The organism is Desulfobulbus sp., from assembly GCF_030824455.1.
Taxonomy (GTDB): domain Bacteria; phylum Desulfobacterota; class Desulfobulbia; order Desulfobulbales; family Desulfobulbaceae; genus Desulfobulbus.
Window position 1 is genome coordinate 1 of sequence record NZ_JAVBXR010000092.1, and the last position, 42,159, is coordinate 42,159.

The 42,159-nt window shown below is 59.9% G+C and carries 34 protein-coding genes, 1 tRNA gene and 1 pseudogene; 17 read left to right on the top strand and 19 right to left on the bottom strand.

The annotated features are described in order from the left end of the window. Both RCH93_RS11040 and RCH93_RS11045 read left to right on the top strand, forming a co-directional pair. Positions 1 to 305, top strand: a 305-nt coding sequence (locus tag RCH93_RS11040; protein ID WP_306548461.1) for a 6-phosphofructokinase, incomplete at its 5' end; no start/stop codon positions are given. 118 nt (positions 306 to 423) lie between these two features. After that, positions 424 to 1,068: an endonuclease III domain-containing protein gene (locus RCH93_RS11045; protein WP_306548462.1), complete on the top strand. Its 645-nt coding sequence runs from the start codon at positions 424 to 426 to the stop codon at positions 1,066 to 1,068. 13 nt (positions 1,069 to 1,081) lie between these two features. On the opposite strand, the gene RCH93_RS11050 is transcribed toward RCH93_RS11045, so the two are convergent. From RCH93_RS11050 to rnr, 3 genes are all read right to left on the bottom strand, one after another. After that, complete coding sequence (locus RCH93_RS11050) at positions 1,082 to 1,900, bottom strand: RNA methyltransferase (RefSeq protein ID WP_306548463.1); 819 nt, start codon at positions 1,898 to 1,900, stop codon at positions 1,082 to 1,084. Between the two features lie 19 nt (positions 1,901 to 1,919). Then, positions 1,920 to 2,423, bottom strand: coding sequence for a hypothetical protein (locus RCH93_RS11055; protein WP_306548464.1), 504 nt, complete (start codon positions 2,421 to 2,423; stop codon positions 1,920 to 1,922). 150 nt (positions 2,424 to 2,573) lie between these two features. Beyond that, positions 2,574 to 4,799: a ribonuclease R gene (rnr, locus tag RCH93_RS11060; protein WP_306548465.1), complete on the bottom strand. Its 2,226-nt coding sequence runs from the start codon at positions 4,797 to 4,799 to the stop codon at positions 2,574 to 2,576. 175 nt (positions 4,800 to 4,974) lie between these two features. On the opposite strand from rnr, the gene RCH93_RS11065 reads away from it, so the two are divergent. After that, positions 4,975 to 7,080, top strand: a complete 2,106-nt coding sequence (locus RCH93_RS11065) for a bifunctional (p)ppGpp synthetase/guanosine-3',5'-bis(diphosphate) 3'-pyrophosphohydrolase (RefSeq protein WP_306548466.1) — start codon at positions 4,975 to 4,977, stop codon at positions 7,078 to 7,080. 208 nt (positions 7,081 to 7,288) lie between these two features. On the opposite strand, the gene aat is transcribed toward RCH93_RS11065, so the two are convergent. Beyond that, positions 7,289 to 7,972 (bottom strand): leucyl/phenylalanyl-tRNA--protein transferase, encoded by a 684-nt coding sequence (gene aat, locus RCH93_RS11070; protein ID WP_306548467.1) that lies wholly within the window; start codon positions 7,970 to 7,972, stop codon positions 7,289 to 7,291. Between the two features lie 110 nt (positions 7,973 to 8,082). Next, the gene (locus tag RCH93_RS11075; protein ID WP_306548468.1) at positions 8,083 to 8,796 is read right to left on the bottom strand and encodes a PEP-CTERM sorting domain-containing protein; all 714 of its coding nucleotides are present in this window, start codon (positions 8,794 to 8,796) and stop codon (positions 8,083 to 8,085) included. A 618-nt stretch (positions 8,797 to 9,414) separates the two neighbouring features. Between RCH93_RS11075 and RCH93_RS11080 the strand changes: the two genes are divergently transcribed. Then, complete coding sequence (locus RCH93_RS11080; RefSeq protein WP_306548469.1) at positions 9,415 to 10,827, top strand: ExeA family protein; 1,413 nt, start codon at positions 9,415 to 9,417, stop codon at positions 10,825 to 10,827. Between the two features lie 58 nt (positions 10,828 to 10,885). Then, positions 10,886 to 11,806 carry a 4-hydroxy-3-methylbut-2-enyl diphosphate reductase gene (gene ispH, locus RCH93_RS11085; RefSeq protein ID WP_306548470.1) on the top strand — a complete coding sequence of 307 codons (921 nt, stop codon included), beginning with the start codon at positions 10,886 to 10,888 and terminating at the stop codon, positions 11,804 to 11,806. A 43-nt stretch (positions 11,807 to 11,849) separates the two neighbouring features. Here ispH and RCH93_RS11090 read toward each other — a convergent pair whose 3' ends face one another. The 4 genes from RCH93_RS11090 to RCH93_RS11105 are packed head-to-tail and all read right to left on the bottom strand — an operon-like array spanning position 11,850 to position 16,223. Then, a complete protein-coding gene (locus RCH93_RS11090; RefSeq protein WP_306548471.1) occupies positions 11,850 to 12,815 on the bottom strand; it encodes a divergent polysaccharide deacetylase family protein in 966 nt (321 codons plus the stop codon). 13 nt (positions 12,816 to 12,828) lie between these two features. Continuing rightward, positions 12,829 to 13,845, bottom strand: a complete 1,017-nt coding sequence (locus RCH93_RS11095; protein ID WP_306548472.1) for a polyprenyl synthetase family protein — start codon at positions 13,843 to 13,845, stop codon at positions 12,829 to 12,831. After that, positions 13,832 to 15,802 (bottom strand): ATP-dependent DNA helicase, encoded by a 1,971-nt coding sequence (locus RCH93_RS11100; RefSeq protein WP_306548473.1) that lies wholly within the window; start codon positions 15,800 to 15,802, stop codon positions 13,832 to 13,834. Before RCH93_RS11100 ends, RCH93_RS11095 begins: the two co-directional genes overlap by 14 nt. Continuing rightward, positions 15,795 to 16,223 (bottom strand): HEAT repeat domain-containing protein, encoded by a 429-nt coding sequence (locus RCH93_RS11105; protein ID WP_306548474.1) that lies wholly within the window; start codon positions 16,221 to 16,223, stop codon positions 15,795 to 15,797. The genes RCH93_RS11100 and RCH93_RS11105 overlap by 8 nt, the downstream gene beginning before the upstream one ends. Before the next feature lie 163 nt (positions 16,224 to 16,386). Between RCH93_RS11105 and RCH93_RS11110 the strand changes: the two genes are divergently transcribed. Beyond that, positions 16,387 to 18,222 (top strand): response regulator, encoded by a 1,836-nt coding sequence (locus RCH93_RS11110; protein ID WP_306548475.1) that lies wholly within the window; start codon positions 16,387 to 16,389, stop codon positions 18,220 to 18,222. A 106-nt stretch (positions 18,223 to 18,328) separates the two neighbouring features. Here RCH93_RS11110 and RCH93_RS11115 read toward each other — a convergent pair whose 3' ends face one another. From RCH93_RS11115 to RCH93_RS11155, 9 genes are all read right to left on the bottom strand, one after another. Next, positions 18,329 to 19,717 (bottom strand): hypothetical protein, encoded by a 1,389-nt coding sequence (locus RCH93_RS11115; RefSeq protein ID WP_306548476.1) that lies wholly within the window; start codon positions 19,715 to 19,717, stop codon positions 18,329 to 18,331. A 262-nt stretch (positions 19,718 to 19,979) separates the two neighbouring features. Beyond that, positions 19,980 to 21,701: a VCBS repeat-containing protein gene (locus tag RCH93_RS11120; RefSeq protein WP_306548477.1), complete on the bottom strand. Its 1,722-nt coding sequence runs from the start codon at positions 21,699 to 21,701 to the stop codon at positions 19,980 to 19,982. Between the two features lie 179 nt (positions 21,702 to 21,880). Further along, complete coding sequence (locus RCH93_RS11125) at positions 21,881 to 22,582, bottom strand: hypothetical protein (protein ID WP_306548478.1); 702 nt, start codon at positions 22,580 to 22,582, stop codon at positions 21,881 to 21,883. A 182-nt stretch (positions 22,583 to 22,764) separates the two neighbouring features. After that, complete coding sequence (locus tag RCH93_RS11130; protein WP_306548479.1) at positions 22,765 to 23,199, bottom strand: cereblon family protein; 435 nt, start codon at positions 23,197 to 23,199, stop codon at positions 22,765 to 22,767. Continuing rightward, a complete protein-coding gene (gene cobA, locus RCH93_RS11135) occupies positions 23,156 to 24,736 on the bottom strand; it encodes a uroporphyrinogen-III C-methyltransferase (RefSeq protein ID WP_306548480.1) in 1,581 nt (526 codons plus the stop codon). The genes RCH93_RS11130 and cobA overlap by 44 nt, the downstream gene beginning before the upstream one ends. A 29-nt stretch (positions 24,737 to 24,765) precedes the next feature. Continuing rightward, positions 24,766 to 25,710: a hydroxymethylbilane synthase gene (gene hemC / locus RCH93_RS11140; protein ID WP_306548481.1), complete on the bottom strand. Its 945-nt coding sequence runs from the start codon at positions 25,708 to 25,710 to the stop codon at positions 24,766 to 24,768. Positions 25,711 to 25,781: 71 nt separating this feature from the next. Further along, positions 25,782 to 26,747 (bottom strand): hypothetical protein, encoded by a 966-nt coding sequence (locus RCH93_RS11145; RefSeq protein WP_306548482.1) that lies wholly within the window; start codon positions 26,745 to 26,747, stop codon positions 25,782 to 25,784. A gap of 36 nt (positions 26,748 to 26,783) precedes the next feature. Then, entirely contained in the window at positions 26,784 to 27,368 is a 585-nt protein-coding gene (locus RCH93_RS11150; protein WP_306548483.1) for an SIS domain-containing protein, read from the bottom strand. A 99-nt stretch (positions 27,369 to 27,467) separates the two neighbouring features. Next, positions 27,468 to 28,142, bottom strand: coding sequence for an adenylate kinase (locus tag RCH93_RS11155; RefSeq protein WP_306548484.1), 675 nt, complete (start codon positions 28,140 to 28,142; stop codon positions 27,468 to 27,470). A gap of 354 nt (positions 28,143 to 28,496) precedes the next feature. Here RCH93_RS11155 and RCH93_RS11160 point away from each other — a divergent pair, with 354 nt between their 5' ends. The 6 genes from RCH93_RS11160 (at position 28,497) to RCH93_RS11185 (ending at position 33,264) form a co-directional block, all read left to right on the top strand. Next, complete coding sequence (locus tag RCH93_RS11160) at positions 28,497 to 29,801, top strand: homoserine dehydrogenase (protein WP_306548485.1); 1,305 nt, start codon at positions 28,497 to 28,499, stop codon at positions 29,799 to 29,801. Between the two features lie 32 nt (positions 29,802 to 29,833). Next, the gene (locus RCH93_RS11165) at positions 29,834 to 31,063 is read left to right on the top strand and encodes a cofactor-independent phosphoglycerate mutase (RefSeq protein WP_306548486.1); all 1,230 of its coding nucleotides are present in this window, start codon (positions 29,834 to 29,836) and stop codon (positions 31,061 to 31,063) included. Next, positions 31,060 to 31,530, top strand: coding sequence for a thioesterase family protein (locus tag RCH93_RS11170; RefSeq protein ID WP_306548487.1), 471 nt, complete (start codon positions 31,060 to 31,062; stop codon positions 31,528 to 31,530). Before RCH93_RS11165 ends, RCH93_RS11170 begins: the two co-directional genes overlap by 4 nt. Before the next feature lie 37 nt (positions 31,531 to 31,567). Continuing rightward, positions 31,568 to 31,644, top strand: a tRNA-Met gene (locus tag RCH93_RS11175). A gap of 744 nt (positions 31,645 to 32,388) precedes the next feature. Further along, complete coding sequence (locus RCH93_RS11180; RefSeq protein ID WP_306548488.1) at positions 32,389 to 32,775, top strand: hypothetical protein; 387 nt, start codon at positions 32,389 to 32,391, stop codon at positions 32,773 to 32,775. Positions 32,776 to 32,823: 48 nt separating this feature from the next. After that, positions 32,824 to 33,264: a glycine zipper domain-containing protein gene (locus RCH93_RS11185; RefSeq protein ID WP_306548489.1), complete on the top strand. Its 441-nt coding sequence runs from the start codon at positions 32,824 to 32,826 to the stop codon at positions 33,262 to 33,264. 277 nt (positions 33,265 to 33,541) lie between these two features. On the opposite strand, the gene RCH93_RS11190 is transcribed toward RCH93_RS11185, so the two are convergent. Next, positions 33,542 to 33,964, bottom strand: coding sequence for a hotdog fold thioesterase (locus tag RCH93_RS11190; RefSeq protein ID WP_306548490.1), 423 nt, complete (start codon positions 33,962 to 33,964; stop codon positions 33,542 to 33,544). Positions 33,965 to 34,371: 407 nt separating this feature from the next. Here RCH93_RS11190 and RCH93_RS11195 point away from each other — a divergent pair, with 407 nt between their 5' ends. The 5 genes and pseudogenes from RCH93_RS11195 to RCH93_RS11215 all read left to right on the top strand — a co-directional run. Beyond that, positions 34,372 to 35,538, top strand: coding sequence for a sensor histidine kinase (locus RCH93_RS11195; protein WP_306548491.1), 1,167 nt, complete (start codon positions 34,372 to 34,374; stop codon positions 35,536 to 35,538). Then, positions 35,517 to 36,119: a response regulator gene (locus RCH93_RS11200; RefSeq protein WP_306548492.1), complete on the top strand. Its 603-nt coding sequence runs from the start codon at positions 35,517 to 35,519 to the stop codon at positions 36,117 to 36,119. Before RCH93_RS11195 ends, RCH93_RS11200 begins: the two co-directional genes overlap by 22 nt. Before the next feature lie 223 nt (positions 36,120 to 36,342). Next, a complete protein-coding gene (locus RCH93_RS11205) occupies positions 36,343 to 39,786 on the top strand; it encodes a hypothetical protein (RefSeq protein ID WP_306548493.1) in 3,444 nt (1,147 codons plus the stop codon). Between the two features lie 108 nt (positions 39,787 to 39,894). Further along, complete coding sequence (locus RCH93_RS11210) at positions 39,895 to 41,622, top strand: FAD-dependent oxidoreductase (protein WP_306548494.1); 1,728 nt, start codon at positions 39,895 to 39,897, stop codon at positions 41,620 to 41,622. Positions 41,623 to 41,656: 34 nt separating this feature from the next. Continuing rightward, positions 41,657 to 42,159, top strand: a pseudogene (locus RCH93_RS11215) (response regulator); the annotation flags it as partial.

Genomic DNA, 42,159 nt, shown 5'->3' on the forward strand with positions numbered 1-42,159 from the left:
GGGTGGGCGAATGGGTCGCCAACCAGATTCGCCAGCGGTTGGGCAAGGACACCCGCTCCCTGGTGCTGGGGCATTTGCAGCGCGGCGGTTCTCCCACCACCTTTGATCGGCTGCTGGCGCTGCGCTTTGGCGCGGCGGCGGTCCGTCTGGCTGAGGCCGGCATCTTTGACCACATGGTGGCCTGGGTGCCGCCGACCATGACTTCGGTGCCCATTGCCGAGGCCATCCGCCGGCGGAAAAAGGTCGATCTGGAAAGCGACAAGGTGCAGACCGCCCGCGACATCGGCATCTGTCTGGGCGACTGAAAAGGCAGGTGAAGAGTCTGTAGATCCTTAGGCGTTGAGCCTTTTGCTTTCCCAGATTAATTCGCACAGCATTTAGCCACACAACCTAAAAGACTACAGACTAAACAACCTACCCGCAATGTCCACCGCCGAAACCCTGCAGTTGATGTATCAGCGCATGCTCGCGCACCTCGGTCCCCAGCATTGGTGGCCGGCGGAGACGCCCTTTGAGGTGATGGTGGGGGCGATTCTCACCCAAAACACCAGTTGGAAAAACGTCGAGCAGGCAATCGCCAATCTCAAAGGGGTGGGGCTGATGACGCTTCCTGCGCTGTCAGCCCTGCCCACCGGGCTTCTGGCCGAATACATCCGGCCGGCCGGGTACTACAACATCAAGGCCGGCCGGCTGCATAATCTCCTGACGCACATCAACCAGCAGCACGGCGGCGATCTCGAGGCCTTTCTTGCCCAGCCGTTGCCGGAGTTTCGCGAGCAATTGCTCTCCATCAAGGGCATTGGCCGGGAAACCGCCGATTCGATTCTGCTCTACGCCGCCAACCTGCCGATCTTCGTGGTCGACGCTTACACCCACCGCATCCTGACGCGGCACGGGGTGATCGACGAAGACTTCGGGTATGATGCCATTCAGGAATTGTTCATGGACGCGCTGGATTGCGACGTCCAGCTCTTCAACGAGTATCACGCCCTGCTGGTGCGGGTGGGCAACGGATATTGCAAAAAGAAAAATCCCGACTGCGCTGCGTGTCCGCTGCAGGGGATGTGAGCGGTTGGCGGGATTACTGGGCGGTTTTTTCGAGCGCTTGATGCTGTTCCGACGCAACTGGCGCAATCGGCGGCAAACCCGCTTCTTGCCCCTGGCGGTTGCGCCACAGCAGTTTGCGGCAGACGCCGCGGATCATGCTGGCCTCTTTTCTCTTCAGCCGCATCCGACCCAGGAACTGGCGGATGTTGCGCATCCAGTAGACGCGGTTGGTGTCGTGGAGAAAGGTGGCTTCGGACAGCACCTCTTCAACATGTTCGTACATGCCTTCGAGGTCAAACGAGTTGGCAAATTCCGATTTTGGGACGCCGGCAAAGGGCTGTGGCCGGGCGGCGGTGTAGAGTTCGTAGCAGTGGATGGCCACCGCTTGGGCCAGATTGAGCGAGGAAAAACCGGCGGTGGGAATGGTGGAGGCAAATTGGCAGAGGTTGAGGTCTTCGTTGCTTAAACCGGCATCCTCCGGACCAAACATCAGGCCGATCTGGTTGCCGGGCACGAGCGGCGCGATTTCCGCCATCACCTCGCGCGGCGTCTGATCCTGGGGACGATGCCGCCCTTGGCGGGCGGTGGTGCCGACGATGAAATGAAACGGGGCCGCCGCCTCGGCGGTGGTGCGGCAGACGCGCATCTCCCGGATGAGGTGCGCGGCCTTGTGGGTCGCCATCTTCAACATCCGTTCCTGGTCAAACTGCTCGTCGCTGACGACAATCAGCTGAGAGATGCCGAAGTTGGAGGCAATGCGCGCCGAGGCCCCAATATTCTCAGGAAACTTCGGCCCGACCAGGATGATTCCGATCTGGCCAAGGCCGCTGGCCGGCAGGTGTTCGTCCTTCATAATGCGTGCGCCGGCCGGATCAATGACCGGTGGATTGCTCCAGTTCGAGTGCTTTCTTCGACGACTTTTCCGACCCGGGGCTGCTGGTGGTCATGCGCTTGAAAAAGGGGATGATGCCGCGCTCCGCCCGTTTGATCTCCTCTTCCGCCTCTTTGACCGTGATCTGCCAAGCCGGGGCAAACCCTGGCGATTTCTCAAACATTATCTCAATGGCCTTTTGATAGACCTGTACCTGGCGCAGTTCCTGGCGGCCAGGCTTCTGATTGAGCACCTGGACCATGTTGCGCAGGTTGTCGCGCTCCTGTTTAAGCTTGTCGGCGTCGCCCTTGCGTCGTTCGTTTTCCGCTGAATCGATTTCCAGCTTGGTGTGCAGGTGCTCGCGCAGTTTTTTTAAATTGCCGTTGAGTTCCCGGGCCTTCATCCAGCCCCGCACCCACAGAATGACGGCAACCAACAAGCCGATGCACAGGCCGCGCAGGAAGGGATTGGCAAGAACGTCTGATATCCAGCTGCTGTTTTCCATGGCTCTACCTCAGAGAAAAGAAATTATGCGGAAAGGGCTGGGCCGATTCCGGCATTTCGGGATGTCGTCTCAATTCAAAGCAACCATTTTTATTTGAATTGCCGATATTCGTCAAGCAAAACCAAGGCGGAGCCGCCGCCCCGGCAGCGTTCATTTTTCTTCTTTTTCCTGCGGCTTGGCGGCAGCGGCCGGAACCAGGGAAAAGCTCAGCCGTTTGTTGAGCAGATCGACATGGTCAAGCCGCACCTGCGCATGGTCGCCCAATTGATACATCCGATTGCTCCGTTCGCCGATCAGGCGATAACGGCGGGCGTCGTGCAGGTAGTAATCGTCGGTCATGCTGGTCAGCGGAACCATGCCGCTGATGTAGCTTTCGTCCAGGGTGAGGTAGAGGCCAAAGGCGGTCACTCCGGAAATGATCGCGCCAAAGGTTTCGCCGATCCGGTCCATGAGGAACAGGGCGGAGCAGCGGGCGTGGACGTTGCGCTCGACGTCGATGGCCTTGCGTTCGCACTGCGAGAGATGCAGGCCGGCCTCGGCCAGGGTTTTGCCCTCGCCGGGGATTGGCGGTGTGGCCTGTTCCGTCTGGCCGGCGAGCAAGGCCTGCAGCACCCGATGGGCCACCAGGTCGGGGTAGCGGCGAATAGGCGAGGTGAAGTGGAGATAATATTCGGCAGCCAGGCCAAAATGGCCTGTGTTTTCCGGGGAATATCTGGCCTGCTGCATGGTGCGCAGCAACAGGTTGTTGACGATGTATTCCGCCGGCGAGTTGTGCGCCTGTTTAATGACCTGGGCAAACCAAGCCGGATCGACCTCGGATTGGGGCAGGAACAGCCCCAGCGCCTTGGCGGCGTCGGTGAAGGCGTCCAGCTTGGCCGGGTCGGGCCGTTCGTGGATGCGGTACAACACCGGTTTTTTCGCCTTGGCCAGGGTTTCGGCCACTGCCTCGTTGGCGGCCAGCATGCAGTCTTCGATCAGGAGATGGGCCTGATTGCGTTCCGCCAGGGTGATCGAGGCCACTTGGTCGCCGTTAAGGGTCACCTGGGGTTCGGGAATGTTAAAATCCAGGCTGCCGCGTTCGCTCCGGCGATGTTTGAGCAGGGCTGTGAGTTTTTTGGCGTGCTCGAGCATGGGCGTCAGGTCGGCGTGGGCGGCGCGAACCTCGGGGTCCTGCAGGTAGAGCAGCTGGTTGATCGTGGTGTAGGTGAAGCGCCTGCAGCTTTTAATCAGGCTGCGCGCGTATTTCTCGCCGGTGCGTTTCCCCTTGGCGTCAAAGCTGAGCATCGCGGTAAAAGCCGGCCGGTCCTGATTCGGAACCAGGCTGCAGAGGTCGTTGGAGAGGCGCTCGGGCAGCATCGGCAGAACCTGGTTCGGCAGGTAGACGCTGGTTCCGCGCAGGTAGGCCTCGCGGTCAATCTCCGATCCGGTCTGCACATAGTGGCCGACGTCGGCAATCGAAACATAGAGCAGATACCCGGCCCCGGTGCGTTCGACGCAGATTGCGTCGTCGAAGTCGCGGGCGGTTTCGCCGTCGATGGTCACATGAGGCAGGTGGCGCAGGTCGATGCGGCCGTTGGCGCACTCGGTCACCGGCGTCAAGCGAGCCGCTTCCGCCTCCACCTCGGCCGGGAAGGTTTCCCGGAGCGACGACTGGATGACGGCCATGCGGATCTGAACGGTCGCTTGCCGGGCGTCGCCGAGGATTTCGATGATCCGGCCGGTCGGCCCTTGGCGTTCCGAACCGTAATCGAGGATTTCCGCCGCCACCGCCATGCCGTCGCGGGCGGCGAGATCGTCGCCCCGGCGGATCAGCAGCGTGTAGGGCAGGCGGTCGTCGTCGGGGGTGACGTAACCGCCGGCCCCGCTTTCAGTGTAGATGCCGCAGAGGCGAGTGACGGCGCGGCTGAGCACCTGGGTCACCCGACCTTCCTTTCGGCCCCTGGCCGTGGCGGAAACCTCGACCAGGATCGAATCGCCCTGGCTGGCGCCGCCAAGATTGTGCGGGGCAATAAACACGTCCTTGCCGCCCTTGGCGCGTTCTCCTTCCAGGATGGCAAAACCAAAACCCTTGGAGGTGAGGTCAAGGGTTGCCCGCAGCTGCTCGGGTTGGGCGGCAGGGAAAAAGCGTTTGCCTTTTCGGTCGATTTTGCGCCCGTCAAGCAGTTGCGCCAAGGCCGTGTGTAGGATGGGCAATTGGCCGGAACCCAAATGCAGTTCATGGGCGATCTCGACGGCGGTCAAGGGAACACCCCGGGCCGCAAGCAGCCGCTGGACAGACAATTGCAGCGGGTCCGTTGCGGGGCCGCGTCCCGTTGAACGCCGTTTTTGGGGCGGCAATCCTGCCGATTTTCTTTTACGGAGTGGTCTTCTGGGCATGGTGTTGGTGTCCCCTGTTCCATACAGGCTGTGAAATCCGGCGGCGCGAGAATTTCTCTTTGTCCGCAGTCCGCTCTCTGTTAGAGTGCAGGTTCGCGCTTTTGTCTGCAAAAAGACAATTGTACACCATTTGAGCGGTAAGGAAAGGAAAAGCCAAGGACGGACAGGACGGCAGATGCAGTACGTTAAATTCGATCTCGACACATACCGCCAGGTCATGCACTCCTTCATCGGCGACGGTCCGGAGGCCCAGGTTTTTTGGAGGGCGCTGGATTTTGCCTTTGAGGCCCACGGCAACCAGTGGCGTCGTTCCGGCGATCCCTACATCATGCATCCCTGTTCGGTGGCGCGGATTTTGGCCGAAGAGCTGGACATCCGCAATCCGGAGATCCTTGCGTCGGCCCTGCTCCACGACACGGTCGAGGATGTGGATGAGGTCACCGACGAGGTGATCCGTGAAAAATTCGGGCCTAACGTGGAGGCCATCGTCGAGGGCTGCACCAAGGTCACCCATTACACCGGCGACCGTCAGACCTTCAAGAAACTGGTGCACCGCAAGATTTTCAGCGGCGCGGCGGCCAAACTGGAGGTGATGATCGTCAAGCTGGCGGATCGGCTGCACAATCTTCGCACCCTGTCCAGCATGCCCAAGCACAAGCGGCAGAAAATTGCCGACGAGACCATCGACATCTACGCTCCGCTGGCCACCATCCTTGGGTTGTTTGCCATCAAACGGGAGTTGTACAATCTGGCGCTGGCGTACAAGTTTCCCCGTCAGGGCAACCGGTTGCAGGCGCACATCAACAGTCTACGCAACGATCCGGCGGTGTTGGAGATTATCGACAAGGTCCAGCTGGCCATCGAAAAGGACGGGTTGAAGGGCAAGGTCACGCTGCGCACCAAGGGGTTGTGGGGCTACTACGACGTGCGCAATCGCATCCTGATCAAAGAGATCGAAAGCCCCCAGGAAATGCTGATTCTGATGAACACCAGGGGCGACTGCTACCAGGCCCTGGGGGTGCTCAATCAGATCTATCCGCCCATTCCCCGGACCATCCGCGATTTCATCGCCAGCCCCAAGCCGTCGGGATACCAGGGCCTGCACGCCCGGCCCAACATCAACGGCCGGAAATATCTTTTCAAAATCCGCACCGAGGACATGGCCCGCCGCGCCCAACGCGGCATGGTCCGCGACTGGGCCGGCGACAGCAAAACGACAAGCAAGTTTTTTAAAGAAATCCAGGAGATGTTCGATATCCTCGGCAGCGACGATTCCGTCTCCTACCGGGATATGATCGCCGCCAGCGGCCGCAAGGAAATCTACACCTACACCCCCCAGGGCGACCTGATCTGTCTGCCGATCAATTCGATTTTGCTCGACTTTGCCTTTCGGGTGCACACCGCCATCGGCCACACCAGCGTCGGCGGGATGATCGGCAAACAAAAGGTCGGGCTTGATCATCAGTTGCGCGACGGCAACGTGATCAAGGTCATTCGCCAGGAAGCGCAGGTCAATTTCGACCCTGCCCTGCAGACCCTCTGTCAGACGCCTAAGGCCCGCTCCGAACTGTCCAAGGCCTTCCGGTTGCGGCGGGAGGCGGTGTCGCGGCAAATCGGGGCCTCGATTCTTTCCCAGGAACTGCGGCGCTACGGCGTGCCTCTTGAGGTGATCGAGAAGGAAGGCATGGCTGACATTTTGGCCTATTTTGACATTGATTGCCTGGAGGATTTGTACCTCCAATTGGGCGAGGGCCGGGTTCGGCTGCGGGAACTGATCTACGAGATCCGCAACGGCCTGTATGTGGGGCGTCCGACCCTGTTTCAGCCAACCGGCGTCTTTAATCGCGTCGACCTGACCACGCTTGATCCGGTGGTGATGAAATCCTCTGCCTGCTGCAAGCCTAGCCCGCTTGACAAGGGGGTCATCGGGCTGCTCAGCGAGCGCGGCCTTTCACTGCACCGCAAGGATTGCGCCCAGTTGCGGAAAATCAATTTCCAGCGGGAGGATGCGGTTGAGGTGCGCTGGAAGCTTAAAAACACCAGGATCGAGAAAAATCAGCGGATTATCGTCATGCAGGCCACCCGCAACCGCTTGCTGCTGCTCCTTTCCGTGGCGCCCGAGGAGATGAAGATCATCGATGTGGTCTATCTGGGCAAGGGGGCTGCGCTGATCGGCGACTGGGAGGTTAATTTTCAGGTGGCCAATCTGTACGGGTTAAAAAAGGTGGACCGCCATTTTTCCCGCTCCGGTCTCCGATACGAGTTTGAGTTGGATCAGTGAGCTGTGGTTGATGGGGGCGGTCCCGGCGGCTTTTAGGTACGGGTTGACTCCGACGTTGTGGTGCTTACTTTGTTGGGCAAGACGGAGTGGCAAAGGTATGTCGCCGTTTGCAGTGGGAGGCGTGGCCTGCCAGTTGTCTGTTAGCTTTATTGTTTTGTCCGCTTTCTTTCCTGATGGCGTTTGTCGTGCCGTTTTTTCTCCTTGTCGGCTATGGCAGGCGCCATTTTTTTTGCGGTAGACAATCGTCAATGTGGGCATCTAGCTGCGCTTGAAACTCCTCCCGCGAAATTTCTCGTGTGCCGAAACGGAGCAGATGATCGGTGGTCATCTGGCAGTCAATCATGGCGATTCCTTGTTGCAAGGCCAGTTGAGCCAGAGCGGTCAGGGCCGTTTTGGAGGCGTCGGTGACGCGCGTGAACATCGATTCGCCAAAAAATATCTGGTCCAGACCAACGCCGTAGAGTCCTCCGGCCAGTTGCCCGTCGCGCCAGCATTCGATGGAGTGGGCATAGCCAAGTTCGTGCAGGCGACAATAGGCCTGCTCCATTTCCGGGGTAATCCAGGTGCCGTTTTTTACCCGGCCCGAGGCGGTGGCGCAACCGGCGATCACTTCGGCAAAGGCGGTGTCGGCAGTGACGGTGAAAGCCCCGGAGTTGATGGTGCGCTTGAGCCGTTTGGGCAGGTGGAATTCTGCAGGAAACAGCGCTAAGCGCGGCGCCGGCGACCACCACAAAATTGGATCGCCTTCTGAAAACCAGGGGAATATGCCTTGGCTGTAGGCGAGAATCAGCCGCGCCGGACTTAAATCGCCGCCAACGGCCAACAGACCGTCGTCGTCGGCAAATTCAGGCGAAGGGAAAATCAGGGCGTCGGAGAGGCGAAAAACGGGCATGGCGTTCCGGGCTGGAGGGGAGGATGGATGGGTGGAGCGGAATCCTACCTCAGCAACAAAAAAAGGCAAGCCCGAAGGCTTGCCTTAAAAAACGGGCAGCAGGGAAAGGATCAGTTGCTCATCCGGCGACGACGGATGATGCCGGCAATTCCAGCAATGCCTGTGCCGAAAAGGAACATGGTGGCTGGTTCGGGAACAGGGGCGTGTTCTGCAATGAGCTGACTTTGGGCTTTGTGCGTGGTTATTTTGCCGTAGCGATCAGTTTTGGTGTAGGTAAGGTTCATAACTTTAACATACGCGTCATAATCATCATATACATCGGATGACTTGCCATTTACATAAGAGTTGTAAAAAGCTAAAGCGTTACTGTCGAGTTTCCGGATCTCATCTTCAAGATACCAGATAACATATTGGACATAATCAGCTAGGTGCTGTTTGTCCGTTACGGCATCAAACGTATCGGTATAGAGGTAATTGTACAATACCCATTTTGTCTTGCTGGACACGACATCGTATCCAGGAGTGCTGTGATCTTCGTTAGTTCCGCCCCCATAGGCAGCGTCACTGATAGAGGAAATTGTGTATTCTTTGTCAAAATAAATCGTTTCGTTTTTTTCAAGGCAAAAGCTAGCAAAATCATCTGTAACTGTGTCGCCCTGAATATCTACAATGAATTCGCCGCCCCCCGTTATATTGGTGTGCCCATAGAGTCCGTCATGTAACTTAACTATTTGCCCATTGGTTGGAAATGCCATTGCCGAAACGGAAGACAGCATTAGTAACGATGCAGTTATCAGATTGATTCTTACACATGTCGATTTCATATTCCCTCACTTAAACATTCTGGCTGGTCTTTTTCGGAAGGCGGAAACTTATTTTGCCGAACGAGGATGTTTGAATTCATCGTTGCCAGCCGTTGTCTCCTGTTACATGAGATGAAGCAATAAGCTTGCCATTTTATTTTGTTGAATAAATCCGGCGTGTTGTGTTTTTTGTGGTGCGGCCTTGGGGAAAATGTCGAAATATCCGGAAATTTGCTCAGGTATTTTCCGAAAAATCGAAATTGTTGAAGTTGGGAGTCGTTTAAGCTTTCACTTAACTGTTTGATGTTTATTCGTATTTAATGGTTGTGACGTGGAGAGTTGGTGAAACTGTTGATGCTGTAATCCGATAATGCGGAAATTACAGGGGTTTCTGTTGGTTTTTCCGGAATAAATCAAGGTTGTGAGGGAAAAAATCAGCTCTAGGCAAAAAGTGGTTTACAGGATGCGCTTGCTCATTGATAATCAACCGACTGAAAGGCATGAGAAACTTCCACCCCGGGGGCTGGTCAGGGATAAGGTCGCCGTTAAAAGGAGCCTGAGGTGTCCGGCGTTGCGCGCGGATCGTCTGGGGTGGCTCAAGCCGGCTTGAGGAAATCATTCTGCAGCACGGAAATCACGATGTATCTCGAACACTTCCATCTCACCCAAGCCCCTTTTGCTGAAGAGCCGGACCCGGAAGTTTTTTTTCCAGGGGCGCGGCGGGAGGAGATTTGTCAATCGCTGATTCTCGACATTCTGGCCGGCAAGCAGTTGCTCAAGCTGGTTGGCCGGGAGGGCTCGGGCAAGACCCTGATTTGCCGTTTGATTGCCGAACGGTTGCACGCTGAATACCATGTGGTTTCCCTGGCCAATCCGATTGGTTCCTTTGACGACCTGTTGCGGATCGTCTGCATTGAGCTCGGCATGGATCCGAGAGGCGCGCACGAGCAGGTCAATTTCTTTGTGGTCTTGCAACAGTTGTTGGCCCAGCAGCGAGCCGACGGCGTCACCACCGTGTTGGTCGTCGATGAGGCGGAAAAACTCTTTTTGGCCACCTTGGAGCGTCTGGTGCGGCACGTCGGCGACAGGCAGGATGAGCTTGATCTGACCATTGTCCTTGCCGGACGGAAAGGGCTGGACGCCAATCTTGAGCAAATGGCCGTGTTCAGCAACAATGTTGACATCCACTCTGGATATTTTCTCGAAGACCTGAACGAGAGCGAGACCAGGCAATACCTTCGCTATCGCCTGAACGCCGCCGGCATGGGGCGTGAGCAGTTCGCCGAAGTCTTCACCGAGGGCGCGGTCGCCAAAATTTTCGCGGCGGCCCAGGGCAATTTGCGGATGATCAACATTCTCGCCGAGGAGGCTTTGAAAGCCTTCTGCGCTGAAAAATCGTTTATGGTGCTGCTGGACCACGTCGACCCGGACGCCGCTGAAAGTCCCCCGTTGGACAACAGAATGATGGAGATGTATGAGCTGCTCTGCGACAACAAACTTTTGGTGGGCGTGCTCGCCGGGGCCGTGGCGCTGGCGCTGGCGCTTGGCCTGTTGCTGGGCGGCGTCGGCAAGCAGTCGCCTTCTGTAACCGTGCAAAAAATTCCCGACATCACCTCAGCCGCGGCAACGGCAACAGGCGTCGGGCAAACGTCGCCTCAGATTGGTGATCAGGGCGCGGGCGGCGCACAACCGACCGTGGCCCGGGAAATCAGGGACGGCGACAAACTCTATCGCGACCGACTGGGCGCCAGCGCCAGTTGGTTGGCAGGCATTTACAAAGGCGGCTTTACCATTCAGCTGATGATGCTGGGGTCCAATCAGGCCCCGGCAAGCATCGCCGACATCTTGACCCAGGATGAATACTATCCGGTGCGCGATCAATTCTTTATTCTGCGCAAAAAAACCACCCCGCCCACCCTGTTTGTTTTTTACGGCATGTACGACAGTCTGGATGCGGCCCGCGAGGCGCGCAACAGCATGCCGGTGTTTCTCCGCAAGCATCATCCCTACCCGCTTTCGATCGCTGAGGCGGTCAAAAAAATCGAAAATTGAACCGGATACGGTTCGGCCTTTGTTCGCATTCATCTGAAACAGCACCCGGATTTGTCTCATGAAAGTTGTACTTGCCAAGCCCCGCGGTTTTTGCGCCGGCGTTAATCGGGCCATCGCCATCGTGCATCAGGCCCTGGAGCATTACCAGCCGCCGGTCTACGTTCTGCATGAAATTGTCCACAACACCCATGTGCTTGAGGAATTGCGGCGGCGCGGCGCAGTTTTTGTCGAGGAGTTGGAAGACATTCCCCAGGGGTCGGTCACCATTTTCAGCGCCCACGGCGTGTCTAGGATCGTGGAGGAAAAAGCCAGGGACTTGGGTTTGCGGACTATTGACGCCACCTGCCCGCTGGTGTCCAAGGTGCATCGGCGAATGATCCGGCTCAACACCCAGGGGTTTGACGTGCTGGTGATCGGACACAAAGGGCATCCCGAGGTTGAGGGCACCTGCGGCCAGGCTGTCGGGCCGGTGCATGTGGTGTCGAAGGCCTCGGAGGTCGTCGATCTTCAGGTAACCGATCCGAACAAGGTGGGTTATGTCACCCAGACCACTTTGAGCGTTGACGACACCGAGGAGATGCTCAAAGCCATTCGCAGGCGGTTTCCCCACATCGAAGAGCCGGAGAGGACCGATATCTGCTATGCGACCACCAACCGGCAGGCGGCGGTCCGCGAGTTGGCCGACCGGGTGGATCTGGTGCTGATTGTGGGCTCGAAAAACAGCTCCAATTCAAATCGGTTGCGCGAGGTGGCCGAGTTGCGGCACACCCCTGCCCATCTTATTGACGACGCCAGCGAGATGGATCCGCAATGGTTTGACGGCGTCGAACGGGTAGGGGTCAGCGCCGGGGCTTCGGCGCCGGAACATTTGGTGGTGGAGGTCGTGGCCTGGTTGCAGCGGCAGGGCGCCGAGACGGTCGAGGAGATGGAAGGCGAGGAGGAACGCATCAGTTTTCTGGTGCCGGAGTTGGAAGCCTGAACTGGTGTTTTTGTGGGATTGATGCGTGCAGGCGGCTGAGCGGTTAGCGCGCCAACCGTTGCACGCCAACCAGTTCAACCTCGGAGAAATACGCCGGCCCGCAACTTCCAAGGGCCATGAACATGGCCTGATTTGGATGGCCAATGCCAATGGCCTGTCCCCGTTGTTTGGCCTGGGCCACGAGGTGGCCGAGTTGGCGGCAGATTGATTCGGGGTCCTGAGTGTTGTCGAGAAAGACATGACGCCGGGCGGTCGGCAACCTCAGCTGTCGCGCCGTTGTTTCCCCCAGTGATGCGGGGGTGGTGAACGAGTCGATAAAGAAAAAAGAATGCGCCTTCAGAGTGGTCAGCATCCGTCGCATTCCCTGGCTGCTTTCGGTGAAGCGCGACCCCATGTGATTGTTGGCCCCGACGGCATAGGGCACATTCGCCAGCATCCCTTCGGTTTTTCGAGAGATTTCCTCCGCTGTATCCCCGATTCTCAGGGCCTCCGGGCCTAATTTCCAAGAGCAGTCCTTGGGCTCCATGGGCAGATGCACCAAAATGGTGCGTCCGGTTCGATGCGCCTGTTCCGCTAACTCGCTGGTATACGGCGCTTCGGGGAGAAAGGAAAAGGTGAGGTCGGCGTCTATTTGGAGAAATTGGCGGCCCATGGGGCGATTGTAGCCCATGTCGTCAATGATGACGGCAATGCGGGGGCGTGGCGACGTTTTTCCGAGGGGAGAGGTTGCCGCCTGGGGCGGGGCGGGGAGTTTTTCTGGTGCAGACGGCGGTCCTGGCAGGAGAACGTCTGTTGGCGGATTGGCCTCGTTGCTAGGCGTAGGGGCGTCCGCCGTAGGCAAGGTGGTTGGCGGCAACGGAGTCTCTGACAGCTGCGCTTGAGCGGTTTGCTGCACAGGGGCTGGTTGTTCCGTGACCTGCTCCGGCGAGCGGCCTCGGGGCAGGCACAAGACGACAATCAGGATCAGGGCCGCGCTGACGGCAAGGAGGCGAACTGTGGAAAAAGGCACGGGCCTGAGCGGGTTATTTTTTTCGGGCCAGGACGTATTCGGCCAGTTCCTTGAGCAAGGCGATGTTTTCTTCCTCCGGGCTTGAGGCGGAGAAAGGGGCAAGCGCTGCAAGGGCCGCTTCAACCAGTTGCCGGGCCGTCAGAGCGGCGGAATGGAAGCCGCCGTGGTGTTCGATCAACGCATACAATTGCCGGTAGGCCTGGGGCTGGGTGCGATCACCTTCCATCAGGGCTTGGACGGCTTGTCGTTCTTGCTCGGTTGCCTGGTTCAAGGCGTTCAGCAGGGGCAGGGTGATCTTGCCTTCGATAAAATCGTTGCCGGTTTTTTTGCCGGTGCTGTCAGTGTCGCCAAGAAAATCCAGCAGATCGTCCACCACCTGAAAGGCGGCCCCGAGATGGTCGCCGTAAGCTGCCAGGGCTTTTTGCCGGGTTTCGTCGGCGCCGGCGAACAGGGCGCCAATGGCGCAGGTTGAGGCGATGAGATTGCCGGTCTTCTGGCGGATGACGTCAAAATACTGCTGTTCCTTGGTGGCGACGTCGCCAACGTAGCGCAACTGCTCGAATTCGCCGTTGACCATGGAGGCCGTGGCTTGGCAAAAAATTTCCAGACCGTCCGCGCCCGCCAGTCTGCCGATCAAATGCATGCTGCGGGCGTGCAGCCAATCGCCGGCGAGGATGGCGGCGGAAAGGCCGTATCGCGCCGCCACGGTGTCTTTGCCGCGCCGCTGCTCGGCCCGGTCGATGACGTCGTCGTGAACCAGGGTGGCCACATGCAGATATTCAAAGGCGGCGGCCAGCAGGTACAGGGATTCGTCGTCCCGGCCGCAGCAACGCGAGCAAAGCACCGTCAGCAAAGGGCGGATCCGTTTGCCGCCGTTGAACAGGGCATAGTGCAGCACCGCAACCAAGAGCGGATCGCTGCCGGCCAAGGCGGCGTCCAGATCGCTCCGCATGCTTGTTTCAACGCGGGCGGCGACGCTTGCGGCCATGCCGCGCAGGTCCGTGGGGTGATTCATCTCAGGTGGTTTCATTGCTGCTCTTGAAAAAAGCCGCCACCTCGTCCAGATTCCTGGTCAGAGGGCTGGGGGGCAGACTTTTGAGAAATTGACGGCCATACCCTTTGGTAAACAGCCGGGTGTCGAGGATGGCGATAACGCCGCGGTCGTCTGCGGTCCGCATCAGCCGGCCCACTCCCTGGCGGAGGGTAAGAATGGCTCGCGGCGTCTGGAAATCGACAAAAGGATTGCCGCCCAAGGCCTTGATCCGGTTGATGCGCGCCATAATAACAGGGTCGCTGGGGACTTCAAACGGTAATTTGTCGATAATAACCAGGCTCAATGATTCGCCGGGGATGTCGACACCCTCCCAGAAACTGGCCACGGCAAAGAGCACCGAATCTGTTTGCCGGCTGAACTGACGCAGCAGGGTGCGCCGCGGGGCTTCGCCCTGGATGAAGAGCGGATAGGGCAGGCGATCGCGCAGGCTCGCGTAGGCCTGTTCCATGGCGGCAAACGAGGTGAACAGGGCCAGCGTCCGGCCGCCGGCGTGGTTGATCAGTTGTTCCATGCGCTCCCGCAGGGCCTGCGGATAGCCTGGCCCCGCCGGTTCGGGGAATTGGGCGTCGGCAACATAGAGCAGGGTGCGGCCGGGATAATCAAAGGGCGAGGTCAGGGAGAGGGTGGGGGTGTCGGCGGCCAAGCCCAGCCGTTTGAGAAAATATTTGAAATGCCCGCCGGTGGTCAGGGTTGCCGAGGTGAACACGCAGTGCCGGGCCGAGCTGAGCAAAGCCTCCTGCAGCTCGGTCGACACGTCCACCGGGGTGGCAAAGAGGGTCAGGTTGCGGTCGGTCCGTTCATACCAGTAGGTGAACCGCGCTTCCTCCTCTGTTGGCTCAAGGCCCGGTTCAGCCAGAATCAAGTCAAGGCGCGCGGCCAAATCCTGGGCGCGGTCGCCGTACTGCCGCCACGGTCCTTCCGCTGCAACCAGCTTGTCGAGCGAATCGCTCAGATGCTCCAGCGCTGCGCGGAGATCGTCGCGCATTGTCTGCAGGTGCGGCTGATCCTGAAGCACAGGCTGCAAAAGAAACCGCCCCTTGTGCAACGGAAATCCGCTTGCCAACCGTTCGACCGCGCCGATCAGCCGCGCGGCGGCGCTGACCGCCGCCTGTTGCGCCTTGCCGGAAAGTTCGGTTTCGGCGCTACGCTCCACGTCGCCGCACAAATCAATGATCTGGTAGCGTGAAAAGGTAAAGCCGAAAAAAGTGGTGGCCACGTTCTCGACGTGGTGGGCTTCGTCGAAAATCACGGTTTCGTAGCGCGGCAGCACCTCGCCGTAGCCGGTGCGGCGAACGGCCAGATCGGAGAACAGGAGGTGGTGGTTGACAATCAGCAGGCGGCTGGCGGCGGCGTCGCGCCGCAACCGGTTAAGAAAACAGCCGGCGGCTTCGGGACAGTTGGCGCCGAGGCAAAAATGGGACTGGCAACAGATTTTTTGCCACAGCGGCGAGGAAGCGGTCAGCCAACTGAGTTCGGAACGGTCGCCGTGAACGGTTTCGCCGAGCCAGGCGTCGATGGTTTTGCCCTCCGCGCCGGTGAACAGATCCGCCTGCCGGGCCGCCTGCAGCTGCCGCCAGCGGTAGAGGCAGAGGTAGTTTTGCCGGCCCTTGACGCACAGGGCCTTGAGGTCCGGATCAATATGTTCCAGGATCAGGGGGATCTCTCGTTGCAGGATCTGATCCTGCAGGTTGCGGGTGTTGGTGGACACCACCACCCGGCGGCCGCTGAGCACGGCAGGAATCAGATAGGCAAGCGTCTTGCCCAAGCCGGTTTCCGCCTCCACCACCAGGCAGGAGGCCTGGTCCAGGATGTCTTCCTCGCGGTGTTCAAGCAACTGGGCCACGGCCTTGGCCATGGTCAACTGGTCGGGACGCGCCTCGTAGCCCGCAATCCGGGTGGCGAGCACGCCCTCTGGTCCGAAAATCTTATCCATGCGTCGGCAAGCCCAGAATGTCGCGCACGATTTCCCGCACCTGGGGCGAGGGATCGTCAAGCAGCGGCGGCAACGCGGCCAAGGCGGCCTCGGTTCCGACAATGGCCAGCACGCTGGCGGCCTCGCCGCGCACCCACTCGACAGGATGGCCCAGGTGTTCCACCAATCCGGGAACGGCGAGGGAGAGCTGCTCAGGGCAAAGGCCGGCCAGATGTTCGAAAAGCACGGAAACACCGAGGCGGACGGCAAAGCGTTCGTCGGTCAGCAGACGGCCGGTCCAGGCAAAATAGCGCGGCTCCTGGCGGAACATGGCAACGATGTTGTCGACATGACCCATGGCGAGAAAATCGGCGATGACCTGCAGCAAGGCATCGTCGCTGACTTCTGGGTGCGCGGTCGATGGAGAGGGTAGGGTGGTCATGCGGGCGGCTCGAAGGAAGTTTTTGTGGTCCTTACCACGGTTGCCGCGCCGGGGCAATCCGAGAATAGGAGCCGCCGCCGCTTGACACGGTTTTTTTTCAGGGGTAGAACAAGCGGCAGGTCCAGACGTTGGAACAATGAGATAATTACCTGCGAGCGTCGTCATGATGGAACAGCAATTTCCGCCTCCCCCCCTCTCCATTGCCGAGGATGAATTTTTGGAAGAGGGCGAGGTGATTGTCATTGTCGACGATTTTGACGACATTGTCAGCCTCTTGCAGGAATTCCTCCAGCAGCAGGGCTACGCCTCGGTTGCCGCCGGTTCCGCAGACGGACTGCGTCGCCAGTTGGCGGCGCACAAGGTGGCGCTGGTGCTTCTCGACATCGGGCTGCCCGATGCGGACGGCACGAAACTCCTGCCTGAATTAAAGCAGCACGATCCGGATATGGCGGTGATTATGCTGACCGCGGTCACCGATCTGCAGACGGCGCTGGCCTGCCTCCGCTACGGGGCCGACGACTACCTCGCCAAACCAGTGCACTTCACCGATCTCCTGGCCACCCTGCGCCGGGTGCTGGAAAAGCGCCGGCTGACCATCCGCAACCGACAGTACCAGCGGCAGATCGAGCAGGCCAACTTTCGCATTCAACTGGCCCATGAACTGGCCCTGAAAATGAACACCGCCTATATGAGCATGGTGGAACTCGATGAGATCCTCCACGCCATTTTGGTGGGCATCACCGCCGAGGAAGGGCTGCGGTTCAACCGGGCGTTTCTTGCCCTGTTTGACGAGGCCGGCGCGACGCTTGAGGGCCGCTTGGCCATCGGACCGAGCAATCGGGAGGACGGCGGCCGCATTTGGCACGATATTGAGCAGCAGGACCTGGGCCTGAACGATCTCTTTGCCCGCATTCAGCGCAATGAAACCGGGATAGACGCCGAGGTCAACCGGATTGTGCGCGCTCTGCGGGTTGACGCCGCCGATGCGGAACACTTGCTGATTCGGGCAGTGCGCACCCGGCAATCGATCAACGTCGAGGGCGGTCGGTGCGACTATCCGGTGCCGCTGGACCTGGTTGGTCTGCTCCAGGAAGACACCTTTGTGGTTGTGCCCCTGTATTCGCCCAGCCGGGCCCTGGGCGTTTTAATTGCCGATCATTTTGTCAACCGCAGCCCCATTGACGCCGAGCGCATTCACGCTCTGGAAAGCTTTGCCAGTCAAGCCAGCCTAGCCATCGAGCATTGTCGATTGTATGTCGACATGCAACGAAAAATTAAGGAGCTGGAAGACGTCACCAGCGAGTTGAAAAAGAACAAGGATCTGCTCGTGGAAGCAGAGCGTTATTCGGCGCTTGGCCACATGGCGGCGCAACTCGCGCACAGCATCCGCAACCCGATCACCGCCATTGGCGGCACTGCGCGTCTGCTGGCCCGGAAAATCGACAACAAGGAGTGGCTGCAGTTTCTGGGCATGATGGCCAGCGAAGCCGAGAGAATCGAAAAAACCCTGGAAGACCTGTTCAGCTTTGTCGAGCAGGTCAAGCCGGTGTGCGAAAAGACCCGCCTGCTGTCTCTGGTGCATAAATCGCTGCTGCTGCATTTCAGCGCCTTAAAAGAGCAGGGCATCAAGCAGACGTTGTTGTTGCCGGAGGTTGACCCGCTGGTCGACGTGGATCCCCGGCTTATTCAACAGGCCCTGGTGCATCTGATCCGCAACAGCGTCGAGGCCATGCCTCATGGCGGCGAGTTGTTTGTTGAGGTGGCGTTGGATGAAGGCTGGGTGCGGATTGAAATCCGCGATTCTGGGCTCGGTATGGACCAGGGGAATGTCGGCCACGCCGCTGACCCATTTTTCACCACCAAGATGATCGGCACGGGCATGGGCCTCACCCTGGTGAAACGGATTGTTGAAGATCACGGCGGCAGCCTGACCCTGCACAACAGAAGCGAAGGCGGTCTACGGGCGACGGTGGTGTTGCCGAGGGTTGCAGAAGGGTAAGACAGAAGGATTGTGTTTTTCAGGCGCAGCCACCCCGCTCGGACATGAAAAAAGGCGTTGGGCCAAAAGCCCAACGCCTTAATTGATTGCTGAGGACTGAAATAAATTAGAATTTCAGTTCGAAGCGGGTCAACGCGCCAAAGGCTGCGTCGTCTTCCAGATCGGAATCTGCGAATTCCGGGCTCAGGTAACCGGCGGAGAAATACACGTCAGCGCCTTTGCTGATGGTGTACTGAAGGACTGCAGAAAGCTCCCAGGCACTGTCCAGAGCCAAATCATTGTCCTCTAATTTTGTTGGATTACTTGCGGCCCATGCACCTCTTGGACCCTCGCCTTCCTCGGTCCAAGCATCAATCTCAGCATAGACAATGTTGCCGGTCAGTTTCAAGGACTCGCTGATCTGATAGGAGGTAACCAAGCCGCCCCACATCCAGTCGCCGCCTTTGCCGATCATATAATCGGTGATCTTGCTGTTGTCGCTGCTGCCGACCATGACAAATCCGAAGGCCCGGTCAGGAACGAACCCGCCATCGGTGAAACCAAGGTTCAAACCGATGTTGAGTTTGTCAATTTGGTAGTTCGGGAAAACATAGCCGCCAAACCCGGTGTCGTCGGAACCGATTTCATCTATATCGGTATTGAGTTTTGCCGCGCCCGTTTTGCTGTCCAGTGTATAGAACTCTTTTCCAGAGCCGTCATTCAGCCAGGAGTTCATGCCGTTGAGATCGCCGTCGGTGACCGCGAACTCGCCAACGAGGCCAAACTGACCGCTCTTGCCGTTGGCATAGAGGGTTCCGAAAAATCCCTCATTTGCCTCAAAGCTGTCGACTACGCCATCGCGTGCATCCGTCTGGTAGCCCAGCATGCCGCCGAGGGTCCAGTCTTTGTTCAATTTGGCTTTGACATGCGCCCCAAAACGCATTTCGTCGTTGTCGGCATACTTATCGTCGTCGGTGGTGGTGTCGGATTGAGCTTCCTCCATCCATTCAACGAAAGGATTAATCTCAACGTCACCCATTTTCACAATGCCGCGAAAACCAGTTAAGTTTACATCGTCGTAAGCGAAGTTGTAGGTGGTCCCAAGCGGGCCGTAAGTAGAGCGATATTTACCTATTTCAAGGGTGAACTGATCTGTGAAGGGAATGCCGACATACGCTTGGTCAGCCCAGAGATTGCTGTTGGAATCCGAGAAAGGGACCGTGTCTTTGTCAGAATCACCCATCAGGCCTTCCATGACGCGCAGTCTCACTTTGGCATACGCGCCGCCGGCTGCGGTGCCCGCGATATTTACGCGTACACGGGAATCCATGTCGGTCTTTGAGTCATAACGATCATCATTACCGAACGTGCCGCCATACTCTTCACTCATGTACCACGCGCGTACACGGGCATCACCAGTGATTTTAACGCCGGGCTCAACAGCGGCGGCTGAAGCGGTGGAGGCAATGCCACTAACCAGCATCAGGGCGGCGCCTGCAAGAAGTACTTTTTTCATTTTCCTCTCCTTAGTTATCAGATGTTGATTGCAGGTTTCCCTACAGCAGAAAACCTCATATACCTTATCTTCGATGATTTCAGAGTATAGTAGGTTTGCCTAGTCGTCAAGTTTTTTTTACCTTGGTAAAAATTTTTTTACCAAGGATTTTATGGATTTTCGAGAAGAGGAAATGCGTTAAATCGGTGGGTTGGGCGAATGGAGGGGAAGGGCCGGGTCTGTCGGACGTGCTGTCGACAGACCCGGAGAGCGGAAAGGAAAATTAATTGGCCGCTGGGTTGACCCGCAGTGTGTAGCTGTTGAGGAACGTGGCCGCCGAGTTCCAGAAAACAAAGGGGTAGCTGGTTTGCGCCTCGGCAAAGAGGATCTGATACTGGTCGCCCTGCTTGCCTGGGTGAACAAGCTGATAGTTGGCGATGTAGCCAGGGATTTTTTTGGTTTCCCATAGACGCGTCAAAGACCCGCTTTGCCATTTGTAGGCGGACAGGGAGCTGCCGTCAAAATATCGAAGGTTCGGCATGAAGGTCACGGTTTCAAGACGGTTGCTGCCCACCAGCACATCGTTGATCCCGTCCATGTCAAGGTCCTCGATTACGACTCGAGTCGGCACCCAGGTGGTTTCTTTCTCGGAATTTACCGCATTGTTGGTGCTGGTCAACGTGCCAAAAAAGTTGTTGCTGGCCCCGTGCGTCTCGGAACTGGTCCAGCGAAGAGCGCCTGCGGCATCGTAGACCTGCAACCGGCTGCCGTTGCTGACGGCAATGGTTTCCTTCGCGCCGTCGCCGTCAATATCCGCCTGGGTGAAGTCAAACACGTTGATTCCCTGGGGAAGGGCCAGTTGTTTGCCTTCGCTCAGCCCACCCCGCGCGTCCAGGGCCATCTGATGAATATCGCCGCCGCCGAATTCGCTGGCGAGCGTTTTTTGGCCAACGAGCATATCGGGTTGGTTTGGCGCCGTGATGGTGCGCAGATACCAGCCGACATGTTCAAAGAGGGGGGTCATTTTTTGGCCGTTCCATTCCATCGCCGTGGTGTCGGGATTGTCGCCGTTGCTGCCGCTGATGTAGATTTCTTTGTGCTTGTTATTGTTCAGATCACCCAAGGTGACCGAGTGATAGCGGAGATGATTGGGCAAATCGACGGTGGCCAGCATGCGAAACGCCCCGTCCTCATGACGGTAGAGCATCAGCGCCGAACGGGTCAAAAGAACGACCTCGTCCACGCCGTCGCCGTCGAGATCGCCGGCGTTGACGTCCATGGCCTCGGCGGCGATGCTCTTGCTGCGGAAGGTGCTGACCAGCTCAAACTGTCCGCCGGCTTCGAGGCCAGTCGTTGTTCCTGCAAACAATCCTTCGCGATAGGCCCGTTCCGGGTGCGCGGTTTGGAACGCCGCCATCCCTTGCCCGCCCTTGGAACCGCCGCCCGCCGCATCTGGCCGGGGGGCGCCGAACACTGCGCCGCTGATGGCCCAGGCCAGGTCGTCGACTGCAGTCATGGCGTCGTCAACTGTCTGGAAAGATTGCTGGAATTTTTTTGGCGCCTGATTGGATGACTGAGAGAAGACGTAGCTGGTCAATTCAAATTGGCCGGCCTTGGGGGCCAGGGCGCCCATGATGAGATAATCCGCGCCGGATTGGCGCAGTTGTTGGCTGAACACGGTGTGATCGCCTGATTTTAACGCCTTGGCCATCTGTTCGGAGGCGCCGCCTTGGGCAACGGCGGCGATGTCGGCCCGGGAGGCCAGACGGCTGGCCAGGGTGCTGGCCAAGCCGTTGCGGAGGTAGGCGTAGGAACCGGGAATCTCGACGTCAAAGGGCAAAAAGATGACCTGTCGCTTTGCCGGACCTGCTGTTTTGGCGGCGGCTGGGGTCCAGGCGGCGAGCAGTGAACAGCAGCAAGCAGCCGCAATCAATGCCGCCAGCTTTCCGGCAGGGGGAAATGGTTTGCGGGTGAAAAGGGCTTTGAGCAGAGGGGTTACATTCACGGGGGTGCTCCTGTCTCTGGTTTGAAGATTGGAATGGAAAAGGTGAAAAGTCGGCAAGGCGGCCAACGAAACGTCGATCGCCTTGCTCAGCTTCATGCGTTTTGCTGTAAAAGGAAAGAAAAAACGTGCGGCATTGGGGGAAAACACAGGGAGAAACCGCAGAGAGCCGGCGGTTGCGATCAGTAGGAAAAACTGACGGATACGCCGCCATAAAAAACGTCTTGGGCCGATTTTTCGCTGGCGGCGCCGGAAGCTGCGGAATCGGTTTCGGCCCCGAATCCGGAGAGGGAACGCGACCATTGGAACGCCGGAGTGATAGTGAGATAATTTTTGTAGGAGATGGGCATGTTGAACAGCATGGAGAAAATGTGGCCCCCTTCCGTGTCAAAGGGGTTTTTAAGCAGCATGGCTTTGTTGCCCAAGGTGAACGAGATGTTGTCGTCGACCTGATACGAACGGGACAGGTCAAAGGCCAAATACCAGGATCGGCTGGGATCAAACACCTTGTTCATCCCGGGATCAACGCCGAGAAAGACGGCGCCTGGCTCTTGTTCGCTCCCCTGAGTCGAGAGGATGTAGCCTGCCGAGAATTCGAGCAACCCGGAGGAGCCTTCGTAGGAAAAGGTGATGGCCTGGCCGCTGAGCTGCGATTTCTCAGGGCTGAGACCTTGCCAGAGGGTGTCTGAATGCTGCAACTGCACGCTCAGGCCAGGAGCGGGGGCAAACCCGTACATCCCTGCCGCCAGCACGCTGTTGATCGCATTGTCATACCCTGCGCCGACCACCGGAGACGCCTGCTCGCCGGCCTGGAGACTTGCGGTCGGCAGGGCGATCAGCACCATGAAGGCGGATTGCACGATGTGGCGGAGAAGAGTGGGCATGACAGGCGGCTCGGTATGCAAGTTAGGTTGCAGTTAATGTACAGCCTAACACCCTGAAAAACAATGCGAAAGAAAACGATTCCGGTGCGCTTGGCCGTAGCTTTTGAGATTTATTGTGAAAAAATGCGCCAGAGACTCTGGCCTGGGCAAGGGGCGCGCGATGGGGAAGCGGAGGCTCCGGTTCAGGCCAAGCGGTCGGCGATGAGACCGTGGAAGGCAGGATTGCCGTCAGTGTGCGTGAACAGCCAGCCCAGATGGGCGCGGCAGGTCCTGCAAAGGACGATTTGCCACTGGTATGCGGGGAACCAGGTGAATTCGCTGCTCGGTTCCCCCTGGGGGGCGACGCCGGGCGCCAGCCTGAAGCAGCGAATGGCAAAGGCAATGCCGGCCGGATTGAAAAAAGCGTGATCGTGGCGGTGATTGATCTGGATCGCCTGGTCGCGGTGGGTGATCGCCGCGCCGCAGACGCCGCAGACGATGACGTCCTGCTCCTCGGACCACTGGTCGAGCCGGGATTGCGGCCCCCGCCCTTTTGCCGAGGCGGGACGACGCCCAGTCTCTCGGAAGCGGCGATCAGCGCGCCAACTGCGCGGCCTTGTCCCGATAGGCGGCAACAATTGCCTGCACCATGTCGCCGATGGTGTAACGCTCGGGCTGGATGTCCACCCGCAGCCCATGCTCCCGGACCGTGTCGGCGGTGATTGGTCCGATGGCGGCAATGGTCGTCTGGTCGAGCAGCCGGTGCAGTTCCTCGTCGCTGCCCGCATCGAGCATGGTCAGGAAATTGCTGACCGTGGAAGAACTGGTGAAGGTTATCAGGTCGATGGTCCCGCTCTCCAACTGGTCGCGCAATTCCTCTCGCCGGCCCATGGGTGGCACGTTGCGGTAGGCCGGGGCAATGGTGACGACGGCGCCGGCGTCGGTCAACACCTCGGGGAGAATCTCGCTGGCCCGCAGGGCGCGGGGCAGAAGAATGCGGTTGCCCTTGACCTCGGTGCGCACCAGGGCCTCGGCCAGCCCTTCGCCGGTGAATTTTTCCGGGATCAGATCAGCGGTTACGCCATATTTGCGCAACTCGTCGGCGGTTGCCTTGCCGACCACCGCGATTTTGGTCGCGGCCAGATGGCGGCTGTCGCGCCCGAGCAGAAAGAGGCGCTGGAAAAAATACGTGACCGCGTTGATGCTGGTGAAAAGCAGCCACGCGTAGTCGCCGATCTCGGCAATGGCCTGATCAAGCACCTGGTAATCGTCCACCGGTTCGATGTGGATGGTCGAATATTCCAGACATTCGGCCCCGTATTCCTCGAGCTTGGCCACCAGATCGCTGGCCTGCTCGCGGGTGCGGGTGACGACGATGCGTCTGCCGAACAGCGGCCGTTTCTCAAACCAGTCAATGGTGCTGCGCAGCTTGACCACCTCGCCGACAATCACTAGAGCCGGGGGTTTGATGTCGGCTTTTTGCACTACGTCGCAGATCGTCGCCAGGGTGCCAACCACCGAATGCTGTTGCGGGGTGGACGCCCAGCGGACCACGGCCACCGGGGTGTCGGGCGAGCGGCCGAAGTTGATCAGTTTCTGGGTGATGCTCGGCAAGGTTTTGATGCCCATGTAGATGACGATGGTGCCGACGCCGGTGGCCAGTTTGTCCCAGGCGATGTTGGAAAATTTCTTGGTCGGATCTTCGTGACCGGTGACAAAGGCAACAGACGCCGTGTATTCCCGATGGGTGATGGGAATGCCGGCGTAGGTCGCGGCGGCGGTTGCTGAAGTGACGCCGGGCACCACCTCGAAATCAATGCCCTCGCCCACCAGCTCCTCGATTTCCTCGGCGCCTCGGCCGAAGATGAAGGGGTCGCCGCCCTTGAGGCGCACCACCATCTTGCCGCGTTTGGCGTGTTCCACCAGCAGTTGGTTGATGCCTTCCTGGGTGTAGGCGTGCAGGCCGCCGCCTTTTTTGCCGGCATAGATCAGTTGCGCGTCTTTGGGCACATAGCTGAGCAGCTTGGGGTTGGCCAGGTAATCGTAGACCACGACCTCGGCGCGCTCAAGCAGGTACTTGCCGCGCAGGGTGATCAGGCCGGGATCGCCGGGGCCAGCGCCGACGAGGTAGACTTTGCCATTGGCAGGGGACGAGGTGGTGTCGTGTGTTGTCACAGGTTGCGTCTTCTTGGGGAAAAGGGATGTTAGTTCGGGCTTGCCGCGCCGCTGCAGTAAACCGCGTCAAGGATGGCCTTGCCGCCTCGGGCCAGCAGGGTTTCCGCCAGGCGCAGGCCAAGGGCGTGGGCCTGGTTCGCCGGTCCGGCGATGGTGTCCTTGATGATCTGGCGGCCGTCGACGCTGGCGATCAGGCCGGTCAGGGAAACGACGCCGTCCTGTAAGGATGCGTAGGCGCCGATGGGCACTTGGCAGCCGCCCTCCAAACGGAGGAGAAAGGCCCGTTCAGCGGCCACGGCGGTCGCGGTCGGACGGTGATGAAGAAACTGCAACGCCGCTTCCAGCTCCGCATCGTCGCGTCGCAGTTCAATCCCCAGAGCGCCCTGGCTGATGGCCGGCAGCATCTGCGCAGGATCAAGCAGGGTGGTGATGCGATGTTCCAGGCCCAGGCGACGGAGCCCGGCGCCGGCAAGAATGATGGCGTCGTATACGCCTTCGTCAAGTTTGCGCAAACGGGTGTCGATGTTGCCGCGCAGATCAACCAGGGTCAGGTCGGGCCGCAGCGCCGCCAACTGGGACCTCCGCCGTAGGCTGGAGGTGCCCACGGTTGCGCCTTGGGGCAGGGCGGCGATGGAGTCGTGTTTGACGGAGAGAAAGGCGTCCTGGGGGATTTCCCGAAGGGGAATGATGCCGATGTGCAGACCTTCCGGCAATTCGGTGGGCACGTCCTTCATCGAGTGCACCGCCAGATCAACCTCGCCGGCAAGGAGCGCGTCCTCGATCTCCTTGACGAACAACCCCTTGCCGCCCACCTTGGCCAGCGGCACGTCCAGGATGCGGTCGCCCTTGGTGCTGATTTTTACCAGCTCGACCCGGACGCCAGGATGGGCCTGTTCGATCTGGGTTTTAACCCAGGTGGATTGGGTCACGGCCAGCAGGCTGGCCCGCGTCCCTATGCGCAGCAATGTTCTCATGCACCGATCCTGTCGCGATGACGGCGTGCCGTCGTGGTTTGTAGAGTAGCGGCCATATACAGTCTTCGCGGTTATTTGTCAATTTTGTCGCTGACGGCGTCGATCAGGGCTGCCGCCAGCAGGGGCACCATCAGCTCGTGGTGGCCGGTGAAGTTGAAGCCCTTGCCGCCTTCCAGGGTGGGGCGATGGACCACGTTGGTTGCCGGGCGATAATGGCGGATGAAGTCGAAGTTGGCGGTGGTGAACCGTTTGACCTGATGGCCGAGGTTGCGCGCCACGGTCAGGGCCTTGAGAAAGACCTCGGGCAGGAGCACCGCTGAGCCGACGTTGAGATAGACGCCGCCTTCGAGTTCGCTGACCAGCCGGCAGAAAACGCGGAAATCATGGTGGCCGGCCTTGCCGATGGCTCCGCCGTCCACCGAGGGGTGAATGTGGATGATGTCGGTGCCCATGGCCACATGCACGGTCACCGGAATGTGCAGGTGCGCGGCCATGGCGAGCAGGCTTTTGTCGTTGTGGGGAAAACCGTTGTTGAGCAACATCTCGCCCACCGCCTGGCCGATGCCGACGCCCCGGTCTGCTCCTTCGATGATCGCCCGGTTGAGGACCTCGCCGGTTTCCTGGGCCGCGCCAAAGGCCCCGGCTCCAAGGACGTCGGCCACCTCCTCGGAGGTGCGGCCGACCATGGCGATTTCGGAGTCGTGGATGATGCCCGCGCCGTTGAGGGCGATGGCGGTGATCAGGCCCCGCCGCATCAGATCAATCAGGATAGGGTTGAGCCCCACCTTGATCACGTGGGCGCCCATGCCGAGAATGATCGGTCGTTGCTGGCGATGGGCTTCGGCGATCCGTTCCACCAGAGCCGGGAAGTCGACGCCGGCCAACTGGGTGGGCAGGGCGGCCAGCAGTTGCCGCACGGTCATGCCCGGCTGCATTGGCTTGGCAAAATCTTCGACGCTCACCTTGGAGTGCCGACCGTAGACGGAATAGGTGTTCAATCCGCTGAAATCAAGGGGAACGGGGGGGTAGGCGGCCATGGGCATATCTATGAGAATGTAGAGAGGGGGCGGCGGTCAGGAGGCGGCAAACATCTGCCGCTCGACGATTTCACACAGCAGGTGTTCCACCCAGAGATGGGCCTCCTGGATATGCGGCGTCGAATCCGACGGCACGTTGAGCACCAGATCGCAGACTGCGGCCAGATCGCCGCCGGGCCGGATTGTGCCGCCGGTCAGGGCTACGGTTTTCATGCCGATGTCCCGCGCCGCCAGCATCCCCTTGACCACATTGGGCGAGTTGCCGGAGGTGGAAATGCCCAGGGCCAGATCCTCGGGTTTGCCGAGCGCCTGAATCTGTTTGGCAAAGATCAGCTCATAGGAAAAATCGTTGGCGATTGAGGTCAGCACCGAGGTGTCGGTGGTCAAGGCCAGGGCGGGCAGAGGACGGCGGTTGATCAGGAAGCGGTTGACGAATTCGGCCGCCAGATGTTGGGCGTCGGCGGCGCTGCCCCCGTTGCCGAACAGCAGCAGCTTGCCGCCGTCCTCGAACACCTCGCGGATCCAGTCGGTCAAACGGAGGATGTCGTCGACCGACTCCTTGACAAAGGCCTCTTTGGCCATGATCGATTGGACCAGATTGGTCGAAATAAGTGTTTTCATGTCGCCAACCATAAAAGAAAAGCAGAGGCTGTCAAACAAAAAAACGTTTCCGCGCAAGGAGCGCGGAAACGTTTGGGGTGGTGCGTCTGAAGCGATTGCTTACGGCAGTTGCTTCATGATCAGCTCGGAAACTTCCTTGATGCCCTTGGAACCGTCAATGGAAATCACTGCAGCGCCCGGCAACCCCTTGAAGTAGTTGACTGCGGCCATGGTGCCGGTGGTTTCGTCGTAGTAGATGTTGTGGCGTTTGTTGATTGCTTCTTCGTCCTGATCGTCGGCGCGGGCGGAAAGCTCGCCGCCGCAGACCCGGCAGACCAGTTTGCCGTCTTTCTCAACCGGCTTGATGGCGTCAAAGGCGATGTGGTTGGGATGGTTGTTGTCGTTGGCGCAGAGGCGGCGACCCATGATGCGGTCTTTGGCGATCTGACGGTCCAGCATGATTTCAACCACAAAGTCCAGCTTCATGCCGGCCTCTTTGAGTGCCTTGTCCAGAGCTTCAGCCTGGGCCAGAGAGCGAGGGAAACCGTCGAGCAGCCAGCCTTTTTCTTTGGATTTGCCCAAGGTCTCAAGCACCATCGGGATGGTGAGTTCGTCGGGAACCAGGTCGCCGCGGTCAATAAACGCCTTGGCTTTTTTGCCCAGCTCGGTGCCGCCTTTGATGTGCTCGCGGAAGATGGCGCCCGATTCGATGTGATCGATGCCGTATTTTTCTTTGATGATGGCGCCCTGGGTGCCTTTGCCGCTGCCGTTCGGACCGAAAGTAAGGATGTTCATGCCGGCTTCCTCCATGTGTGAGTCAAAGAATGGTTGGGTAACATCTTTATATAATTAGCGAAAAAAAGAGTCGAAAAATGAATGACCTCTCATCAGCGTGGGGAATATACCGTACCTTGTCTGAATGCGCCATGAAAAATGATGGATTGGATCAGGGGAAGTGATGATCTCGGCAAATCGCACGAAAACAAAGGGTTGTTGCGCGCGTGCGGCAGGCGGGTGCGCAAAACGGTCAGGGGCGTTTGTCTGCGTTGTTCCGCCGCCCGCCGGAGCATACTTTTTGACAAGGCGTGGGAAAGAGGGTAGAAATCGGCCCATATATTATTCCTCCTCATTTTTTCAGGTGACGATTGCATGAAGGAAATCAAGGTTGGGTTGATCGGTTTTGGCACGGTGGGCAAGGGGTTGGCGGAAGTGTTGCTGTCGCAGCGGGAGCGGCTGATCAGGCGCACCGGAATGACGATCCGTTTGGCGGGCGTGGCCGATCACGGCGCAACCGCCATGCCGGAGCGATTTGCCGACATCCCGCTCACCAGGGACGCCGCGCAGCTCATCAATGATCCGGAAATCGACATTATCGTTGAGTTGATCGGCGGCATTGAACCGGCCAAGACCTTTGTGATGCAGGCCATTGCCAGCGGCAAACATGTGGTCACCGCCAACAAAGCGCTGCTCTCCCAGGAAGGCGCGGACATTTTTGCCGCAGCCGCCAAGCAGGGCGTCGAGGTAGGCTTTGAGGCCAGCGTCGGCGGCGGCATCCCGGTGATCAAGGCCCTCAAGGAAGGGCTGGTGGCCAACCGGATTCTCTCGATCATGGGGATCATGAACGGCACCGCCAACTACATCCTCACCCGCATGACCGACGAGGGCATTCCTTTTGCCGAGGTGCTCAAGGACGCCCAGCAGCTTGGCTTTGCCGAGGCCGATCCCACCTACGACATCGAAGGCGTCGACACGGCCCACAAACTCGCCATCCTCATGTCCATGGCCTACGGCATGCCGATCACCCACAAGGAGATCGCCACCGAGGGCATTTCCCGCATCGAACCCATGGACATCGAGCTGGCCCGCGAGCTGGGCTGCCGGATCAAGCTGCTGGCCATCAGCCGCAACCACGGCGACCACGTCGAAGCCCGGGTCCACCCGACCATGGTGCCGCAGGGCCACCTCCTGGCCTCGATCAACGGGGCCTTCAACGCCATTCATTTTCACGGCGACACGGTGGGCAACATCCTGCTGTACGGTCTGGGCGCGGGCAGCATTCCCACCGGCAGCGCCGTTGCCGCCGACGTGGTCGACATCGCCCGCAACATCCGCTGCGGTTCAATTGGCCGGGTGCCGGCCCTGTCCTATTTGCCCGAAGAGATGCGGCCGCGCCGGATCACGCCCATGGACGAACTGCGCGGGCCCTACTATTTCCGCCTGACCGTGCTCGATCAACCCGGCGTCCTGTCCACGGTGGCCGGCATCCTCAGCAAGCACGAGATCAGCATTGAATCGGTGATCCAGAAAGGGCGCAAGAAAACCGGCGCCGTGCCGCTGGTGATTGTCACCCACAGCGCCAAGGAGTCGGCGGTGCGGGCGGCCCTGGATGAAATTGACCGGCTTTCGAGCGTCACCGCGCCGGTGGTCAAAATCCGCATTCTTGAGGAAGAGTAATTCCTCGCCGGCAGCCAAGGTTACGTGATGCTATGAAATATATCCTGCTAATTGGCGACGGCATGGGCGATGTCCCGGTGCCGGCCTTGAACAATCAAACTCCGCTGGAAGCCGCCGCCACCCCGGCCATGGACCGGCTGGCGCAGTCCTCCGAGATGCTGCTGGTCCGGACCGTGCCCGAGGGCTATCCGCCGGGCAGCGACGTGGCCAATCTCTCCCTGATGGGCTACGAGCCGGAGCGCTACTACACCGGCCGGGCCCCGCTCGAAGCCGCAAGCCTGGGCGTGGAGCTGGCGCCGGAGGACATTGCCTTCCGCTGCAATCTGGTGCATGTGGAGCAACCGGGCGATGGTCGCCTGATCATGGTTGACTACAGCAGCGGCCACATCACCACCGAGGAAAGCCGGCAGTTGATCGCGGCCCTGCAGGCCGAATGCGGCAACGACCTGCTTGCCCTGCATCCCGGCGTCAGTTATCGCCATTTGCTGGTGTATCGAGGCGTCGTGCCCGCAGGGTTTGCCACGGTGCCGCCCCATGATCATTCCGATCAGGACGTGGCCGGTTATTATCAAGCCTATCAGCAGGTTGAGGCCTTTGGTCCGCTGCTGGCGCGGGCGCAGGAAATTCTGGCCGATCATCCGGTCAATCGGGAGCGCGCGCGTCAGGGCAAGCGGACCGCGAACTGCATCTGGCTTTGGGGCGAGGGCAAGCGGCCGGCCATGGAAACCCTGGAGCAGCGGTTTGGCATTCGCGGCGGGTTGATTTCCGCGGTTGATCTGCTCAAGGGGATCGGCGTGCTCGGCGGCCTTGAGGTGATTGACGTCCCCGGCGCCACCGGCTATCTCGACACCAATTACGAGGGCAAGGCCCAGGCCGCGCTCAAGGTGCTGGAAAGAGACGATTTTGTGCTGGTGCATGTCGAGGCTCCGGATGAAACCGGCCACCAGGGGTTAGCGCGCGAGAAGGTCCAGGCCGTGGCTGATTTTGACAGCCGCATTGTCGCGCCGATTGTCGAGGAAATGGAGCGGCGCGGCGAACCGTTTCGCCTAGTGGTGACTATGGATCACTACACCCCGATTCACCGCCGCACCCACGAAGACTGGCCTGTGCCGATGTTTATCTATGACTCCAGGGGCGTGGCCGCGCCGTCGGGCAGCACCTACACCGAGGCCAATGTCCTGGCGGCGGTTCAGGAAAACGGCTTGGAATTGCCTTCGGGGGCTGCTTTTTTCCGGCGCTTTGTCGAGCAGGAGCAGGCATGAGCAAGCTTGCGGTCAGCTTGGTCGAGCCGGTTTTCACCACTCCCTACCGGGTGATCTACGGCGACACCGACGCCGCCGGCGTGGTGTACAACGCCAATTATCTCCGCTATTTCGAGATCGGCCGTACAGAAATGATGCGCGCCTGGGCCCTGCCCTACAGCGCAATCGAGGCCATGGGCTGCATCCTGCCGGTGACCGAGAGCTATCTCCGCTTCAAAGCCCCGGCAGCCTATGACGATCTGCTCGCTATTTCCACTTCGCTGGTCGAGGTCACCAAGGTCACCTGCCGCTTTCATTACGCCATAACCCGTCCCGCAGAAGACGGCCGCACCGTCCTGCTGGTGAAGGGATTCACCTGCCACGCCTGCGTCAATCGGCAGGGAAAGCTGACCCCCTTTCCTGCGCCCGTGCTGGAAAAGATCACCACGTTGCTAGAAAAAGGCGTACAAGGGCAAGAGAAAGGTTGACTTAATTTTTTTATCTGGTAATATAGCTTGATTGCAACGCGGGGTGGAGCAGTCTGGTAGCTCGTCGGGCTCATAACCCGAAGGTCATAGGTTCAAATCCTGTCCCCGCTACCAAGAACGATTCAAGGGGTTAAGCCATCTGGTTTAACCCCTTTTTCTTTGTCCAGAATTCCTGGCTCGCTTGTGTGGACAAAGCGTCGCTGAATGGGGTTTGAGATTTGGGACATTTAGGGCAATTCCGTTCCTCCATCTTCAATCGTCCGCCACACTCCCCCGAAATAACTGCAGGCCGATGTATCGCTCGCCTGCCTTCGCGGGCTGAATCGTCACGGATGCTTCTTTGCCTGAATGTTGGCGAAAAAATCAATACGCTGATATTAAAGTGAAAAATTTTTATGGAGGATTTTGGCGTGGGTAAAATATATCCAATGGCCGGGAGCCCGGACTGTGTTTGGGGAAAATGCAATGGAGCTATTTGATTGATATGCCGTAGTGTTTATGGCCTTTAGTCCTTCGTGGATCATTGCGCGCGTTATTGGGGCCAGGGTGTATAAAAAATACCCAGATGCGGAGAGCGCCGTCAAAAGCGACCTTGCGGGCTTGAACGCGCCCAGCGGGGACCTTCCAAGCAAGGCATTTGTAAACTCGCAGGCTCTTGACGCAGAGCCTGTTGTTTGGGGTGAATGCCTTGGAAATATTCATTAAAAAATGCAATGGCTCGCCCGGCCATTGGCACGGCAAATGCTAAAACATGCCGTCTCTGTCTTGTTGTTTGTTGCCTGGCTTCACCTAATTGGAGGCGATCCATGTGCAGACGTCAAGACGCAAAAAGGCCCTGTTGCGGCCGGGGTGATCAAAATGGTGAAAAAAACAGTTCTTGCTGTGATGGTTGGCGTGCTGCTGTTGTCGTTGTTGCCGTCAACCGGAAGCTGTTGGCATGCAGAGCCCAGACGTCACGGCCACGGGGGGCATGGAGATGATGCGCTGCTTTGGGGGTTGGGCGGTCTGGTGCTTGGCGCCGCCGTCGTGGGCGCTGCGCTGCAGCCGGCGCCTCCTCCGCCGCAGCCCGTGGTGTATGTTGAGCCGCAACCGGCGGCGTATGCGTACCAACCGCGCGTTGAGCCGGAGATGTGTCGATGGGAACGGTATGTGCTGGACGGTTACGGAAGAACCCTGTTTGATCAATACGGCCAGCCGGCGAAAGAGTACACGACTGGTCCTTGTCAATATCCGCCAAACTGGTGATGAGAAGCGTTCGGCGCTGCCGGACAGAACATGTAAAGGAGAGAAATTGTGAAATATTTGAGTGTCGTTGCCCTGCTTTTTTTATTGCTGTTGTCCTCGTGCGCCACCAAGGGGCAGACGGGGGCCGCCGGCGGCGCGGCTGCCGGCGCCCTTATTGGTCAGGCTATTGGTCACAATACCGGCGCTACATTGATTGGCGCAGCGGTCGGCGGCATGCTGGGCTATATTGTCGGCAACGAAATGGACAAGCATGATCGGGATCAGCTTAACAACGTCTACGAGCGGGGCGGGTCGAACCAGCGCTCGACCTGGGTGAACCCGGATTCCGGGAACAGGTATGCGGTTACCCCGCAACCGGCGTATCAGAACCAATCCACCCATCAGGTGTGCCGAAAGGCGGAAATCAGCGCCGTTATTGACGGCAAGCCCCAGCGGACCTACAGCACGGCCTGCCGGAACGAATACGGAGAATGGGAGTTGCAAAACTAAAGGGTTGCTCTCACGTCCCTGTGGACGTCTTTTTTGTGCAATTTTTCACCCCCTGTCGGCGCGCCTGGCAGGGGGTGTTTTATTCTGTGCTTGGCACGCTGGCCTGATGCGCCGGGGGAGGCTTCGGCCCAGAACAAAGAACCGTCTTTCCTTGGTGCGGCGCTAACCGCTCGTCTCTCTCTTCGCCTATGCAGGTCAGGAATGCGCCACTTGCCGGCCTGCGTGTGCTGTGATTATCGGCAATCAGCGACGGGGGTGAGGTCAGGTCAGGTGCGGCTCAATGAGCTCCCGGTCCCCGTACCGCCACGGTCAGGCGGGAGACGCAGATCAGGTTGTCCTGTTCGTCGCGGATTTTGATGTCCCACACCTGGGTGGTGCGGCCCTGGTGCAAGCGGGTGGCCCGACCGATCACCCAACCCCGCCGCGCCGACCGGATATGGTTGGCGTTGATCTCCAGTCCCACGCAGATGGTTCCTTCTTCGACGCAGAGATAGGCACCGGCGCCGCCCAGGGTTTCGGCCAGGGCCGCCGAAGCGCCACCGTGCAGCAGGCCCAGGGGCTGCATGGTGCGTTCGTCCACCGGCATCCGGGCCTCGATGTAGTCGTCGCCAACGGCGGTGAATTCAATGCCCAGGGTTTGCACCAGGGTCGAGGTGCAGGCGACCTGAAGCTCGTCCAGGGTGTGCGGTTTTTTCCACATGGTGTTCTCCTTTTGCGTGCGGTTGGTTGCTGTTCCCACCGGGGGGCTCGCGCGGCGGCCGATCACGGTGCAATGGGCGCGGGCACTATAAACGATCTCTGCGTGTTTTGCCGGACTTTTGCTTGTCTGGGCACGGCGAGATTTTCCCTATTCCGGATCGTTTTTGTATTGCTCCGGCGGCCCGCTAGGCGTGTCGCGCCGAACCCCTTGTGCGACAAGGGGTTCGGGCTTGGTGTTGATTTATTGTATGTTATTCCGTATTTTTAGCGTGCTGTTTGCCGGCTGGTTTGCTATAGGAGACGAAATCGTCAAGGGCACGCGGTTGCGCATGGAAAGGCGCTTGCCGCACTGCAGCCGCCCCGTTGCGGCGATGTTGCGAAGGGGGCGGAAGAGGTGTGGAGCGCGGAGTGTCCGAAGAACAGTTAGAAGGCGTTGGTCATGAAAAGAGACCGGCGGAATCGCCGTTGCCGCATGGGGTTTGGGTCGCCCCCGCTGGCTGCGGCATGCTCCGGGGCGGGAGGTTTTGCGCGCTTGATCAGGGGCTGGCCACGCTGACCGGTTATACCGCAAGCGAGCTGCTTGAGCTCCCGTGGAAGGCGTTGTGGGCCGATGTCAAGAGTGCGCCGGCCGAGCCAAACCCCGAGAGCCTGCCCTGCGAGGCGGTTGCGGCCCGCTTGCGGCGTAAAGACGGACTTGTCGTCGAGATTGTGTTCAGCGCGGTTCCGTTGGTCGGCGATGGCGCTCAAGCCGCCGAGGTTGCGCTCACCGTGTTTGACGCCGCCGTCTTGAATCGGATGGAAAGGCAACGCACGGGCCTGGCCGCCGAACTGGACCGCACCCGGCAGCAACTGATTCGGGCCGCGCGTTTGAGCGCAATAGGTTCGCTTGTTGCCGCCGTTGCCCATCAGCTCAACAACCCGTTGTGCGGGGTGTTGGGCCTGATTGAGCGTTTGGCGCGAAAGCCCGACCTGCCGACGGCTGAATCCGGTTTGTTGGCCCTGGCCGTGGAGCAATGCAAGCGCATGAAGCAACTGATCCGGGAGTTGCAGCGATCCGCTGCGCCGGTTTCTGAGGCCAGAGGCGTGTTTGATCTCCATCAGACGCTCGACGGGGTGTTGCAGCTGCTCAACAAACATCTGAACATGGCCAAGGTCAGAGTGCGCAAAGAATACGGCCCCGGGCCCATGGCGATGACCGGCGTCGAGCCGCAGATCCGTCAGGCGTTGCTCAGCCTGATCAAGACCAGCGGCGAGGCGTTGCCGGAAAGCGGCGAACTCAGGATTCAGACCGGCCGGGAGGGCGACCGGGTGCGGATTGTGCTGGGATGGGCTGACTGCGGCTTGGGCGGCCAAGCGCTCGCCCAGCTTGCGGGCGCGGGGTGTTGCGCCGACAGCGCCTCGGGCGTGGCGGATCAGGAGGCCCAAATGGGGCTGTCGGTCGCCTGTGGGATTGTCAAAGCCCATGGCGGCGAAATCCGGGTTGCATCGACTTCAGTTCGGGAAACAACCATGACGGTGTTGCTGCCGATAGACGACAGGGAAGGAAACAGGGAATGGAACACGCAACAATTCTGATCGTCGACGACGAAGCGCTGATTCGGGAAACGCTCCGGCTCAATCTGCTCGACCAGGGCCACGCCGTGGAAGCGGCCGCCAGCGGCGAGGAAGCGCTGGGGTTGCTTGATCGGGAGTATGATCTGATCATCACCGATCTGATCATGGACGGAATCGGTGGCCTGGAGGTGTTGCGGCAGGCCAAGCAGAAGCGACCGGAGCAGGCGGTGTTTATCCTCACCGGCCACGGCGAGTTGGAATCCGCGGTCGGCGCGCTCCGCCTCGGGGCTGACGATTATCTGGCCAAGCCCTACGACTACGACGAGATGATTCTGCGCGTTGGCCGTTGCCTGGCCGACCGCAAACTGCGGCGAACGGTGCGGATTTATGAATCCCTGCTCTCCATCTGCAGCGACTGCAAGAAGATTCGCGACCGCCAACCGGACGCCAACGGCGAGGCCCGTTGGATCAGCATTGAACAATTCCTCAATAAAACCACGGGCAGCGATCTGAGTCACGGCATCTGCCCCGAGTGTTATCACAAGAAGATGGCGGAACTCGACGAGATGATCCGTCGCGGCCGCCTGTTTCCCCACGCCTGATCGGCAATCTCTCCGCCGGTCCACACCCCTCATTTTTGCCGCGCCACAGAACTGCGGCATTCTCTGCCGGCGAGCCGATTGAATGCGGATCTGTCGGAGATTCAACGGCTTTTCTTCCCCCAGTCGTCTATTCCAGGGTTGACAAGGGCGCCCTTTCGCGGCAAGTTGCTCCAGTGGTATCCGGTAGTTATACAGGTGTTCAGCTGTGGGGGAACGGGGAGCCGTGAACAATCCAAAACGCTTCATTGCATGTTCCGTCTCCTTGGCGTTTGCGGCGCTGCTGTTTTTTTTGCCGTCGTTGCTGTGCCTGCCGTTGGTTGCGCCGAGAGTGCTGGCCTGGGGGGGGCTCCGCCTTCCCGGAACCCTGGAGGCGCAGTCGTGCTCTCTGGGTTGGCGCCAGGGGCTGCGCTGCGAAAATTTCCGTTACAATGATCCTGCCCTTGGCCTGCAATTGCACGCGCCGAACCTGGCCAGCGACAAGGGCTTGCTGGCCCTGTTGCTCGCGCCTTCCTATCTTGGTGAAATAACGGTCGACCAGCCGACGCTTGTCGTGCTGGCTCCACAGACGGGTTCTGGTTCGGACCGCGCCGGTGCCTCAACTGCATCCGGTGCTGAGCCCTGGTGGGAGCGTTGGACGCTGCGGCTTGAGGTCAACCAGGGCCGGGTGGTCGATCAGAGCGCGCCTTCAGGCCGGGAGCTTGCCCGCAACATCGAGTTCAGCGGCAGCCTGGCCATGGGTTCGGTCAATTACGCCATCGAAGGCAACGCCGGCCAGGGGACGGGGCATCTGCGAGCCCAGGGGTTTGTCAATCTGCCCGTTGCCGGGCAACCCTTGCTTGCCGCCTTGATATCCCGCGCCGATGTGGAAATCAGGGATCTGGAACTCGCCGATTTTCTGGAACTGGCCGCCGCCCGAGGCAACACGCCCCGCGGCGAGGGCGTGCTCAACGCCGCCTGCCGTCTCAACGCCTCGGGCGTTGATGAACTGGCGGTCGAAGGCGACGCCTCCCTGCGGGACCTGCAGCTTGCCGGCGGCTTTCTCGGCGAGGATCGACCGTCGCTGGCCCAGCTCCAATTTTCCTTTAAAGGCAGTCGTCGCGCCGACGAGTGGCGGCTTGCAACCTTGGACCTCAACACCCCCCCCCTGCGCTTTACGGCCAGCGGCAGCCTGGACCGGCACGCCGCCACACTCGCGGCCAAGGGGTCGATTGATCTGCCGACCCTGGCGGCGCAGTTGCCCCACCTGCTCGCCCTGCATCAGCAAACCAAGGTCAAGCAGGGGGCAGTCGATTTCTCGCTGCAGGCCGAAGGCGCGCCCGCCGACCTGCGTTTGCAGGCCGATTGCCGGACCGAGCGCCTGGAGGTGGTTCATGGCGGGCGGGAGTTGGCCTGGGACACCCCGCTGGCCCTGAGCGCCGAGGCGGGGGTTGTGGACGGAGCGGCGACGCTGCACAGCCTGAGGGTGCATGCGCCGTTCTTTGACGCCAACGGCAGCGGCGGCGCCGAGGCGTTCACCCTGCGCGCCACCGCCGATCTGGGGCGGATGGCTGACCAACTCGACAAAATTTTTGCTTTTGATTTTCATCCCCGGGGACAAGCGGAATTTGCCGCCGCGTCACGGCAGGACGACCAGGGCGACTATCGGCTTGAGATGCGGCTTGCCGTTGATGATCTTGCCCTGTCGCAGCGCCAAACCGTCCTGCTGCCCGCCCATCCTTTTTCCTTGAACGCTGAAGCCGTTGGTCTGCCCTCGTTTTATCAAAACGGCGGACTGCGGTCTCTGCGATTTGCCGGCTCTGGATGGCTGGGGAACCTTGAGTGGCAAGGCTCCGACCTGCAGGAGACGTCGTCCTCCGGGGAATCTGACCTGGCGGAGAGCGCCACGGCGGCCGCCAACTGCGCCCTCAAAGGGACGGTCGATCTGACGCAACTCAGCGCCGTGCGTTCCACCCTTGCCGCATCGCCGCCGCCCTTTGCTCTGCAAGGACGGCTGTCCTTTGACGGCTCGGGGCAGTGGCATGGCAGCCGGGTGACCCTGGACGCCCTGACCGGCGGCGTGGACCATTTGGTGGTCGCCACCCCTGCCGGGGTGCTGGCGCAGGCCCCGCGCGCGACCATCGCCCTAGACGGAAGCAATCTGTTGAGCGCCGCCGGCCTGAAGGTCGGAGAACTCAAGGTCGCTGAAAATTGGCGGGACCTGCAGGAGCTGGAAAAATCCTTTATCTCAGTTGATTTTGCAAAGCGCCGGCTGGCCCTGCGTCACCTGCGCTGCACCACGGCCGACGCCGTTGTTGACGCCGGTTTTGTGGTGGACGACTGGCGTTTGCCGTCGTCTGCTCGCGCTGTGGAGATCCAGAGCGACAGCAAAGCCTCCCTGCCGGCCAATCTGTGCAAGGCCAAGGGCTGGCTGGCGAATGAGGCCGAGTTGAAGGGGCGGGCGCGTGCCACGTTCAGTTCCCGCGTCCTCGGCCAGGAGCGCTCAAGCGAACTGGCGGTTGTGATGGAACCCTTTGAGCTGCGGTTGGCGCAAAAAAAAATATTCGCCGATCCCCGCCTGCAACTCAAGGTGAGCCTGGCCAGTGATCGGCAGGGGAACGGAGGGGTGAAGATTCCCGCCTTTTCCCTGCAAACCCGGCCGCTGCGCCTTGAAGGCACTGGACTGATCCGCGACAACGTTAGTCACGCCGCGGCGCCCCTTTTGGAGCTGCAGGGGAGCCTGGCGCCGGATTATCCCGCGCTGGTCCCTTTGCTGGCGCCCTTTGTCGGTCGGGAGACGGTCTTGTCCGGCAAGGAACCGGGAACCTTTCTGCTGAGCGCGCCTTTGCGGTTGCCGATGGATATGGAGCAGGTCACCCTGGCCGCGCAGATGCCCCTTGATGCCCTGCGGATTTTTGGCCTTACCCTGCGTCAGATCCCGTTGGCGGTGGAGCTCAACCGGGGCCGGATGCGGGCGCAGATCGCGGCGCCGTTGGGCGACGGCAAGTTGGTCCTCCAGCCGCAGTGGCAGCGGGAAGGCCAACAAACAGTGCTGACCCTGCCGGCCGCCAGTCAGGTCCTGCTCGACGCGCCGTTGCAACCGGCGATGGTTGCCGGTTTGTTGGGCCCGCTGCATCCTCTGTTCGGGATATTGGCCGTTCCCCAGGGCACGGTCGACCTCCGAGTGGAAACGCTGACCCTGCCGCTGACCGGCAAAGGCCCGGCGCAACCGACCTTCAAGGCGGTTCTCAATGTGGGCAACATCCGATTCAAGCCCGTCGGCGCCCTGCAGGCTGTGCTGGAAGTCGCCGGTTTGCCGTCCGGCGAGTTGCGCTGCAAGGAACGCGAACTGGCCTGCGAGGCCAAGAACGGTCGGATGAACTGTGCGCCGGTTCGCCTGCTGGCCGGAGATCAGGACATTGTCATGCGGGGCGTCACAGAGGCAAACGGCACGCTGGACTATCGCGTCCAGATGCCGTTGACCGAGGCACTGGCGCAGCAGGCCCAGCTTTCGGTGCTTGGAGACCCCACGGTCGAGGCGGAGATCGCCGGCACCCGGTCGGCGCCGCTGTTTGACCAGCCTGCTTTTCTCGCCTCCCTGGCTGCCCGGGTCGCTGCGGCCGCCACGGCTACGGTTGACGAGCCGTCGGAGACTGGAAACGAGCCAAAGATTCCGGTGATTGAAGAATAGCCGCCGACCGACGGCGCGCGCGGGCCTTCCCGCCTGCCGTCGATTCGGCCAGGATTGCGTTGATTGTTTGCATAATCGTTTCATTTTACAGCACGAGGAGGATGTGCCATGAGCAAGAAAATCGTTATTGTCGGAGCAGTGGCCGCAGGGCCCAAGGCTGCCTGCAGATTGATGCGGCTGCAGCCGGATTGGGAGATCACCATGGTGGATCAGGACAGCCTGATCTCCTACGGCGGTTGCGGCATTCCCTATTACGTCAGCGGCGACGTCTCAGACGAGAGCGAACTGCGGGCCACCAGTTTCCATGTGGTGCGCGACGCCGCCTTTTTTGTCAACTCCAAGGGGGTCAAGACCCTGACCCGGACCAGCGCGCTGGCCATCGACCGCAAGGCCAAGACCGTGCGGATCGAGAATCTGGACAGCGGCGAGCAGCAGGATCTGCCCTATGATCAGCTGATGCTGGCCACCGGTTCCAAACCCTTTGAGTTGCCCATTCCCGGCGCCGGGCTCGACGGGGTGTTCACCATCTCCAACCTGCACAAGGCGATCGAGATCAAAAGTAGGATTGCCCAGGGCAAGGTGAGCCGAGCGGTGGTCATTGGCGGCGGCGCTATCGGCATTGAGATGGCCGAGGCTTTGACCGACCTCTGGGGCATCGAGACCAGCCTGCTGGAATTGGCGCCGCAACTGTTGCCGCGCATTGTTGACCGCCACTTTGCCGCCATGCTCAAGAAGCATCTTCTGGAAAAGGGGGTGGCGGTGTTCACCCGCGAGTCGGCAATCGAACTGCTCGACAACGGCCAGGGCAAGGTTTGCGGGGTCAAGACCGCCGAGCGCACTCTGGAGGCGGATCTGGTGATCATGGCGGTGGGCGTGCGGCCGCGCAGCGAACTGGCCAAGGCGGCCGGGCTTGACGTCGCCCCCTGGGGCGGGATCAAGGTCAATCAGCGGCTGCAGACCTCGGACCCCGACATCTACGCCGCCGGCGACTGCATCGCGGTGACCAGCGCCGTCACCGGGCGGGACACCTATGCCCCGCTGGGATCGCTGGCCAACCGCGAAGGGCGGGTTGCGGCCGACAACATGGCTGGCCGGCCGGCCATGTTCAAGGGCGTCTGCGGCTCGTTCATTATGAAGGCCTTTGAGCGCTGCATCGCCGCCACCGGCATCACCTACGAGGCGGCGCGCGCCGAAGGGTTCGACGCCGACTACGCCCTGACCTCGCCGTCCGACCGGGCGCATTTCTTTCCGGATCAGGCGGTGGTGATCCTGCAGCTGGTGTTTGACCGCAAGTCGCGGCGCGTGCTCGGCCTCCAGGCCTTTGGCATGATGAACGATTCGATCTCGGCCCGGGTGGACACGGCCGCGGCCCTCATCGCCCAGGGCGGAACCATTGAAGACTTCGCCCTGGTGGAGATGGCCTATGCGCCGCCGTTTTCCTCGGCCGTCGACTCGATCAACGCCGCCGCCTATGTGGCTGAAAACATGTGCGACCACCGCCTCCGCCGGGTCGACCTTGACCGCTTCCTGGCCTGGATGGACAACATGGAGCTCGAACCCGACTGGGCGGTGCTTGATCTGCGTCATCCCCTGGAATCGGCGGCCTATGTGGAAAAATACGGCCCCGGTCGGTGGGTGGCGCTGGAGTATGGCCAGGTGCGGGCGCGTCATCAGGAACTGCCCGCCAGCAAAACCTTTATTATTCTCTGCAACGCCGGCACACGATCCTACGAAGTGCAAGTCTTCCTTGACCACGTGGGAAAATGCGATAGCATGGTAGTATGCGGCGGCTTAAATGTGATCAGTCGACTGGAAGTTGACTGGTTGTTGAAATAATACGAACGGAATACTCGTTTCTACAGGGGGGCGCATGGCTGAGTTGAATACAGAACACATGATCGAAGAGATTCAGACCAACATCCAGACAGGAGACGCCCTCAAGGCTCGTTTGGTGTTGGATCATCTTGGCGAGGTCGACAAGAAGACGCAGAATCGTTTGCTCTATGAACTGTCGCGCGGCGAGATGGCCTTTACCGTCCCCCTGTTGAATTACCTGCTGACCGCGCATCCCGAATTGGCCGCCGGGTTGCCGATCATCCGCGAAACCCTGATTTCCCATTTAATTGCCTACCCGGACGTTTTGCTCGGTTGTTTGGCCAATCCGGGCATTGCCGACAAGACGGTGATGATCGAGACCGCCGGCGAGCTCAAGTTTGAGGAGGCCACCCTGGCCCTGATCGAGCTGCTGGGGCAAACCGAGGCAACCACAACCATCAAGCTGATCATCGAAAATCTGGGCTTGATCGGCGACCCCGAATCGATCAACACCCTGACCGATTACCTCTACGCCGCCGACCGCGATCTGATTATTGC

Bases quoted from the DNA above. Each gene is read 5' to 3' on its own strand.
- RCH93_RS11045 (WP_306548462.1), top strand. From the start codon at position 424: ATGTCCACCGCCGAAACCCTGCAGTTGATGTATCAGCGCATGCTCGCG.
- RCH93_RS11050 (WP_306548463.1), bottom strand. From the start codon at position 1,900: ATGAAGGACGAACACCTGCCGGCCAGCGGCCTTGGCCAGATCGGAATC.
- RCH93_RS11055 (WP_306548464.1), bottom strand. From the start codon at position 2,423: ATGGAAAACAGCAGCTGGATATCAGACGTTCTTGCCAATCCCTTCCTG.
- rnr (WP_306548465.1), bottom strand. From the start codon at position 4,799: ATGCCCAGAAGACCACTCCGTAAAAGAAAATCGGCAGGATTGCCGCCC.
- RCH93_RS11065 (WP_306548466.1), top strand. From the start codon at position 4,975: ATGCAGTACGTTAAATTCGATCTCGACACATACCGCCAGGTCATGCAC.
- aat (WP_306548467.1), bottom strand. From the start codon at position 7,972: ATGCCCGTTTTTCGCCTCTCCGACGCCCTGATTTTCCCTTCGCCTGAA.
- RCH93_RS11075 (WP_306548468.1), bottom strand. From the start codon at position 8,796: ATGAAATCGACATGTGTAAGAATCAATCTGATAACTGCATCGTTACTA.
- RCH93_RS11080 (WP_306548469.1), top strand. From the start codon at position 9,415: ATGTATCTCGAACACTTCCATCTCACCCAAGCCCCTTTTGCTGAAGAG.
- ispH (WP_306548470.1), top strand. From the start codon at position 10,886: ATGAAAGTTGTACTTGCCAAGCCCCGCGGTTTTTGCGCCGGCGTTAAT.
- RCH93_RS11095 (WP_306548472.1), bottom strand. From the start codon at position 13,845: ATGAAACCACCTGAGATGAATCACCCCACGGACCTGCGCGGCATGGCC.
- RCH93_RS11100 (WP_306548473.1), bottom strand. From the start codon at position 15,802: ATGGATAAGATTTTCGGACCAGAGGGCGTGCTCGCCACCCGGATTGCG.
- RCH93_RS11105 (WP_306548474.1), bottom strand. From the start codon at position 16,223: ATGACCACCCTACCCTCTCCATCGACCGCGCACCCAGAAGTCAGCGAC.
- RCH93_RS11110 (WP_306548475.1), top strand. From the start codon at position 16,387: ATGATGGAACAGCAATTTCCGCCTCCCCCCCTCTCCATTGCCGAGGAT.
- RCH93_RS11115 (WP_306548476.1), bottom strand. From the start codon at position 19,717: ATGAAAAAAGTACTTCTTGCAGGCGCCGCCCTGATGCTGGTTAGTGGC.
- RCH93_RS11125 (WP_306548478.1), bottom strand. From the start codon at position 22,582: ATGCCCACTCTTCTCCGCCACATCGTGCAATCCGCCTTCATGGTGCTG.
- hemC (WP_306548481.1), bottom strand. From the start codon at position 25,710: ATGAGAACATTGCTGCGCATAGGGACGCGGGCCAGCCTGCTGGCCGTG.
- RCH93_RS11145 (WP_306548482.1), bottom strand. From the start codon at position 26,747: ATGGCCGCCTACCCCCCCGTTCCCCTTGATTTCAGCGGATTGAACACC.
- RCH93_RS11150 (WP_306548483.1), bottom strand. From the start codon at position 27,368: ATGAAAACACTTATTTCGACCAATCTGGTCCAATCGATCATGGCCAAA.
- RCH93_RS11155 (WP_306548484.1), bottom strand. From the start codon at position 28,142: ATGAACATCCTTACTTTCGGTCCGAACGGCAGCGGCAAAGGCACCCAG.
- RCH93_RS11160 (WP_306548485.1), top strand. From the start codon at position 28,497: ATGAAGGAAATCAAGGTTGGGTTGATCGGTTTTGGCACGGTGGGCAAG.
- RCH93_RS11165 (WP_306548486.1), top strand. From the start codon at position 29,834: ATGAAATATATCCTGCTAATTGGCGACGGCATGGGCGATGTCCCGGTG.
- RCH93_RS11170 (WP_306548487.1), top strand. From the start codon at position 31,060: ATGAGCAAGCTTGCGGTCAGCTTGGTCGAGCCGGTTTTCACCACTCCC.
- RCH93_RS11180 (WP_306548488.1), top strand. From the start codon at position 32,389: ATGGTGAAAAAAACAGTTCTTGCTGTGATGGTTGGCGTGCTGCTGTTG.
- RCH93_RS11190 (WP_306548490.1), bottom strand. From the start codon at position 33,964: ATGTGGAAAAAACCGCACACCCTGGACGAGCTTCAGGTCGCCTGCACC.
- RCH93_RS11200 (WP_306548492.1), top strand. From the start codon at position 35,517: ATGGAACACGCAACAATTCTGATCGTCGACGACGAAGCGCTGATTCGG.
- RCH93_RS11210 (WP_306548494.1), top strand. From the start codon at position 39,895: ATGAGCAAGAAAATCGTTATTGTCGGAGCAGTGGCCGCAGGGCCCAAG.